The organism is Streptomyces sp. B5E4, from assembly GCF_039871555.1.
GTDB lineage: Bacteria > Actinomycetota > Actinomycetes > Streptomycetales > Streptomycetaceae > Streptomyces.
The window spans coordinates 1-57,671 of the sequence record NZ_JBDPMI010000039.1 but is presented as its reverse complement, the minus strand read 5'-3'; the positions used below and the strand labels follow the sequence as shown (position 1 = coordinate 57,671).

The window sequence follows — 57,671 nt, the reverse complement described above, 5'->3', positions numbered from 1 at the left end:
GGCCACCCGCGGCCGCGCCGCGGAGTACGCGGAGGCGCACGGCGACGGGGCCCGGCGGGATGCGTGACCGCCGGATCGTCCTGTGGCGGCACGGGCAGACGGCCTGGAACCTGGAGCGGCGCTTCCAGGGGCAGACCGACATCGAGCTGACCGAGGCGGGCGTGCTGCAGGCGCGGCGCGCCGCCCGGCTGCTGGCGGCGCTGCGGCCGGACGCGATGATCTGCTCCGACCTGCTGCGCACGCGCGCCACGGCCGCGGAGCTGGCGTCGCTGACGCGCCTTGAGGTGACGTACGACAGCGCGCTGCGGGAGACGTACGCGGGCGTCTGGCAGGGGCTCACGCACGACGAGATCATCGCGCAGCACGGCGAGCAGTACGCGGCGTGGAAGCGCGGCGAGCCGGTGCGGCGCGGCGGCGGGGAGCTGGAGACCGAGGTCGCGGACCGGGCGGCGCCGGTGGTGCTGGCGCACGCCGACAAGCTGTCGGAAGCCGGCACGCTGGTGGTGGTCAGCCACGGCGGCACGATCCGCACGACGATCGGGCGGCTGCTGGGCATCGAGCCGCGGAACTGGGAGGCGCTGGGCGGGCTGTCGAACTGCAGCTGGTCGGTGCTCGGGGAGTCGGTGCGCGGCTGGCGGCTGCTGGAGCACAACGCGGGCAGTCTGCCGGAGCCGGTGCTGGGCGACGACACGTAAGTGCCGGGGCGGCGTCCCGGAAACCGATTTTTGTTTCCGGGCCCCTTCCGGCTAAGCTCTGTCTCGTTCGCCCCGCCGGTCCGGAGGGCGGCTGCAAGGGGCTATAGCTCAGTTGGTAGAGCGCTTGCATGGCATGCAAGAGGTCAGGAGTTCGATTCTCCTTAGCTCCACAAAACCGATCGGCGACGTGTGCCCGCGGAGAGCGCGGACCATGTCGCCTTTGTCGTTTCTGCGCGGACTCCGTCCGCGCCTGGCGGGGGCTTCGCCACCCGCACCCCGCTCACTCCGGCAGCCCCGCGCCAGTTTCACCCCGCCTCCGGACGGCCGGCCGCCTGGCGGGCGCGTTCCTCCGACAGGGGGCGGGCGTGGGCCGGGCAGCCGATCAGCGGGTCCGCCAGCGTCCGCAGGCAGCCGAGCAGGGCGCGGCTCGCGTCGTCCGCGGGGGAGTAGACCACGATCCGGGTCTCCGGCATGCCCGTGATCGACAGCGACGTCGACACGCAGCGCAGCTCGCCGACCGAGGCGTGCTGGACGACCTTGACGCGCGAGCCAGGCGGCGCCACGTCCCCGCTGCGCCACATCTCCGCGAAGTCCTCGCTCGTCTCGGACAGGCTGCGGATCAGCCGCTCCCAGGACGGCTCGCCGACGTGCCGCCCGTAGGCTCCGCGGAACGTGGCCACCAGGATCGGCAGCTCCTCGTCCCGGTTGACCATCGCGCAGCAGCAGGCGCGGGCGGAGAAGAGCTGCCACAGCACGTTCCGGCCGTCCGGCTCGGCGGCGCGGACGGCGGGGAACATCCGCTCGTACAGCTCGTTGGCGGCGAGCACGTCATAGCGGGAGTTGTAGACCGCCGCGGGCAGGTCCATGGCGGCCAGGATCCCCCGCACCTCCGGGCCGACGGACTGGGCGGCGGCGGCCGGCGCGGGCGCGTACGGCACCTCGGCCAGGTGGTACAGGTGCTCGCGCTCCATCGCGTCCAGACGCAGGGTGCGCGCCACCGCGTCGAGCACCTGGGGGCTGGCGTTGATGCGCCGGCCCTGCTCCAGCCACGTGTACCAGGTGACGCCGACGCCGGAGAGCTGCGCGACCTCCTCGCGGCGCAGCCCCGGGGTGCGGCGCCGCGGTCCCGGCGGCATGCCGACGTCGGACGGGGTGATGCGCGCCCGGCGGCTGCGCAGGAAGGCCGCCAGTTCCGGCCTGCGGCGTCCGGTCGCCGTCGTCGTCATGCTCATACCCCCAGGGTCAGGGCATTCCGCCCGCCGTGCCAGGTGCTGTCAGTACCAGCATCAGCAGGCTCTCATTACCAGTACGGCGCCGGGGAGATGCTCTCGGTATGCGTGACACCACCACGACGTCCCCCGCCGGCAGCGCCGCGTCCGGCACCCCTGCTGCCTCCAGTAAAGCGCCCGGCACCGACAACGCTCCCGGCACACGTACCGGCTGGCTTCTCGGCATCGTCCTCGCCGGGCAGTTCATGGCGCTGCTCGACGTCTTCATCGTCAACGTCGCCGCCCCCACCATGCGCACCGATCTGGGCACCTCCGGCGCCGAGCTGCAACTGATCATCGCCGGGTACGTCATCTCGTACTCGGTGCTGCTGATCACCGGCGCCCGGCTGGGCGCCATGCTCGGCCACCGCCGCATGTACCTCGGCGGGCTGGTGCTCTTCACGGCCGCCTCCCTCGCCTGCGGGCTGGCCGCCACCTCCGGCCAGCTCATCGCGTTCCGGCTGGTGCAGGGCGCGGGCGCGGCGGCGATGATCCCGCAGGTGCTCAGCCTCATCCAGCGCAACTTCACCGGCACCGAGCGGGTCCGGGCCCTCGGCGTCTACGCGGCCGTCCTGGCGACCGGCGCGGCCGCCGGGCAGATCGCCGGCGGCCTGCTGGTCAGCGCCGACCTCTTCGGCTGGAGCTGGCGCCCGGTGTTCCTGGTGAACGTGGTGGTGGGCGTGCCGCTGCTGGTGCTCGGCGCCCGGCTGCTGCCGCGCGACGAGCCGCGGCCCGCGGGCGGCGCCCCGTACGGCGGGGTCCTCGACCGAGGCGGCCTGGTGCTGCTGGCCGCCGCGGTGACCCTGTTCACCGTGCCGCTGGTGCTCGGGCAGGAGCTGGACTGGCCCGTCTGGGGCTGGGTCATGCTGGGCGGCAGCGTCGCGGCGGCGGTGGCCTTCGCGGCGTACGAGTCGAGCCTGGCCCGGCGCGGGGGCGTGCCGCTGTTCCCTCCGCGCGTGGTGCGTGCGCCGGGGATGCCCGTGGCCGTGGTGCGCTCCGGGCTTGCGATGGTGCTCAACGGCGCGTTCATGTTCGTCATGGCGCTGCATCTGCAGGCCGGGCTCGGCTTCGGCCCGCTGCGCGCGGGGCTGACCTTCGTGCCGACCGCCGTTGCCTTCGGGGCGGCCGGGCTGACCTGGCAGCGACTGCCGGAACGGCTGCGCCCGGCGCTGGTGCCGGCGGGCTTCGTGACGCTCACGGTGTCGTTCCTGGCGGTGGCGCTGGCGATGCGCGACGGCGGCGAGGGCGGTCCCGGCTTCTACGCCGGGCTGACCGGCGTCGGCCTCGGTCTGGCGCTGGCCTTCAGCCCCAACCTGACCGCCGCGCTCGCGCTCGTACGCACCGAGGACGCGCCGCACGCCAGCGGCCTGATGACGACCACGGCACAGCTCGGCGGACTCATCGGCGTGGCGACGATCGGCACCCTGTATCTGGAGCGCGTGGGCGCGCTGACGGCGCAGAGTTCCGCGGACGCGGTAGCGGAGGCGTTGCTCGCGCTGGCCGCTGTGGGGGTGCTCGGGCTGCTTGCGGGGGTTCGGTACCGGTATCGGCGCTGACCACCTCGGCCGCGCGTGGCAGAATCACAGCATCCTCACAGGGCGGAAGCCGAAGGGAGGGGCTGCGAGATGCCTTCGTGCGCCACCAGGAGGCAGCCGGCGGCCGACACCCGCCGGCCCGGAGCGGTCCGCGTCTCCGCCCTGCACTGTCCAGCCTGCGGTTCCTCGCACGTCGCGCAGGTGCTCGGTGACAACGGCGGAGTGTCCTATGTGTGCACGGCCTGCGGCCATAGCTGGAGCTGAGTGATGGGAGCACACAGCAGGAAGTGCGACTGGTGCGGAAACGGCACCCCCATCGTGCGCGACATGGAGCCGCTCAACCCCGACTACCAGTACTGGTGCGAGGAGTGCGCGCGAGCGCTGATCATAAAGGGCGATCCCATCGAGACCTACCGCGAGCTGGAGGGCGAGCCGATCTACGGCCGGCTGCTGGACGAGCACTGCACGCTCAAGCGCTTCTACTCGTTCGCGACGGCCTGATCCCGCACCCCCGCCGGTGGGGTAGGGTGAAGCCCGCCCAGGGGCTATAGCTCAGTTGGTAGAGCACTTGCATGGCATGCAAGGGGTCAGGAGTTCGAATCTCCTTAGCTCCACTCGGCTCCCCTTCCGGCTGCGATATCCTGAGCGCATGCGTGCCCGACGCCTTCTGCTTAGCGGGCCGCGCTGACGGCAGGAAACACTCAGCGCGGCGTCCCCTCCTGTGCGAGGGGATTTTTCGTTTCCGCATCCGGAACCGCAGGCAGAGACCACCAGGAGCTTTGAGGACCATGAGCAGCGAGACGACCACCGCCGCCGCCACCGAGTCGGTGCCGCCGACGGCACCGCACCGCTACACCGCGGCCCTGGCGGCCGAGATCGAGGGACGCTGGCAGGACTTCTGGGAGCGCGAGGGCACGTACGCGGTGGACACGGCCGCGGCGTCGGACCGGCCCCGGAAGTTCATCATGGACATGTTCCCGTACCCCTCGGGTGCGGGTCTGCACGTGGGCCACCCGCTGGGGTACATCGCCACCGACGTCTCCGCCCGCTACCAGCGCATGACGGGCCACGACGTCCTGCACACGATGGGCTTCGACGCCTTCGGCCTGCCCGCCGAGCAGTACGCCGTGCAGACCGGCACCCACCCGCGCGTCACCACCGAGGCGAACATCGCCTCCATGCGCCGCCAGCTGGGCCGCCTGGGCCTGGGGCACGACAGGGACAGGTCGTTCGCCACGATCGACCCGGACTACTACAAGTGGACCCAGTGGATCTTCCTCAAGATCTTCGAGTCCTGGTACGACGAGGAGGCCGACGCCGCCCGCCCGATCGCCACCCTGGTCGAGCAGTTCGAGACCGGCAAGCGCGAGACGCCCGACCGGCGCCCCTGGGGCGAGCTGACGCCCGAGGAGCGCGCCGAGGTGCTGAGCGGCTACCGCCTGGCGTACGCCTCCGACTCCCCGGTCAACTGGTGCCCCGGTCTGGGCACCGTGCTGGCCAACGAGGAGGTCACCGCCGACGGCCGCTCCGAGCGCGGCAACTTCCCCGTCTTCAAGGCCAATCTGCGGCAGTGGATGATGCGGATCACCGCCTACGCCGACCGGCTGCTGGCCGACCTGGCCGAGCTGGACTGGCCCGAGGCCATCAAGCTGCAGCAGCGCAACTGGATCGGCCGCAGCGAGGGCGCCCGCGTCGACTTCCCCGTTGGGGGAGGTCACGAGGGCACGCAGATCTCCGTCTTCACCACCCGCCCCGACACCCTGTTCGGCGCCACCTACATGGTGCTGGCACCCGAACACCCGCTGGTCGACGGCATCGTCCCGGCCGGCTGGCCGCAGGGCACCCACGAGGTGTGGACCGGCGGGCACGCCACGCCCGCGGAGGCGGTGGAGACGTACCGCGCGCAGTCCGCCGCGAAGTCCGACGTGGAGCGGCAGGCAGAAGCCAAGGAAAAGACGGGCGTGTTCACCGGCGCGTACGCCCTGAACCCCGTCAACGGCGAGCGCGTCCCGGTTTTCATCGCCGACTACGTCCTGATGGGCTACGGCACCGGTGCCATCATGGCCGTGCCCGGACAGGACGAGCGCGACTGGGAGTTCTCCGAGGTCTTCGAGCTGCCCATCATCCGCACCGTGCAGCCGCCCGCGGACTGGGACGGCAAGGCGTACACCGGCGACGGACCCGCGATCAACTCCGCCGGGGACGGCATCGACCTGAACGGCCTGGAGGTCGCCGACGCCAAGCGGAAGATCATCGCCTGGCTGGAGGACAAGGGCGTCGGCGAGGGCACCGTCAGCTTCCGGCTGCGCGACTGGCTGTTCAGCCGCCAGCGCTACTGGGGCGAGCCCTTCCCGATCGTCTACGACGAGAACGACGTCGCCCACGCCCTGCCCGAGTCGATGCTGCCGCTGGAGCTCCCTGAGGTGAAGGGTGCCGAGGGCTACTCGCCGCGCACCTTCGACCCCGACGACGCGGACAGCCGCCCCGAGACCCCCCTGTCGCGCAACGCGGACTGGGTGAACGTCACCCTGGACCTGGGCGACGGCTCGGGGCCGCGGCGCTACCGGCGCGAGACCAACACCATGCCCAACTGGGCCGGCTCCTGCTGGTACGAGCTGCGCTACCTGGACCCGCACAACGCCGAGCAGCCGGTCGACCCGGCCGTCGAGCGGGCCTGGATGGGCCCGGCCGAGGGCAAGCCGCACGGCGGCGTCGACCTGTACGTCGGCGGCGCCGAGCACGCCGTGCTGCACCTGCTGTACGCCCGCTTCTGGTCCAAGGTGCTGTACGACCTGGGGTACGTCTCCTCCGCCGAGCCGTTCCACAAGCTGTTCAACCAGGGCATGATCCAGGCGTATGTCTACCGCGACGCCCGCGGCTTCCCGGTGCCCGCCGCGGAGGTCGAGGAGCGCGACGGCGGCTACTGGTACGGCGGCGAGCGGGTCAGGCGCGAGCTGGGCAAGATGGGCAAGTCCCTGAAGAACGCCGTCACGCCGGACGAGATCTGCGCCGAGTACGGCGCGGACACGCTGCGGCTGTACGAGATGGCGATGGGCCCCCTGGACGTCTCCCGCCCCTGGGACACCCGCGCGGTCGTCGGCCAGTACCGGCTGCTGCAGCGGCTGTGGCGCAACGTCGTCGACGAGTCGACCGGCGCCGTGACCGTCGTGGATGCCGAGCCGGACGAGGAGACGCTGCGGGCGGTGCACAAGGCCGTCGACGGGGTCACCAGGGACATGGCGGGGCTGCGTTTCAACACCGCCATCGCGAAGGTGACGGAGCTGAACAACCACGTCACCAAGCTGCCCGCGGTGCCGCGGAGCGTCGCCGAGGCGCTGGTGAAGCTGGTCGCGCCGCTGGCGCCGCACGTCGCCGAGGAGCTGTGGCACCGGCTGGGGCACGGCACCACGGTGGTCTACGAGCCGTTCCCGGTCGCCGATCCGCGGTACGTGGTCGACGAGACGGTCACGTGCGTGGTGCAGGTCAAGGGCAAGGTCAAGGCCCGGCTGGAGGTGTCGCCGGACATCGCCGAGGCGGAGCTGGAGGCGGCGGCGCTGGCGGACGACGCGGTGGTCCGGGCGCTGGGCGGGGCGCCGGTCCGGAAGGTGATCGTACGGGCGCCGAAGCTGGTGAACATCGTCATCTGAGGGCGCCCGGCGCCTTCGTGCACGGCGAGGAGCACCCGGGGAGCCGCCCCGGGACCGGCCGCGGGATCAGCCGCGGAGCGGTCCCCGGGGCGTTCCCTAAGGGACGATTCCGGGAAGGCCGGGGGCCGATGGGGCCGCCCGGCCTTTCCCGTACCCGTACGCTGGAGGGAAGACCGCCTGCCGTGGCCGCGCGGGCCCGTACGGCCCGAGATGGAGGGATGCAGACCTCATGGACGTCGTCGTCGCTCTGCTGGCGCTGTTCTTCGTGCTCTGTCTCGCGGCGGGCGTGGTCCTGACCGTGAAGGCCACGCGGGCGGTGAAGCGCGGCGTCGAGCGCACGGTGGCCGACACCCGCAGAACGGTCCAGGAGACGACGCTCAGGGCCCGCCGCGCGGTGCAGCCCGGTGCGGCCGGCGACATCGCCGGCCTGCGGCTCTCCCTGCGCAACTCCATCGACTCCACCCGCCGCGAGCTGGAGCACGCGGTGCAGGGCGACCCCGGGCTGCGGGAGTCGATCGGCCTGCTGGACCGGCTCCATGAGTACGCGCGCCAGGTCGACGGCGAGCTGCGGCACCTGGAGCGGGAGCCGGAGAAGTCGCGCGTCGCGGAGCGGCTGCCGGAGCTGCGCAGCCGCGCGGAGCGGATCGCGCAGTCGGCGAACTCGCTGCGCTGGGCGGCGCAGGACCGCGCGCGGCACACGGCCGAGGACGAGGACGGGCTGGACGCGCTGACGTCGCAGATCGACCTGGAGACCGGCGCGCTGCGGCACTGGACGCCGGCGGCGGAGCAGGAGGCCGCCCCGGGCGCCGCGTCCTCCGGGGCGCCGTCCGGGGACAAGGCACGGCCGGCGGACGGCGCGGGCCGGTCGCCGAAGCAGCAGGCGGCGCTGTCGTCCGGCGGGACGTCGGAGGGGCAGGACGCCTTCCAGGCGCTGCTGTCGAAGATCGAGAAGATGCGCAGGCCGGAGTCGGCGTAGCGCCGTCCGGGGCCGGGACACCGGGCGTGACCTCGGCGTATCGTCTAGCCCGTACGCGCCGTGCGGGCCCTCGGATGCGGGGTGTTCGGCGAGCCCAGTAGTGTCTTGGGCATGTCCCCCGATGTCGCGATCGTCGCCGATTCCACGGCCTATCTGCCGCCCGAGGCGATGCGGCGGCACGGCATCATCTCCGTCCCGCTGACCGTCGTGCTCGGCGACCGGGCGCTGGAGGAGGGTACCGAGATCTCGGCCCGCTCGCTGGCCGAGGCGCTGCGCAAGCGGAATCCGGTGACGACGTCGCGGCCCAGCCCGGCGCTCTTCGCGGCGACGTACCGGAAGGCGGCGGAGGCGGGCGCGCGGGGCATCGTGTCGCTGCACCTGTCGGCGGAGTTCTCCGGGACGTACGACGCGGCGGTGCTGGCGGCGAAGGAGGCGCCGGTGCCGGTGCGGGTGGTGGACACCCGGATGGTGGCGATGGCCCTCGGCTTCTGCGCGATCGCCGCCGCGGAGGCGGCGGAGGCGGGCGGCACCGTGGACGACGCGGTGGCGGCGGCGGAACGGCGGGCGGCGGGCACGTCGGCGTTCTTCTACGTCGACACCCTGGACTACCTGCGCCGGGGCGGCCGGATCGGCACCGCCCAGGCGCTGCTGGGCTCGGCGCTGGCGGTCAAGCCGCTGCTGCGGCTGGACGGCGGGCGGATCGAGCTGCTGGAGAAGGTCCGTACGGCGGGGCGGGCGATCCTGCGGCTGGAGGAGCTGGTGCTCGAACGGGCCGCGGAGGGCCCGGTGGACGTCGCGGTGCACCACCTGGCGGCGGCGGAGCGCGCGGCGGAGCTGGCGGACCGGCTGCGGGAGCGGGTGCCGGGGCTGGCGGAGCTGCACCTGAGCGAGGTGGGCGCGGTGATCGGGGCGCACACGGGGCCGGGGCTGCTGGGCGCGGTGGTGTCGCGGCGGGGCGGCGCATAGCCGCGGGTTGTCCACAACCGGCGAGTTATCCACAGGAATTGCCGGTGATCATCGGGGGCGGGGGCGGGGCTCGTACCTTCGGGCCATGAGCGCACGCACGGGTACGGAGACCAGGGGACCGGGCCGCCACGAGCCGCGCAGGCGCCGCCTGCGCGGGAGCGCGGCGGGCGCGGGCAGGGCGGCGGGGGAACCCCGGAGCACACCGCGGGAGCACGTACGGCACAGAGCAACGACGATGCTCAAGCCCTCACCCCCACACGCCCGCCACCCCCCGGGCGGACCACGGCCACACCTCCGCTGGACCAGCGAGGACGCCCCGCGCTTCCCCCGGAGGGGGGCGGGCGGCAAGGCAGGGCGGTCGCTCGCGGAGCGGTCGGCCCCGGGGGAGCCGGGACGGTCCGGCATGGTGCGGCGTGCGGCGGGGGAGTCGCACGGGTCGCACGCCACGGAGCCGACCGCCGCGCCGGGGTGGCGCCGGGGCGGTGGGGCTCGTGCCGGTGACTCCGCGGGGGAGGAAGCCCGCCAAGCGGCGCCCGGTACCCCCTCTTTGCCGTCGGGCGCGCCCGCGGAGAGCGCCGACCGGGCGGTGCCGCCTGAGGCGACGCCGCGCGGTGCGGGTGGCGGGGCGTGCTCGCCGGGACCGCAACGGCGGTTTGCCGGCCAGGCCACGGGCAGCGACGGCGTCGGCGTGGTGTCGGCCCGGGGCTCCGCACCCACTCCCGCGGCTGCCTCCGCCCCCGTGCCCGCCGCCCGTGCACCCGCGCCCACCCCGGCTCCCGCCTCCGTGGCCACCGCGCCTGTCCCGGGCTCCGGGCGCGGCGCTTCTCCACCCGGAGAGGAACGTGACGAACCGGCCCTCGACCGCGGGGAGATGGGGCGGTGGGAGCGGTGGGGGGTCGCGGTGCGGGAGCGGCTGCCGATGTGGATCCGGCTGCGGTGCGGGCTGGAGCCCGCGACGTGCGCGGCCCTCGTACTGGTGCTCGTCGCCGGGGTCGCTCTCGCGGCGTACCACTTCTGGTCCGGCCGGCCCCAGCCCGTACGGGCTCCGGAGGCACGCGGCTCCGCGCCACCGCCCGCCGCCGAGGCGGCGGTGCCGGACGCCGCGGGGGAGCCCGGCGCCGGGGCGGCGGCGGACGTGGTGGTGGACGTCGTCGGCAAGGTGCGCGAGCCGGGTGTCCACCGGCTGCCTGCCGGGTCCCGCGTCGAGGACGCCTTACGCGCCGCGGGCGGCGTCCGTCCCGGCGCCGAGGCGGACGGGCTCAACCGGGCGCGCCCGCTGGTCGACGGCGAGCAGATCGTCGTCGACCACCCGCCGCCCGCGGCGCCGGGCACGCCACCGGCGGCCGGACCCACCCCGCCACCGGGAGGCGGCTCGCCGACGACCGGCCCCTCGGCGGTGGTGAGCCTCAACTCCGCGACGCCGGAACAGCTCGACGCGCTGCCGGGCATCGGCCCCGTGCTGGCGCAGCACATCATCGACTACCGCGACCAGAACGGCGGCTTCACCGACATCGGGCAACTCCGCGACGTGAACGGCATCGGCGACAGCCGCTTCGCGGACCTCCGCCCCCATGTCCAGCCGTGACCCCGCCGCGACCACGGCCATCGCCGCGGCACCTGGGCAACCCGCGTCACCCCGGGGCCGGTTACCGGCTGCGCGAGGGAGCAACGGCGCCACGGCACCTTCCGCTACGGCTGGGACGGCGGCGGAAGGGCCCGTCGATCTGCGGTTGGTGCCACCGGCGCTGGCCGCCTGGGCGGCGGCCGCCCTGGCGCTGGGCCGGGAGGGCGCGGCGGTGCCGGTGGCGTGCGGACTGGCAACGGCCGCCGCACTGGCGCTGCTTGCCGCCGCCCGCCTCCGCGGCAGGCGGGGCCGGCCGAGGCCCGGGCACCGCGCCGCCGCCCGGCCGGCTGCCGCGCCGTCGCGGGTGCTGGTGGCCGGGGCCGCCGCGTTGCTGTGCGGCGCCGCGGGGGCGGGGGTCGCGGCGTTGCACGGCGCCGACCTCCACCGCGGTCCGCTGCCCGCGGTCGCCGAGCAGTACGGGCAGGCCACCGTGGAGGTGGAGGTGACCTCCGATCCGCGACTGACCCGCCCGCACGTCCGCGGCCCGGCCGCCACCCCGGTCGCCGTGCTCATCAGAGCCGAAGCCCGCCACGTCACCACCCGCTCCACGGACACCTCCCCCGCGTCCCCGCACGACCCCGCGCCCTGGGACTCAGCCACCCCGCGCCCCGCCGATCCCGCACCCGATGCAGCCGACCCGTCGCCGACCATCCCCACCGACCTGACCTCCGCCTCACCGACCGTCCCCGCCGCCCCTGCCACCCCCGAAGCCACCGCCCCGCGACTGACCACCCCCGCCGACCCGTCGCCGACACCACCCGTCATCGCCCAGCCGGGGCCGCATGCCGCAGGCACCCCGCGATCCGTTCGCGTGCGGACCCCCGTGCTGGTCCTCGTGCAGCCCCGCGACGCCGCCGCGCGGCGGGCGTGGTCGGGGCTGCTGCCCTCGACCCGGGTGCGGGTCGAGGCGCGGGTCTCGCCCGGCTCCGGGGGCGGCCGGGCCGTGGGGGCCGTGCTGCGCGTCGGCCGGGACGGGCCGCCGGACGTCGTGCGCGGGCCCAGCGAGCTGCAGCGCGCCGCGGGCGCTCTGCGGGGCGGGCTGCGCGAGGCCACCGACGGGCTCGGCGCCGACGCCCGCGCACTGCTGCCCGGGCTCGTCGTCGGCGACACCTCCCGCATCCCCGCCGAACTCCAGGACGCCTTCCACGCCACCGACCTCACCCACCTCCTCGCCGTCTCCGGGGCCAACCTCACGATCGTCCTCGCCCTCCTCATCGGCCCGCCCCATCTCGCCGCCCGCGCCGAGCGCCGCGGGCTCGCCCCGCGGCTCGGCATCCCGCTGCGCGCCACCGCGCTCCTCGGCGGGCTCCTCACCCTCGGCTTCGTCGTCGTCTGCCGCCCCGAGCCGAGCGTCCTGCGGGCGGCGGCCTGCGGCCTCATCACCCTGCTCGCCCTCGGCACGGGACGGCGCCGCTCCCTGCTGCCCGCCCTCGCCGCCGCCGTCCTGCTGCTCGTGCTCTACGACCCGTGGCTGTCACGCGAGTACGGCTTCCTCCTCTCCGTGCTGGCCACCGCCGCCCTGCTCACCCTCGCGCCCCGCTGGAGCGCGGCGCTGCGCGCCCGCCGGGTGCCGCCACGGCTCGCCGAGGCGCTGGCCGCGGCAGGGGCCGCGCAGGCGGTGTGCGCGCCGGTCGTCGCCGTGCTGGCGGCGCGGGTCAGCCTGGTCGCGATTCCGTGCAACCTGCTCGCCGAGTTCGCCGTCGCGCCCGCCACCGTCCTGGGGTTCGCGGCGCTCGCCGTCGCCCTGCCCGCGATGCCGGCCGCCGAGGTGCTGGCGACGCCCGCCGGCTGGGCGGCGGAGTGGATCGCCGGGGTCGCCAGGACCGGGGCCGCGCTGCCGGGCGCCACGTACGGCTGGCCCGGCGGGTGGTACGGCGGGCTGGCCCTGGCCGCCGTGACTCCGCCGCTGCTGCTCGGCCTCGCCCGCCTGGCCCGCCGCCGGTGGCTCTGCGCCGCCTGCGCCCTTCTCGTGCTGCTCGCCGTGCTCCGCCCCGTCCCCCTCACCCGGGTCCTCACCGGCTGGCCGCCTGACGGCTGGCGCCTCGTGGCGTGCGACGTCGGGCAGGGCGACGCGCTCGCGCTGGCCGCGGGCGACGGGGAGGCGGTCGTCGTCGACACCGGTCCCGACCCCGCGCTGGTCGACCGCTGCCTGCGTGACCTCGGCGTCCGCCGTATCCCGCTGATCGTCCTGACCCACTTCCATGACGATCACGTCGCCGGGCTGGCCGGTGTCCTGCGCGGCCGGGCCGTCGGCGCCGTCCAGGTCGGCGGCCTCGACGAACCCCCGGGCCAGGCGGCCGCCGTGCGCCGTACGGCCGCCGCCGCGGGCGTGCCGGTGATCCGCGCGCGGCCGGGGGAGCGGCGCCGGGTGGGCGGGCTGTCGTGGCAGGTGGTGTGGCCGGCGGCCGGCGCACCGCCTCCGGCCGAGCCGAACGACGCCAGCGTCACCCTCCTCGTCGAGACCGCGGGCCTCACCGTTCTCCTGCCCGGGGACCTGGAGCCGCCCGCCCAGCGCGCGTTGCTCACCGCCGTCCCCCAACTGCCCCGCCTCGACGCCCTGAAGGTCCCGCACCACGGCTCCGCCTACCAGGACCACGAGCTGCTGCGGCGCCTCAAGCCCCGCTTCGCCCTCGTCAGCGCGGGCGCCGGCAACCCGTACGGCCATCCCTCGCCCCGTACCGTCGCCGCCCTGCGCGCCCAGGGAGCCGCGGTGCTGCGCACCGACCGGCACGGTCCCCTCGCCCTCACCGCCGAAGGAGAAGCCGGAGACCGCACCCCCGCCCTCACCCTCGGGGGCACCTAGACCAGCCGGCAATCGGCCCAAACGGACCGGTGAACTCCGGCACTTGACCCAAGCCCGCCCCAGCCGTCACAACCCGGCGGGGAACCCCCGGTTTGCATAGAAAGCAACTCCAGTGCTCGAATGAATGCCCGAGCCACTGAAATTCCACGGGGGTGGATGCTTCATGATCGGTCGTCTCCGACGCAGATCCTCGGCCACGGCAACCCGGCGCGGCGCCGGCTTGGTCGGCCTGCGGGTTCCTATGCACGCGGGGGTGCTGAGCTGCCGCGTGCTCGACCCCGTCGACCAGCCGCTGCCGCAGGCGGAGGTCGTCCTCGCCGACTCCGCCGGGCGCAAGATCGTCAGCGGTGAGAGCGATCCGTTCGGCACCTTCGTCGTCGCGATCCCGGCCGGCAGCTACCGGCTCTCGATCAACGCCGAGGGCTTCATCCCGTACCGCGGGGACGTCGAAGTCTCCGAAGGAGCCCACAACTCCCTCGGCGACCTCGCACTGGGGCCCTCCCCGCTGCCGCAGCTCCCGCCGCCCGGCGACTGGGAGATCGACCCGGCGCACACCACCATCGCGTTCGTCGCGCAGCACATCGGCATGGCGCGCGTCCGCGGCCGGTTCAACGCCTTCAGCGGCGCCCTGCGCATCGGTCAGCGCATGGAGGACTCGGCCATGCGCGTCGCCATCGAGGCGGCCAGCATCGACACCAACATCACGATGCGTGACGACCACCTGCGCTCGCCGGACTTCCTCGACGTCCAGCGCTACCCGGCGATCGAGTTCGCCGGCGACCGCTTCCTCCACCGCGGCGGCGCCCGCTGGGCCGTCACCGGCGCGCTGTCCATCCACGGCGTCAGCCGCACCGTGACGCTGGACACCCGCTACCTCGGCACCGGTTACGGCATGGAGGGCGAACTGCGCGCCGCCTGCCGGGCCACCGTCGAACTGCACCGCGAGGACTTCACGCTCAACTGGCAGCACATGCTCGCGCGCGGCATCGCGGTCGTGGGCTCCAGCATCCAGATCGAACTGGACATCCAGGTGGTGGCCGCGGGGTAGCGCTGCCTGACGCGCCCGTCTGCGGGAGTGTCTGTGCGGTGGGGCTTGCGGAACACGGGGAGCATCTACGGTTTCGTGCGGCGGGGTGAGGCATGCCAGATGTCCGCACCGGAACCGGACTGCCGCCGGGTCTCGTGGGGGCCGCGCCAGTCCAGGCACTTCACGGCGGCGTCGTCTGCCGGATTGTCCTCGACCACATCCAGGACACGGAGGTCAGCGTCACCGCCGGAACGGATGGCCGAGAGGGTGCCTGCCAGTAGCCATCGAAGCGGCGGCATGGCGAGTCGTGCCGGTCACGGCTTGCACCGGTGCTCATCGCCGGTTCTGCGCCTCCGCTTGACGCGGTACGCGCAGGCTTGAGAGGCCGGGCGCGACGGTGCGGCCCCCGCTCGGCGAGCGGGGGCCGCACTTCACCGATCGCATGCGTCATGATTGCGCGATCGACACCGAACCGGCAGGCCGGCAGGTCGTGCGTAGCGCCGTGGCGGAGGTGTACGCGGTCGACGAATACCGATCAGCGATCAAGGTCTCGGCGTGCCACCGCCAACCATGCACGACCTGGTCGGGACAGGCGCGGAGCGGTCCCAGTGCCGACGGCACGCGGACACCGGGAGGGGCCGCTCTGCGTCAGGCAGCCTCGCCCTGGTCCTGCTCGGAGCCCTCGACCTCGATGGGCACCGTGTTGTGCTTGCCCACGACCGCCGGCTTGATGTCGCCAGTCTTGATGACCTCGTTCTGCGCGGGCTGGCTGACGTGCTTGGAGTCCTTGGTCAGGTAGTTGGCCTGGTCACCCGGGCCGTACTCCTGCGCCAGCAGCGCGTCGCCCTCGAAGTAGTAGATCGTGATGTGGTCGGGCTTCGCCTTCTGGTGGTGCGGGGTGGCCTGCGGAGCCGTCGGGGCGGCTGCGGGAGCGTCCGAGGCCGGGGTGGCCTGCGGAGCCGTCGCCGGGGTGGCCTCCGGAGCCGTCGCCGGAGCCGCCGCCGGGGTGGGCTCCGGAGTCGTCGAGGCCGCGGAGGCCGCCGGGGCGGCCATCGCGGCGATGCCGATGATCGCGCCCACGGTGGCCGCGGCACGTGCGAGGTTCTTCATGGATTCCTCCATCTTGCGATGTCGAACAGGACGCTCCCGACCGCCGGAAGCCTGGGCAGTCTTGTCGATGTCCCGCGCCGTGAGCCGCGAAGACGCGCTGTGGTCACCCGATGGAGGAAGAATAAGGATAAATAGGCTATTTCTGGGACAAATCGGACTTCTCGCTCTCGTGCCGGACCCGGCTGCCGCACCTGCTCCGCCCCGAAGGAGGCAGCTGCCGCACCCGGGGCGGCATATTCGCCCGGGCCCGGCAGGATCCCAACGGCAGGCCCTACCCCGCCGGGTCGTCCGGCACCGTCGCGGACCCCTCCAGCCAGCCGTCGTACGACTCGGCCAGCTCCTCCAGCTCCGCCGCCACCGCCTCCCGCGCGTCCTCGACGACGACGAGCCACTGCGCGTCCTCCGCGTCGTCCTCGCCGGCCAGGGCGTCGCGGATCAGTTGCGGCTCCCCGGCCAGGCCGAAGCGCTCCACGGCCAGCCCGGCCACCTCCCTGGCGGCGTCGCGGTCGGGCAGCACGAGTACGTAGGTCTGGTCGCTCACGCCGCCATTGTGCCCGCGGGCCGCCGGCGATGTCGTACCGGCGTGGGATGCTGTACGGCGATGGCAGCGACGACCCGGAACCCCAGGACCAGCAAGGGCGCAAGCGCCGGCGGCGACCCGCTCACCCCCGTCACACTCGCCGTGGGCCAGGAGGATCTGCTGGTCGACCGCGCCGTGCGGGAGGTCGTGGCCGCCGCCCGCGCCGCCGACCCCGACACCGACGTGCGCGAGCTGACCCACGACGCCCTCCAGCCCGGCACGCTCGCCGAGCTGACCAGCCCGTCGCTCTTCGCCGAGCGCAAGGTCGTGGTCGTACGGGGCGCGCAGGACCTCGCCGCCGACGCGGTCAAGGACGTCAAGGCGTACGTGGCCGCCCCCGCCGCCGAGATCACGCTCGTGCTGGCGCACGCCGGCGGCGCCAAGGGCAAGGGCCTGCTGGACGCGGCGCGCAAGGCCGGGGCCCGGGAGGTCGACTGCGCGAAGGTGACCCGCCCCGCGGACCGGCTGGCCTTCGTGAAGGCCGAGTTCCGGGCCGCTGGCCGCACCGCGACGCCGTCGGCCTGCCAGGCGCTGGTCGACGCGATCGGCTCCGACCTGCGGGAGATGGCCGGCGCCTGCGCGCAGCTCGCGGCCGACGTGGAGGGCACGATCGACGACGCGGTCGTCGCGCGCTACTACACGGGCCGGGCCGAGACCTCCGGCTTCGAGGTGGCCGACCGGGCCGTCGAGGGCCGTACGGCCGAGGCCCTGGAGGCCCTCCGCTGGGCCCTGAACACGGGCGTGGCCCCCGTCCTGCTCACCAGCGCCCTCGCCCAGGGCGTCCGCTCCATCGGCCGCCTCGCCTCGGCCCCCCGCGGCATGCGCCCGGCCGACCTGGCCCGTGAGCTGGGCATGCCCCCCTGGAAGGTGGACCGCGTCCGCCAGCAGATGCGCGGCTGGACGGCGGACGGCGTGGCGACGGCGCTGCGCGCGGTGGCCCAGGCCGACGCGGACGTCAAGGGCGGCTCGGACGACCCGGCCTACGCCCTGGAGAAGGCCGTCGTGGTCATCACCGCCGCCGCCCGCTCCCACTGACCCCGCCGCCCCCGGGCCCGGGGGCGGCGGGACGGGACGACTGCGGCGCTCCGCGCGGCAACCGCCGTGCCCTCTCCGGGGCCGGGGTCTCGTGCTCATGCGCAAGGCCCCGTCCGGGGCCCTGGGGAGGGGCCGGGGACGGGGCCTTGCGGAGTGCTTTGTGCCGCACCCGCGTGGCGAACGCAGGCCGCGTGCGGCGTGGTGTTGCGGATGCCCGACCGGTGCGGAGTGAGAGGGCCCGCGGCGGTCCGGCGGTGGATCAGGCCTGGAGGGCCTGGACGCGCTTGGCCAGGGCGGCCTTCTTGTTGGCCGCCTGGTTGCGGTGGATGACGCCCTTGCTGACCGCCTTGTCCAGCTTGCGGGCGGCGGCGCGCTGCGCCTCCACGGCCTTCTCGGCGTCCCCGGCCTCGACGGCCTCGCGGGTACGGCGGATGGCGGTGCGCAGCTCCGACTTCACGGCCTTGTTGCGCAGCCGGGCCTTCTCGTTGGTCTTGATCCGCTTGATCTGGGACTTGATGTTCGCCACGTAGCTGCCTCTTGAGAGATGTTCGAAGATCGTCCTGTGGGACCTGAACTGCCGGACCTCACCGGGTCCAGGCACAGTGGGTCAGGCTACCAGCAGCCAGGACGGCCGCCCAAACCGCTCCCGGCCCCGCGCGCATGGGACCATGGGGGCGACGAGTGCAGCCATGCCCCTCCCTCCCGACAGGACCCCTAGGTGCCCGCGACCGAAACCACCGTGCCGCAGCCCAGCCGTACCGAGCCCGCGCTGATCCGCAATTTCTGCATCATCGCGCACATCGACCACGGCAAGTCGACGCTGGCCGACCGGATGCTCCAGATCACCGGAGTCGTCGACAAGCGCCAGATGCGCGAGCAGTACCTCGACCGTATGGACATCGAGCGCGAGCGGGGCATCACGATCAAGTCCCAGGCCGTACGCATGCCGTGGTCGCCCACGGAGGGTGAGAGCAGCGGCGAGGCGCACATCCTCAACATGATCGACACCCCCGGGCACGTCGACTTCACGTACGAGGTCTCCCGCTCCCTCGCCGCCTGCGAGGGCTGTGTGCTGCTGGTGGACGCCGCGCAGGGCATCGAGGCGCAGACCCTCGCGAACCTCTATCTCGCGATGGAGAACGACCTCACGATCATCCCGGTGCTGAACAAGATCGACCTGCCCGCCGCGCAGCCGGAGAAGTTCGCCGCCGAGCTGGCGGGGCTCATCGGCTGCGACCCCTCCGACGTGCTGCGGGTCTCGGCGAAGACCGGGGAGGGCGTCGAGGCGCTGCTCGACGAGGTGGTCCGGCAGGTGCCGCCGCCGGTGGGGGTCAAGGACGCCCCCGCCCGCGCGATGATCTTCGACTCGGTCTACGACTCGTACCGCGGCGTCGTGACGTACGTGAAGGTCGTCGACGGCACGCTCGGCAAGCGCGAGCGGATCAGGATGATGTCGACCGGCGCCCAGCACGAGCTGCTGGAGATCGGTACGAACTCGCCGGAGATGACCCCGGCCGACGGCCTCTCCGTCGGCGAGGTCGGCTATCTGATCACGGGCGTCAAGGACGTCCGCCAGTCCAAGGTCGGCGACACCGTCACCCGGCTCAGCAAGGGCGCCACCGAGCCGCTCGGCGGCTACAAGGACCCCAAGCCCATGGTGTTCTCCGGGCTCTACCCGGTCGACGGCTCCGACTACCCCGAGCTGCGCGACGCGCTCGACAAGCTCCAGCTCAACGACGCCGCGCTGGTCTACGAGCCGGAGACCTCGGCGGCGCTCGGCTTCGGCTTCCGCGTCGGCTTCCTCGGCCTGCTGCACCTGGAGGTGATCAGGGAGCGGCTGGAGCGCGAGTTCAACCTCGACCTGATCGCCACCGCGCCCAACGTGATCTACCGCGTCGTGCTGGAGGACCGCACCGAGCACGTCGTCACCAACCCCAGCGAGTTCCCGGTCGGCAAGATCGAGGAGGTCTACGAGCCGGTCGTACGGGCGACGGTCCTCACGCCCAGCGAGTTCATCGGCTCGGTCATGGAGCTGTGCCAGAACCGCCGCGGCACGCTGCTCGGCATGGACTACCTCTCCGAGGAGCGCGTCGAGATCCGCTACACGCTGCCGCTCGCCGAGGTGGTCTTCGACTTCTTCGACCAGCTCAAGTCCAAGACCCGCGGCTACGCCTCCCTCGACTACGAGCCCACGGGCGAGCAGAGCAGCCAGCTCGTCAAGGTCGACATCCTGCTGCACGGCGACAAGGTCGACGCCTTCTCCGCGATCACGCACAAGGACAAGGCGTACGCCTACGGCGTCCGGCTCGTCGCCAAGCTCAAGGAGCTGATCCCGCGGCAGGCGTTCGAGGTACCCGTGCAGGCGGCCATCGGCTCCCGTGTCATCGCCCGCGAGACCATCCGCGCCATCCGCAAGGACGTCCTCGCCAAGTGCTACGGCGGTGACATCTCGCGTAAGCGGAAGCTGCTGGAGAAGCAGAAGGAAGGCAAGAAGCGGATGAAGATGGTCGGCAACGTCGAGGTGCCGCAGGAGGCGTTCATCGCCGTGCTGTCCTCGGACGAGGACGGCAAGGCGAAGAAGTAGCCGGGGGCCGCCCGGCGGGGCGGAAGCGGAATCGTACGACCGGGCCGGCGCGGGACACCCGCCCGGCCCGGCTTCGAGACCTATCCGACGCCTTGCAGACCCTTACGCCGTTCGATGTCACCCTCTAATCTGCTGGTTACTCGCCAGTTACCAGCGAAGAGCAGGGCCGGAGGATGCAGTGACCGAGACCGAAACCCAGACGAAGCTGGACAGCCGCCCGCCGTCCGTCGCCACGCTCTTCCTTGACCGCGTCGAGTCCACCCCCGACCGGGAGGCGTTCCAGTACCCGGTGCCCGCCGCCACCGCCGGCGAGGGCGACGAGTGGCGGTCGCTGACCTGGGCGCAGTCCGCCGAGCGGGTCTTCGCGATCGCCGCCGGGCTGCTCGACCTCGGCCTGCAGCCCGAGGAGCGGGTCGCGCTCGCCTGCAACACCCGGCTGGAGTGGATCCTCACCGACCTCGGCATCCTCTGCGCCGGCGGCGCCAACACCACGGTCTACCCCAGCACCAACGCCGAGGAGACCGCGTACATCCTCGCCGACTCCGGCAGCCGCGTGCTCGTCGCCGAGGACGCGGCCCAGCTCGCCAAGGCGCGCGAGATGCGGGCGGAGCTGCCGGAGCTGGCGCACGTCGTCGTGGTCGAGGCCGAAGGCACTGGAGAGGCGCTCGCCGCCGAGGGCGACCCGGACGGCTGGGTGCTCTCCCTCGCCGAGCTGGAGCGGCGCGGCGCGGAGTATCTGGAGAAGCACCCCGAGGCTGTACGGGAGCACATCGAAGCCCTGCGCCCCGACCAGCTCGCCACCCTCATCTACACCTCCGGCACCACCGGCCGCCCCAAGGGCGTGCGGCTGGCGCACGACTCGTGGTCGTACATGGGCTACGCGATCGAGGGCATCGAGCTGGTCATGCCGGAGGACGTGCAGTACCTGTGGCTGCCGCTCGCGCACGTCTTCGGCAAGGTGCTCACCGCCGGGCACATCAAGGTCGGGCACGTGATGGCCGTCGACGGCCGGATCGACAAGATCATCGAGAACCTGCCGGTCGTCCGGCCCACCCAGATGTGCGGCGTCCCGCGGATCTTCGAGAAGGTCTACAACGGCGTGGCCGCCAAGGCGAAGGCCGGCGGCGGCGCCAAGTACAAGATCTTCCTGTGGGCCGCCGAGGTCGCCCGCGAGTACGCGCGCGTCACCCAGGACAACCACCGCCGCACCGGCAAGCGCACCGCGTCCGCCGGCCTGACGGCCAAGCACGCCCTCGCCGACAGGCTGGTCTACGGCAAGTTCCGCGCCGCCTTCGGCGGCCGGATGCGCGGCATGGTCTCCGGATCCGCCGCCCTCGCCCCCGAGATCGGCTACTTCTTCGACGGCGCCGGCGTCCCGATCCTGGAGGGCTACGGCCTCACCGAGTCCGCCGCCGCCAGCTTCTGCAACCGCCTGGAGACCTACCGCACCGGCACCGTCGGCAAGCCGCTGCCCGGCTGCGAGGTACGGATCGCCGACGACGGCGAGATCCTGCTGCGCGGCCCCGGCATCATGCAGGGCTACCACGGCCTGCCGGAGAAGACCGCCGAGGTGCTGGAGGACGACGGCTGGTTCCACACCGGCGACATCGGCGAGCTGTCCGACGACGGCTTCCTGCGCATCACCGACCGCAAGAAGGACCTGATCAAGACGTCCGGCGGCAAGTACATCGCGCCGAGCGAGGTCGAGGGCCAGTTCAAGGCCGTCTGCCCGTACGTCGGCTCGATCCTCGTCATCGGCGCCGACCGCAACTTCTGCACCGCGCTGATCTCCCTCGACGAGGTGGCGCTCACCGGCTGGGCGAAGGAGAACGGCCTGGAGGGCCGGCCGTACGCGGAGCTGGTCGCCTCGCCGGAGGCGCGGGAGCTGGTCGAGGGGTACGTCAAGCAGCTCAACGAGCGGCTGCAGCGCTGGCAGATGATCAAGAAGTTCCGGATCCTGCCGCGGGACCTCGACGTCGAGCACGGGGAGCTGACGCCGAGCCTGAAGCTGAAGCGGCCGGTGGTGGAGCAGGAGTACAAGGACCTGATCGAGGACATGTACGCGGGCGCCAGGGAAGCCTGAGGCGCGGCTCCTTTTCGACGTACCCCCGGGGCCGGAAGTCCCGTACGGCCGCGGCCGCTTGCGGCCGGTCCGCGGGGGTGCGTCCGCTGTCGTCCGCGGGGAACGGGACGGGCGTTCAGGGGTGTGCGGGCGGCGTGGGCGCCGCCGGGCGCACCCCTCGAACGGGCGAGGCGCACCATCCCGTTGACGGTGCCCGCGGCCCCGGTCGCGGGGTGGGGCGAGTGCCGTCCCGGCGGGTGCCGAGGTCTCGTACGCACGCGTGTCCACCGCGGTGAGCTGGGTCTTCGCGGCTGTGGCCGGTCCGGCGCCGCGTCGCGCGCGGCCGGTGGGTAGGGCGGGGCGGGGGTGGCCGGAGGGGGTAGACCGGGGGGTGTGACGGGGGTCGGATGGGCCATATCCGGTCACCAGTTGTGTCACTTGGTGCATCTGGGCGAGCTCAGTCTGTCACTCTGGCTACGTGGGGAACGCCCGTATGCCGGGATTGGGCCGGGAGAGGACAGTGGGGACGACCTTCGCAGTGCAGGCCGTACGTCGATCCACCGTGGTGTCGGTCGTGCGAAGAGAGCCCGCGGAGCCGGACGGCGGGGACGGCGGGGACGGCGGGGACAGCGGAGGCGGCACGGAAGGTGCCGGTGACGCGGACGGTACGGACGGCGCGGACGACGTGCCCGCATCCGGCGGGAAGGCCCGCGGCGGCGGCGCGCGCGGCGCGCACCGTACGGCCCCGGGCGACGCGGACGGCGAGGCCGCGGACGACGGCGGGGACGGCTCCGGCGACGACGGGGCGGACGGCCGCGGGGGCGGCTCCGGGGACGACCCAGGGGATGCCTCCGCGGAGGGCGCGGACGCGGACGCGGCCCCCGGCCCGCAGGGCGTCACCGACGTCGCCCTCACCCTCGCCGCCGGCATGCCCGCCGCCGCGGCGGCCCGCCGGTTCGTACGCGAACTGCTCGCCGGCCGCGCCGGGCCCGAGGCCGACGACGCCGAGCTGCTGACCAGCGAGCTGGTCACGAACGCCGTGGTGCACGCCGGCACCGACGTACGGGTCCGCTGCCGGCTGGTCGCCGAGGACGCCACCGCCGCCGGTCTTGCGCGCGACGGCGCGGTCGGCGGCGGCCAGGACGCGGAGCCGACGCTGCTGGTGGAGGTCACGGACGGGCACGCGGCCCGGGTGATGCCGCTGCCGGCGCCCGAGGAGTCGTACGGCTACGGCCTGCAGCTCGTCGCCGCGCTCGCCGACGCCTGGGGCGTCGAGCACCGCCGCAGCGAGAAGACCGTCTGGTTCCGGATGGGCCCGCTGCGCGAGGTCGCGGACGAGCCGGCCGGCGACGGCCCGGCAGCCGCGGCACCCGACCGGGGGACCGGCGCGGCGCACGACGGGGCGGGTGCGCACGGCGTACCCGACGACGCGGCCCACGGCCGGGGCGTACCGCACCACGCGGACGGCTCCGGCGGCGAGGCCGTGCGCGGCGCGCACGACCTCGCCGACGACGACCTCGCCGACCCGCACGGCGCCCGCGCCGCGCTCCGCCTGCCCAGCCAGGCCACCGCGCACACCCCGCGCAGCGCCACCGACCCCGAGCTGCGCGGCGGCGGCCCCTGGGCCGGCGTCGGCGCCTTCTCGTTCCTCGCCGAGACCTCCGACATGCTCGCCGGGCAGTTCGACGAGGACATGGTCGCCTCGCTGGCCACCCAGCTCCTCGTGCCCCGGCTCGCCGACTGGAGTGCCGTCTGGCTCGAAGGCACCGACGGGACCGAGCCCCGTCTCGCACAGGTCTGGCATGCCGCCGAGGAGCGGATCTCCCCGCTCCGCCGCGCCCTGGAGCAGTGCCCGCTGCCGCCGCCCGACGCCCGCCCCGTACCGGTCTCCTGGCCCGGCGGGAGCGGCGGCGTCGCCCGCGGCCCCGGAGACGCCGGCTACGGGCTCGGCGGCCCCGCGCTGGCCTGCCCGCTGGTCGCCGGCGGCCGGCGCGTCGGCACGTTGCTCTTCGGCCGCGCCGGCGTCGCCCGGATCGGCGGCGACGTCGTCGCCGTCGTCACGGACTTCGCCCGCCGCGTGGCGCACGCCGTCTCCGCCGCCCGCCAGTACACGCGCCAGGTGACCATCAGCGAGGTGCTGCAGCGCGGCCTGCTGCCCAGCGGCATCGCGGAGATGCCGGCCATGGACACCGCCGTCGTCTACGAGCCGGCCGAGGGCGCCGCCGCGGGCGGCGACTTCTACGACCTCTTCCCCAGCGGCAGCGACCGCTGGTGCTTCGCCCTCGGCGACGTCTGCGGCCAGGGCCCGGAGGCGGCCGTCGTCACGGGCCTCGCGCGGCCCGTGCTGCGGCTGCTGGCGCGCGAGGGGTACGGCGTCGCCGACGTGCTCGCGGGCCTCAACCGCACGCTCGTGGAGCACGCCTTCGAGGCGGTCGAGGCGGCCACGGCGTTCGGGCTGCCGCCGGAGCAGGCGCGGTTCCTGTCGCTGCTGTACGGGGAACTGGTGCCGTACGAGCACGACCGCGGCGGCGTCCGGTGCACCGTGGCCAGCGCCGGGCACCCGCTGCCGCTGCTGCTGCGCAGTGACGGCGGGGTGCGGGCGGCGGCGGACGCGCAGTTGCTGCTCGGGGTGCTGGACGACGCGGAGTACTACAGCCAGTCGTTCGACCTGGAGCCCGGTGACACGCTGCTGTGCGTGACGGACGGGGTCACGGAGCGGCGGTTCGGGGACCGGCTGTTCGACGACGGCGACGGGCTGGCGGAGGCCCTGTCGTGCTGCACGGGGCTGGGCGCGGCGGCGGTGGCGGAGCGGATCAGGACGGCGGTGCACGACTTCGCGCCGGCGCCGCCGCGGGACGACCTGGCGATGATGGTGCTCCAGGCGCGGGGGACGGAGCCGGGCGGGTACTGAGCGGGCGGGTACTGAGGGGCGTTCCGCCGGCGAGGGACAATGGGTCCATGCCCTCCGTACTGCCCGATGGCGAGCCCGCGCCCGAGGACGGGACCCTGCCCGCCGAGGCGCTCGCCGGGGCCGCCGGCCGCCCCCTCGGCTTCTACGCCCACGTTCCGTACTGCGCGACCCGCTGCGGCTACTGCGACTTCAACACGTACACCTCCTCCGAGCTGCGCGGCACCTCCCGCGACGACTACGCCGCCACCTTCGCCGAGGAGGTCCGCCTCGCCCGCAAGGTGCTGGGCGACGATCCGCGGCAGGTCGAGACGGTGTTCTTCGGGGGCGGTACGCCCACGTTGCTGCCGGCGGCGGACCTGGGCCGGATGCTGGCGGCGATCCGCTCGGAGTTCGGCCTCGCGCCGGACGCGGAGGTGACCACGGAGGCCAATCCGGAGTCGGTGGATCCGGCATACCTGGAGGCGCTGCGGGAGGCCGGGTTCAACCGGATCTCGTTCGGCATGCAGAGCGCGCGGGAGCACGTCCTTACGGTGCTGGACCGTACGCACACGCCCGGAAGGCCGGAGGCGTGTGTGGCGGAGGCGCGGGCGGCGGGGTTCGCGCACGTGAACCTGGACCTGATCTACGGCACGCCGGGGGAGACGGACGACGACTGGCGGGCCTCGCTGGCGGCGGCGCTGGGGGCGGGTCCCGACCACGTGTCGGCGTACGCGCTGATCGTGGAGGAGGGCACGCAACTGGCGCGGCGGATCCGGCGGGGCGAGGTGCCGCCGACGGACGACGACGTGCACGCGGACAGGTATCTGATCGCGGAGGAGGCGCTGTCGGCGGCGGGGATGTCCTGGTACGAGGTGTCGAACTGGGCGGTGCCCGGGGACGCGGCGCGGTGCAGGCACAACGAGCTGTACTGGACGGGCGCGGACTGGTGGGGCGCGGGTCCCGGGGCGCACAGCCACGTGGGCGGGGTGCGGTGGTGGAACGTCAAGCACCCCGGGCCGTACGCGTCCGCGCTGGCGGCGGGGCGGTCGCCGGCGGCGGGGCGTGAGGTGCTGACGGAGGAGGACCGGAGGGTCGAGCGGATCCTGCTGGAGCTGCGGCTGTCGGCGGGCTGCCCGCGTTCGCTGCTGCGGCCGGCGGGGGCGGAGGCGGCGTCACGGGCGGTAGGGGACGGCCTCCTGGAGCGCGGTCCCTACGAGGAGGGCCGGCTGGTGCTGACGCTGCGGGGGCGGCTGCTGGCGGACGGGGTGGTCCGGGACCTGGTGGACTGAGGGTCCGCCCGGCGCCCCACCGCGCACAGAACGCACGATCCCCCGTGATCCCCGCAATCCCCATGATCCCCGCACACCCACCCAAGGGTATGCGCCTCCGCTGACAACGCGGGTTCATCGAGGCCGGAGCCGGGCCGGGCGTGCGGTTGCGGTCGGGTCCGCAGGCGGGTGCGTGCGGAGGGGCGAAAGTCGGCCGGCGAGGGCGGATACGGGCCGAATCAAGAGCTGTTACCGCGAGTTACGACCGGATTCCTCCGCCGATCCCGCACGTGTACGCCCCCGCCCGCCGGACCCATGCGGCGGGCGGGGCGCGCCCCGGGGCGGTCGTGAGTACCGTCGCCCGCCCCGGGTCCGCCTCTCGGCCGCGGTCTGCCCCCGCGGCCGGGAGGCGGGGTTCAGTGGGGATGGCGGCGGATGAGGACGTTGGCGTCGCTCACCGCCGACCAGTCGCCTTTCCCGCGGGCCGCGGCCCGGTCCGCCGCCAGTTCGGCGCACCTGCCGCAGCCGGGGGCCGGGGCGGCGTCCGCGGGCGGGAACACGTCGGACAGGCGGATCGGGTCGGCCGCGGAGGTACGGCGCGGGGGAGTGGTCACGGTCGTCCCTTCAGTGACAGCGGGGCGCTGACGGTGATTCGCCCTGGCTCAGTTCGAGGTCGTTCTCTCCCGCGGTGGTGACGCAGTAACCGCCCGCCCGGTGGACCGCGTGGCGCAGGATCGCACTGTCCCCTCGGTCCCAACTGATGCGGTCCCACGTGGCCACCAGGCACACCGCGGAGTCGGCGGCCTGGCGCATCGCGTAGACGAGCATCTGCCACTGCGCCCGCTGCCAGGCGCACAGCGCCTGGTCACCGCGGTCGACCCACTCCCCGGCCACCACCCAGCCCTGCTCGGCGGCATACCGCCTGCAACGCGCTATGCGCTCGTCCAGGGCCGCGGTCGTCAGTGTGGCGTGCCGGTCGTAGATGAACGCCAGCGTGGGCCGGGGCGGGTGGGTGTCAGGGGTCTCCATCACGCTCGCCTGTCGTCGGTGATCAGGTCGTCACTGACGGTAGGAGCGGCTGGCGCTCGGCAGGGGCAGAGATCCTGCCCCTCGCATGCCTGTTCGCTATGCGGCCAGGAGTCCGACCTTCGTCGCGAGCGAGGCAGCGCGCCTCCTGCGCGCGGGGCTCTTGGCCTCGGACTCCTCAAGGATGATCCGGCGGGCGTACCCGTTGTAGCGGATAGTCTCGGGAGCCGCGGCGTTGGCCTTTTCCAGTGTTGCCAGTGCGACGTCCGGCTGGCCGTTGAGCTGGTAGCCGCGGGCCTCCTCGATGCGGTGCCGAGCCCGGCGCGGGTGGCTGGGGATCACGGCGGTGTCAGCGCGCGCCGCTTGCCGTACGGACTCGCCTCCGGCATGCAGTTCCACCGCCACCGTGACCGCGTGCGCGCCCATGATGGCCGCGCCGAAGCTGGTGACGGGGTGGTAGTAACCGGCGGGCAGCCGCCCGGCCTTGTCGCGCGCGTCGTCCCAGTGCGCCCACGCTGTGCCGGATGCGCCGCGGCGGGCGGCGGTGTAGCCCAGCTCGAAGTCGAGCGCACCGGCGATGGCCAGCACGCGGTCATCGGCCTCGGCCAGCAGCGGGCGGAGGTAGTCGATGGCCGCGCGGTTGACGTCGTCGGCGGCGTCGAAGTCCCGCGGGCCGGCGTCGCGGTGGGCCTGGGCGAGCAGCCAGGCGGCAGTGCCGATGGCGTGCGGGTCCTCGCTCTCCTGGGCGGCGACCATGCCGCGGTCGGCGACGCGCCAGAGGAGCGAGCTGTCGGGCTGGTAGGCGAGGAAGAACTGCGACAGCGCGTACGTCTCGGCGAGCAGGGACTGCGCGCGGCGGCGTTCGGTGGCGGCCTCGGCCTGCCGCGTGGCCAGGCGCGCGTCCAGGATCAGGTCGGGCAGCAGCGCGCCGATGACGTCCCGGTGGTTGGGGGCGGAGTGACGGGCGCTCCACGCCTGGTCGAGGCGGGCCCGCAGGTGCGGGAGGTTCGGGGCCTCACGGTCGCCGGGCAGCGCGAAGCGGTTGAGGGCGTCGCGGACCGCGGGGAGCCTGGCGTGTCCTGGGCCGACGAACATCTCGACGCTCATGGACTGGTCGCCGGTGAGGTCGGCGAGATCGCGTACGCGCAGCACCTCGGCGATCCGCAGGATCATGGGCAGCTTCGGCAACTGGAGCTTTCCGGTCTCCACTTGCTTCACCCACGACGGCGACTTGCCGAGCAGCCCGCCCAGGACCGGCCGGCTCATGCCGCGGCGCTCGCGCAGGATCTGCATCCGCTGGCCGAACGCGAGCGGTTCCGTGAGCAGGTCGGGGGCACCGTCCGATGACGTCACAGCCTTACCTCTTCTCTGCGGCTCGCCACTGCCAGGGTAGGAGGTTCGAGGCGTTCCGTCCGGGGTCTGTCACGTACCGCGTGGGCAACGAGGCCGTGGGACAACGCCGACCGGTAGCGGCCGGGCCGGGCCCCGAACCCCTCAGGAAGCCGGGGCCGTGACGAAGTCGATCAGCTCCTCCACCCGGCCCAGCAGCGCCGGTTCCAGGTCGCGGTACGTCCGGACGGAGTCCAGGATGCGGCGCCAGGCCGCGCCCGTGTCCGGGGGCCAGCCCAGTTCCCGGCAGACGCCCGTCTTCCAGTCCTCGCCCCGCGGGATCCTCGGCCAGGCCGCGATGCCCACCGACGAGGGCTTGACCGCCTCCCAGATGTCCACGTAGGGGTGACCCACCACCAGCGCGTGGGCGCTCGTCACCGACTCCGCGATGCGCCACTCCTTCGTGCCCGGCACCAGGTGGTCCACCAGCACTCCGAGGCGCGCGTCCGGGCCCGGGGCGAAGGACTCGACCACCGCGGGGAGGTCGTCCACGCCCTCCAGGTATTCGACCACCACGCCCTCGACCCGCAGGTCGTGGCCCCAGACGCGCTCCACCAGCTCCGCGTCGTGGCGGCCCTCGACGTAGATGCGGCCCGCGCGGGCCACGCGTGCGGTGTGGTCGCGGACCGCGATCGAGCCGGAGGCGGACAGGAGGGGGCCCGGGGACGACGCGGGTCGGCCGGGGCGTACCAGCGTGACCACCTTGCCGTCGATCATGAAGCCGCGCGGCGTCAGCGGGAACACCCGGTGCTTGCCGAAGCGGTCCTCCAGGGTCACCGTCGGGCCCTCCGCGGTCTTCTCCGTACGGATGACCGCGCCGCAGAAGCCCGTCGCCACCTCCTCCACCACGAGGTCCGGCTCGGCCGGTACCTCGGGGGCGGGCTGCTGCGGCTTCTTCCAGGGGGGCGTGAGGTCGGTGTCGTAGCGGCGCACCTCGCGAGACTACGACAAGCTCCGCGCCAGTTCGTCGCGTTGGGCCCGGACGAAGTCCGCCCCGACCGCCGCCCCGTGCCCCGGCACGTACACCGCCGCGTCCCCGCCCAGCTCCAGCAGCCGGTCCAGCGCCGCCGGCCAGCGGGCCGGGTCCGCGTCCCGGCCCGCCTGCGGGGGGCCCGACTCCTCCACGAGGTCGCCGCAGAAGACGACCGCGGGGCGGCCGGGGACGTACACCGCCATGTCGTGCGACGAGTGCGCCGCGCCCAGCTCGACCAGCAGCACCTCCCGGCCGCCCCCGAGGTCCAGCGGGTACGTGCCGGAGACCGCGTGCCGCGGGGCGACGAGGACGTCGACGGCCTCTGCCGCCGCGTCGCGGTCCAGCCCGTGGCGTACGGCGTCCGCCCGCAGCTCGTCCGCGCCCGGCCCGCGCAGGTGCGCGGCCATCCCCGCCGGGCCGTGGACCTCGGCCCCGGCGAAGGCCGCGGTGCCGAGCACGTGGTCGAAGTGCGGATGCGTGAGTGCGATGTGCGTCACCGGGCGGCCGAAGCGGCGGCGGACCTCCCCGCGCAGCTCCGCGCCCTCCCGCAGCGAGGCGCCCGTGTCCACGAGCAGCACGCCTTCGGCTCCGCCCACCGCACCCGCCGTCGCGTCCCAGCGCGGCAGCCGGCGCCGCAGGACGTCCGGGGCCAGCTCTTCCCAAGCGCCACCCATCCCCCGACGCTATAACGTGACCGGCTGCTTGCCCGAGCTGCCGTACCCGGCCGTACACTGGCCCGGAACCCTGGCACTCCCCGCCGTCGAGTGCCAGCGGCGGAACGACCGGACGGAACCCCGAGTGCGGAGGTGGGCAGCATGCTCAGCGAGCGCCGGCTCGAAGTGCTGCGCGCCATCGTCCAGGACTACGTGGGCACGGAGGAGCCGGTCGGCTCCAAGGCACTCACCGAGCGGCATCACCTGGGTGTCTCCCCGGCGACGGTGCGTAACGACATGGCCGCCCTGGAGGACGAGGGGTACATCGCCCAGCCGCACACCAGCGCCGGCCGTATCCCCACCGACAAGGGCTACCGGCTGTTCGTCGACAAGCTCGCCGACGTCAAGCCGCTGAGCGCACCCGAGCGGCGGGCGATCCAGAACTTCCTGTCCGGCGCCGTCGACCTCGACGACGTCGTGGGGCGTACGGTGCGGCTGCTGGCGCAGTTGACGCGGCAGGTGGCGGTCGTGCAGTACCCGTCGCTGACCCGCTCGACCGTGCGCCACGTCGAGCTGCTCCAACTCGCCCCCGCGCGCGTGATGCTCGTGCTCATCACCGACACCGGCCGGGTCGAGCAGCGCCTGATCGACTGCCCGGCGCCGTTCAGCGAGGACTCCCTCGCCGATCTGCGCGCCCGGCTCAACAGCCGTGTCGTCGGCCGCCGGTTCGCCGACGTGCCGCGGCTGGTGGCCGATCTGGCCGAGCCCTTCCCCGCGGACGACCGCGGCACGGTGCAGACCGTGCTGTCGGTGCTGCTGGAGACGCTGGTGGAGGAGACCGAGGAGCGGCTGATGATCGGCGGCACCGCCAACCTCACCCGCTTCGACCACGACTTCCCGCTCACCATCCGGCCGGTGCTGGAGGCGCTGGAGGAGCAGGTGGTGCTCCTGCGGCTCCTCGGCGAGGCGAAGGAACCGGGCGTGATGGTGCGTATCGGCCATGAAAACGACCACGAGGGGCTCACTTCCACCTCGGTCGTCTCCGTCGGATACGGTTCTGGCGGCGACACCGGTGAAGCCGTCGCCAAGCTCGGCGTGGTCGGACCTACCCGCATGGACTACCCCGGAACGATGGGAGCGGTACGCGCAGTGGCACGGTACGTCGGACAGATCCTGGCGGAGTCATAAGTGGCCACGGACTACTACGCGATCCTCGGCGTCGGACGTGACGCGTCGCAGGAAGAGATCAAGAAGGCGTTCCGCAGGCTCGCCCGCGAGCTGCACCCGGACGTGAACCCGGATCCGAAGACCCAGGAGCGGTTCAAGGAGATCAACGCCGCTTACGAGGTGCTCTCGGACCCGCAGAAGAAGCAGATCTACGATCTCGGCGGCGACCCCCTGTCGCAGAACGGCGCCGCGGCCGGCGGCTTCGGCGCCGGCGGCTTCGGCAACCTCTCCGACATCATGGACGCCTTCTTCGGCCAGGCCGGCCAGCGCGGGCCGCGCTCGCGCACCCGCCGCGGCCAGGACGCCATGATCCGGCTCGAAATCGAGCTGGAGGAGGCGGCGTTCGGCGCCACCAAGGAGATCCAGGTCGACACCGCGGTGGTCTGCGGCACCTGCAACGGCGAGGGCGCGGCGCCCGGCACGTCGGCGCAGACGTGCGACATGTGCCGCGGCCGCGGCGAGGTCTCGCAGGTCACCCGCTCCTTCCTGGGCCAGGTCATGACCTCGCGGCCCTGCCCCCAGTGCCAGGGCTTCGGCACGGTGGTGCCCACGCCGTGCCCGGAGTGTGCGGGCGACGGCCGGGTGCGCTCGCGCCGTACGCTCACGGTCAAGATCCCCGCGGGCGTCGACACCGGCACCCGCATCCAGCACGCCGGCGAGGGCGAAGTCGGCCCCGGCGGCGGCCCGGCGGGCGATCTGTACGTGGAGATCCGCGAGCTGCCGCACCCGATCTTCCAGCGCCGCGGCGACGACCTGCACTGCACGGTGACGATCCCGATGACGGCGGCCTCCCTGGGCACGAGCGTCAATCTGGAGACGCTCGACGGCCTGGAAGAGGTCGACATCCGCCCCGGTACGCAGTCGGGGCAGGCGATTCCGCTGCATCAGCGCGGCGTGACGCATCTGCGCGGCGGCGGCCGGGGCGACCTGGTCGTGCACGTGGAGGTCGAGACGCCGCAGAAGCTGGATCCGGAGCAGGAGCGGCTCCTGCGCCAACTCGCCCAGCTGCGCGGCGAGGAGCGTCCCCAGGGCCAGTTCAAACCCGGCCAGCAGGGGCTGTTCTCGCGGCTGAAGGACGCCTGGAGCGGACGCTAGCTCCCCGGCCGGGAGACCTCGCCGGGCCGCCGCCGTGCGGCCCGTGCGACGAGTGTTGCGGGTGGGACCTCAGCCGTCCCCAGGTGCGTGAAGACGCGCGGATTCCATGATCCGGCGCGGGCCGCCGGCGTCCGACCTGCATGACAGGATTGAGCCCATGCCCACCGAGCTGAACGATCTGTTCACCTTCCCGATCGTGCAGGCGCCCATGGCCGGTGGCGCATCCTGTCCGCAGCTCGCGGCCGGCGTGCTGGAGGGCGGCGGCCTGGCGTTCCTCGCCGCCGGGTACAAGACGCCCGAGGCGATGTACGAGGAGATCCGCCAGCTGCGGGCCGTCACCGACCGGCCCTTCGGCGTCAATCTGTTCATGCCCCAGCCCCCCGCGCCGCCGGACCCCGCCCAGATCGAGGCGTACGCCGAGCAGTTGGCCGGCGAGGTCGAGTGGTACGGCACGGCGCTGGGCGACGCCGAGGCCGGCACGGACGACGCCTTCGACGCCAAGGTGGCGATACTCCTGGACGAGCCGGTGGCGCTGGTGTCGTTCACCTTCGGCTGCCCGAAGGCGGCCGTGCTCGACGCCTTCGCCCGCGCCGGGACGTACACCGTCGTCACCGTCACCAACGTCGTCGAGGCGCGCCGCGCGCAGGCCGCCGGGGCCGACGCCGTGTGCGTGCAGGGCGTCGAGGCCGGCGGCCACCAGGGCGGCTTCCGCAACGACCCCCGCGACGACTACGTGGGCCGCGGCCTGCTCACGCTGCTCGCCGAGGTGCTGGAGGCGGTCGACGTGCCCGTGATCGCCGCCGGCGGGCTGATGCGCGGCGGGCAGATCGCCGCGGTGCTCTCCGCGGGCGCCGCCGCCGCGCAGCTCGGCACGGCGTTCCTGGTCTGCCCCGAGTCGGGTGCCAACGCGCTGCACAAGCGGGCCGTCACCGGCGGGGTGTTCACGCGTACGGAGCTGACCCGCGCCTTCTCCGGCCGCCCCGCGCGCGGGCTGGTCAACCGGTTCGTCCGCGAGCACGGCCCGTACGCCCCCGCCGCCTACCCCCAGGTCCACCACCTGACCTCCACGCTGCGCGCCGCCGCCGCCCGCGTCGGCGACCCGCAGGGCATGGCGCTGTGGGCCGGTCAGGGCTACCGGCTGGCGCGGGAACTGCCCGCGGCGGAGCTGGTGGAGGTGCTGGCGCGGGAGCTGGCCGACGCGCTCAGCGGGACGTCGAAGCCCGCCGGCGACGCCCCGGGCGGTCTGCTGTGACCGCCCCGGTGTTCGTCGCCGAGGCCGCCGTGCTGGACGCCGCCCGCCCGGGTGCGGTGCTGGCGCTGACCGGCCCGGAGGGGCGGCACGCGGTGTCCGTACGGCGGCTGCGGGCCGGCGAGGACGTCGTGCTCACGGACGGCGCGGGGCGCGGCGCGTACGGCACCGTGGCCGGCGCGGAGGGCCGCGACCGGCTGCTGGTGACCTGCACCGAGGTGCGCGAGGAGCCGGCGCCGCGCCCCCGGCTGACCGTCGTGCAGGCCCTGCCGAAGGGCGACCGCGGTGAGCTGGCCGTCGAGACCATGACCGAGACCGGTGTGGACGCGGTGGTGCCGTGGGCGGCGGCCCGCTGCGTGACCCAGTGGCGTGCCGAGCGCGGCCGGAAGTCCCTCGCCAAGTGGCGCGCCACCGCCCGCGAGGCGGGCAAGCAGGCCCGCCGGCTGCGCTTCCCCGAGATCGCCGCGCTGCACTCGACCAAGGAGCTGCTGCCGCTGCTCGCGGGCGCGGCTTTCACGGCCGTGCTGCACGAGGAGGGCGCCGCGCCGCTGGCCGCCGCCGCGCTGCCGGAGGCGGGGGAGATCGTGCTCGTGGTCGGCCCGGAGGGCGGGGTCGCGCCGGAGGAGCTGGCCGCGTTCGCGGAGGCGGGTGCGGGAGCGTACCGGCTGGGGCCGAGCGTGCTGCGCACCTCCACCGCGGGCACCGCGGCGGGCGCGGTGGTGCTGGCCGCGACCGGGCGGTGGTCCTGAGCGAACGGAGCGAGAGGTTCCGTACGCCCGGATCCCGACGTTCCGCGCACGGGAACCCAGGGGTTTTCCCGCAGTGTTCAGAGTTACGTCCCGATTCGTTCCACCCCGGGACAGGGCGGGTACAGGACGAAGGTCACACCGCACCGCAAAGCGGTGGTGAGTACCGCTTCCGCATGATGGGATGATCGACGTGACTCAGCCTGCTTACCTGCGATTCCCGCACCTGCACGGCGATTTGATCACCTTCACGGCGGAGGACGACGTCTGGGCCGCGCCCCTGGACGGCGGCCGCGCCTGGCGGGTGAGTGCCGACAACATGCCGGTGGACCACCCGCGCATAGCCCCCGACGGCACCCGCGTCGCCTGGACCTCCACCCGCGACGGCGCCCCCGAGGTCCTCGTCGCGCCCGTCGACGGCGGCGCGCCCGTCCGGCTGACGTACTGGGGCAGCGGCAAGACCTCCGTACGCGGCTGGACGCCCGGCGGCGACGTGCTGGCGCTGACCACCCACGGGCAGTACTCTCTGCGCCGCACCTGGGCCCGCGCCGTGCCGCCCGACGGCGGCCCCGCGCACACGCTGCCGTTCGGACCCGTCGGCAACGTCGCGTACGGTCCCGAGGGCCGCGTCGCGCTGCTCACCGCCGGCATGGGCCGCGAGGCGGCGTACTGGAAGCGCTACCGCGGCGGCACCGCGGGCCGGCTGTGGCTGCGTACCGCGGCGGACGCGGAGTTCACCCGGCCCGCAGAACTGGACGCCGTCCTCGGCAACGCCGAGTATCCGCTGTGGGCCGGCGGGCGGCTGGCGTTCCTCTCCGACCACGAGGGCACCGGCGCGCTGTACTCCGCCGACACCGACGCCCCCGACGCGTACGCCGCACTGCGCCGCCACACCCCCCTCGACGGCTTCTACGCCCGCCACGCCGCCACCGACGGCGCCCGCGTCGTCTACGCAAGCGGCGGCGAGCTGTGGCTCCTCGACGACCTCGACGACGGCACCGAGCCCCGCCGCCTCGACATCCGCCTCGGCGGCCAGCGCACCGACCTGCGCCCCCGCCCGCTGCGCTCCCGCCTCAACCTCGGCACCGCCCGCCCCGACCACACCGGCCGCGGCAGCGCCGTCGAGATCCGCGGCACCCTGCACTGGGTGACCCACCGCGAGGGCCCCGCCCGCGCGCTGGCCGCGGAGCCCGGCGTACGGGCCCGGATGCCGCGGGTCTTCCGCGCCGAGGGCGCCGAGCACGTCGTGTTCGTCACCGACGCCGAGGGCGAGGACGCCCTGGAGTTCACCCCCGCCGCCGGCCGCGACGCCGGCGCCACCCCCCGCCGCGTCGCCGCCGGGCGCCTCGGCCGCGTCACCGGGCTGGCCGTCGCGCCGGACGGCAGCCGCGTCGCCGTCGCCTCGCACGACGGCCGGGTGCTCCTCGTCGAACGCGCCTCCGGTGACGTACGCGAGGTCGACGCCAGCCAGTACGGCGACGCCGGCGGGCTGGTGTTCTCGCCCGACTCCGCCTGGCTGGCCTGGTCCCATCCCGGCCCCGGCGAGCTGCGGCAGTTGCGGCTGGCGACCACCGACGGGCTGGCCGTCGCCGAGGCCACACCGCTGCGCTTCCGCGACTACTCCCCGGCGTTCACCGCCGACGGCAAACACCTGGCGTTCCTCTCCGAGCGGGCCTTCGACCCGGTCTACGACAGCCACGTCTTCGACCTGTCGTTCCCGTACGCCTGCCGCCCCCACCTGATCACGCTGGCCGCCGAGACGCCCTCGCCGTTCGGCCCGCAGCGCCACGGCCGGGCCCCCGAGCGCGGCACCTCGGACGACGGCGACGACGCCGGCTCCGGCGACACCCCGCCGGTCACCCGCATCGACCTCGACGGCCTCGCCGACCGCATCCTGCCCTTCCCTGTCGAAGCCGCCCGCTACTCGGCGCTGCGCGCCGCGGAAGGCGGCCTGCTCTGGCTCACCCACCCGCTGCGCGGCGTCCTCGGCACCGATGCCGCGGGCCCCGACGACGACGGCCCCACGACCCGGCTGGAGCGCTACGACCTCGGCAAGCAGCGCGTCGAGGAACTCGCCGACGACGCCGAGGGCTTCACCGTCACCGGCGACGGCACCCGGATCCTGCTGCGCACCGACGGCAAGCTGAAGGTCGTCCCCGCCGACCGCAAGGCCAGCCACGTCGACGACGGGGACGGCGACAACGTCACCGTCGACCTCACGCGCGTACGGCAGTTGCTCGACCCGGCCGCGGAGTGGCGGCAGATGTACGCCGAGGCCGGCCGGCTGATGCGCGACCACTTCTGGCGCGCCGACCTCGGCGGCGTCGACTGGGACGGCGTGCTGGAGCGCTACCGCCCGCTGCTGGAGCGCGTCGCCACCCACGACGACCTCGTCGACCTGCTGTGGGAGGTGCAGGGCGAGCTGGGGACGTCCCACGCGTACGTCGTCCCCCCGGGCGGCGGCACGTCCGCGGGCGCCCCGGAGCGGCGGCAGGGGCTCCTCGGCGCCGACGTCACCCGCGGGGACGACGGCAGCTGGCGCGTCGAGCGGATCCTGCCGTCCGAGACCTCCGACCCGCACGCCCGCTCCCCGCTGGCCGCACCCGGCGCCGCGGTCCGCCCCGGCGACGCGATCGTGGCCGTCGACGGCCGGCCCGTGGACCCGCTGGCCGGGCCCGCGCCGCTGCTGGTGGGCTCGGCGGGCAAGCCGGTCGAGCTGAGCGTGCTGCCCGCCGACGGCGGCGACGTGCGCTACGCGGTGATCGTCCCCACCGCCGACGAGGAACCGCTGCGCTACCACGCGTGGGTCGCGGGCCGGCGCGCGTACGTACGCGAAGCCTCCGGCGGCCGCCTCGGCTACCTCCACGTCCCCGACATGCAGGGCCCCGGCTGGGCGCAGCTCCACCGCGATCTGCGCGTCGAAGTCGCCCGCGAGGGCCTCGTGGTCGACGTCCGCGACAACCGCGGCGGGCACACCTCGCAGCTCGTCGTGGAGAAGCTGGCCCGGCGCGTCGTCGGCTGGGACGCGGGCCGCGGGCTCCAGCCCGTCAGCTACCCGATGGACGCGCCGCGCGGGCCGGTGGTCGCGGTGGCCAACGAGTTCTCCGGCTCGGACGGCGACATCGTCAGCGCCGCGATCCGGGCGCTGGGCATCGGGCCGCTCGTCGGGCGGCGCACCTGGGGCGGGGTCGTCGGCATCGACAGCCGCTACCGGCTGGTCGACGGCACGCTGGTGACGCAGCCGAAGTACGCCATCTGGCTGGACGGTCCCGGCTGGGGCGTGGAGAACCACGGCGTGGACCCGGACGTGGACGTGCTGCTCACGCCGGAGGACTGGGCACAGGGGCGCGACCCGCAGCTGGAGACGGCGGTGCGGCTGGCGCTGGAGGAGCTGGAGCGCAGCCCGGCGGCGGTGCCGCCACAGGTGCCGGGCGCGGTGCCGGAGGCGTCGGAGCAGGCGTCGCCGGAGTCCCCGGCGGGGGAGTAGCGGCGGGGGCGTCGGGTACGGGCCGCGGGGTACCATGCGGCCCGTACCGCCCGACTCGTACGAAGGAGGCCGGGAACATGGCCGGGGAGCCGCAGGCCGACTGCCTGTTCTGCAAGATCACCGCGGGGGAGGTGCCCGCGACCGTCGTCCGCGAGACCGCCACGACGATCGCCTTCCGCGACATCAACCCCCAGGCGCCCACGCACGTCCTCGTCATTCCCAAGGCCCACTATCCGGACGCCGGCGCCCTCGCCGCGGCCGATCCGCAGCTCCTCGCCGACGTGCTGCGCGAGACGGCCGAGGTCGCCGCCGAGGACAAGATCGACGCCACCGGCTACCGCGTCGTGTTCAACACCGGGGCGGGCGCGGGCCAGACCGTCTTCCACACGCACGCCCACGTGCTCGGAGGCCGCGGCCTGAACTGGCCGCCCGGGTAGCGCGGGCCGCCCGGACTTGTCCGCCCGCGAACTCGTCGTCCTCGGCACCGCCAGCCAGGTCCCCACCCGCCGGCGCCACCACAACGGCTACGTGCTGCGCTGGGACGGCGACGCCATCCTCTTCGACCCCGGCGAGGGCACCCAGCGCCAGATGCTGCGCGCCGGCGTGGCCGCGTACGGGCTGACCCGCGTCTGCGTCACCCACTTCCACGGCGACCACTGCCTGGGCCTGCCCGGCGTCATCCAGCGCCTCCACCTCGACCGGGTCCCGCACCCCGTGACCGTGCACTTCCCGGCGAGCGGGCGGCACTTCTACGAGCGGCTGCGGTACGCGAGCGCGTACCGGGAGACCGCGAAGATCGAGGAGGGGCCCGTCGAGGGCGACGGCGTGATCGCCACCACGCCCGCGTACAGCCTTGAGGCGCGCCGCCTGCACCACCCCGTCGACACGTACGGCTACCGCCTCGTCGAGCCGGACGGCCGCCGGATGCTCCCCGGCCATCTCGCGCGCGCGGGCATCACCGGGCCGGACATCTCGCGCCTGCAGCGCGAGGGCGTGCTGCGGGGCGTCCGGCTGGAGGAGGTCTCGGAGCCGCGCCGGGGGCAGCGGGTCGCGTTCATCATGGACACAGGGCTGTGCGAGGGGGTGTACGCGCTGGCCGAGGAGGCGGACCTGCTGGTCATCGAGTCGACGTTCCTGGGGGCGGAGACCGACCTGGCCGTGGAGTACGGGCATCTGACGGCGGGCCAGGCGGCGGGGGTGGCGATCGCGACGGGCGTACGGCACCTGGTGCTGACGCACTTCTCGCAGCGCTATCCGGACCCGGCGGACTTCGCGCGCGAGGCGCGCGAGGCGGGGTACGCGGGGCCGCTGACGGTGGCGGCGGACCTGGGCAGGGTCGCGGTGCCGGCGCGGCGCTGAGGGTGGCGGGGCCGGACGCGGAGGGCCGTTGTCAGTGGGCTGAGGCAGACTGAAAACAGTCGGACAAGTGTTCCGTTCTCGGTGCTGGAGGCCCGGTGTGGAAGGAGGCGCCCACGTGACCACCGCTTCGTCTGCCGCATCCGTGGCGGCCGTGGACCCGCTCACGCACGTGCGTGGCCCCGCGGACCCGGCCGTCGACGTCTATCTGACGGGGACGGTCTTCCTGGACATCGTCTTCACCGGCCTGGAGAGCGCCCCCGTCCGCGGCACGGAGTCCTGGGCCCGCGGCATGGGCTCCAGCCCCGGCGGCGTGGCGAACATGGCGACGGCTCTGGCCCGCCTCGGCCTGCGGACGTCGCTGTCGACGGCCTTCGGCGACGACGTGTACGGCGACCACTGCCAGGAGGCCCTCGCGGGCGAGGGCGTCGACGTGTCCCTGTCCCGTACGTGCCGCGGCTGGCACTCGCCGGTCACCGTCTCCATGGCGTACGACGGCGAGCGCACCATGGTCTCCCACGGCCACGAGGAGCCGCCCCCCGACGAGCCCCCGCGCTGCCCGCCGCCGAGCCGCGCCTGCGTCGCCTCCCTCGACCCGGGCCGCCGGCAGCCGTGGATCGAGCAGGCCGCGCTGCACGGCAGCCGCATCTTCGCCGACGTCGGCTGGGACGACACCGGGCGCTGGGACCTGGCGGAGATACCGGAGCTGGCGCACTGCGAGGCGTTCCTGCCGAACGCGGCGGAGGCCATGCGCTACACGGGCACGTCCTCGCCGCGCGCGGCTGCCCACGCGCTCGCGGAGCACGTGCCGGTCGTGGTCGTCACGATGGGCGCCGAGGGTGCGTACGCGGTGGACGGGCGCACGGGCGAGAGCGCCGAGGTGCCGGCGATATCGGTGGCGGCCCTGGACACCACCGGCGCCGGAGACGTCTTCGTCGCCGGCTTCGTCACCACGTCCCTCGCGGGCTACCCGCTGGCCGACCGGCTGGCTCTGGCCGGGCTGACGGCGGCGCTGTCGGTGCAGGAGTTCGGCGGCTCCCAGTCGGCCCCGGGCTGGACGGAGGTGGCGGCGTGGTGGGAGCGGATACGCACGGTCGAGGAGCAGGACCCCCAGGCCCTCGCCCGCTACGCGTTCCTGGACGGCATCACGCCGTGCGCCCCCCGGCACTGGCCGCTGCGCCGGGCGGTCCCGACGATCGGCTTCCGCCCGGAGCGGGACGCCCCGTAGGGCGGTTCCGGTCGTACGGGCCGGGGCCGTGCGCTGCGCCGCTGCGGTCGTACGGATGCCCCCGCACGTCGGCGGGCTCCCGGTTCCCTCAGGCCCGGGTCGTACCGCGCAGTTCGCCGTCCGGGGCGGCCAGCAGGACCGGGGTGCCAGGGCCGCCGAGGTCGCGGACGGCCGCGAGGTCCGCGTCCGCGGGAGCCTCGGCCTCGGTGACGACCGCCGCCGCCTCCAGCGACGTGGCGCCGCTGGCGACGGCCATCGCCACGGCGGTCTGCAGCGCGGTCAGCCGCAGCGAGTCCAGCGCCACGGTCCCGGCGACGTAGGTGCGGCCGGTCTCGTCCCGTACGGCCGCACCCTCGGGCACGGCGTTGCGCGCGCGTGTGCTCCGGGCCAGCGTGACGATCTTGCGGTCCTCGGGATCCAGCGAGCTGCTCTCACTCATACCCCGGAGCATACGAACCCCCCGCCGCCCCCCGCCCACGCGGCCCGCCCCCACCGCCCGCGGGCGGGGGAGAACGAGGGCCGCCGTCAGCCCGCGATGCGGCGCAGGCCCTCCCGGCGGCCCTCCGGGGACGCCAGCCACCGGAGCTTCTCCGCCGTGTCCGTGCCCTCCGCCGCGTTGTGCAGCACGATCGTCAGATCCGGCCGGGCCGGCAGCTGCAGATGCGTGCTCTCCAGGAACAGCGTGCCCGCGAGCGGGTGCTCGACCTCCTTCGCCGTCTGCCCGGCGGCGGCCACGTCCCCGCTGCTCCACAGCTCGCGGAACTCCTCGCTCTGCTCCGCCAGTCCGTCGACGACCAGCCGGAAGCCCTCGTCGTCCAGCCGCTCCGCCATCGCCGCCCGGTACTCCGCGACCACAACCGGCGCCGTCTGCGCCCAGCGCGTCGAACGGGCCCGGTACACGGGGTCGGTGAAGAAGTTGACGAGGCAGTTCTCGGAAATCTCCGGCCGCATACCGAAGATCATGGCCGCCGCGTCGTTGTGCGCGATCGTGTTCCAGTACGCGTCCATGATGTGCCCCGGCAGCGGCATCCAGCTGTCGATGACCCGCATCAGCCCGTCGCACAGATAGTCCGGGTCGTACTCCGTCGTCCGCGCCGGCGGGTTCAGCCCTGCCAGCACGTACAGATGCCGCCGCTCGACGGCGCTCAGCCGCAGCACCCGCGCCACCGCGTCCAGCACCTGTGGGGAGACCGTGATGTCCCGTCCCTGCTCCAGCCACTGATACCAGCTCGCCCCCACGCCCGCGAGCACCGCGACCTCCTCGCGGCGCAGCCCCGGCGTACGGCGCCGGGCGCCGCCGTCCGGCAGCCCCGCCTCGGCCGGGCTCACCCGCGCCCGGCGGGTCATCAGGAACTCGCGCAGCTCACGGTGCCTGCGGGACCTCATGCCGCCCGCGGGCGGCGTGACGGTCGTTGCCATGGATCCCCCTCGTCCGTAGCTGGTGGTACGGCCACCAGGATAAGTTCCCGCTCCCCAGCAAACCGCGGCCCGCCGGACTCTGTTCCCATGCCATCCGAGACCACGACGCCGGCCGCCCACGAAAAGGCTGCCACCTCCGCACCGGCCACCTCCGCACCGGCCACCTCCACGCCGGGCGCCGACGCGCCCGGCGACCACGCGCCCGACGGCACCACGCCCGCTCCGGCCGCCGCCCCCGTCCACTTCAGCGGCCGGGCCCGGCTGGTGCTCCTCGTCCTCTGCGCGTCCCAGTTCATGGTCGCGCTCGACTTCTCCATCCTCAACGTCGCCCTCCCGGAACTCGGCGCCGACCTCGGCCTCGGCCAGGCCAGCCTGCAGTGGGCGGTCACCGCCTTCGCCCTGCCCTCCGGCGGCTTCCTGCTCCTCTTCGGCCGCTTCGGCGACCTCTTCGGCCGTCGCCGGCTCTTCCTCGCCGGCCTCGCCGCCTTCGCCGTCGCGTCCGCCCTCGCCACGTTCGCCTGGAACCCCGCGTCGTTCCTCGCCGGCCGCGCCCTCCAGGGCCTCGGCGCCGCCGCCCTCGTCCCCACCGGCATGGCCCTGCTGACCACCGGCTTCCCCGAAGGCCCGCAGCGCTCCCGGGCGCTGAGCATCATGGGCAGCATCATGGCGCTCGGCTTCACCGCCGGCATGCTCCTCGGCGGCGTACTCACCGAGGCCTTCGGCTGGCGCTCCACGATGGCGCTGCTCGCCGTCGCCGCCGTCGCCGTGCTGGCCGTGGCACCCGGCGTGCTCCCCGAGAGCCGCCCCGACCGCCGCCCTCGGCTCGACATCCCCGGCGCCATCGCCGTCACCGGCGGCCTCCTCGCGCTGATCTACGCCCTGTCCGCGGCCGCCGAACACGGCTTCGGCCGGCCCGACGTCCCCGTCACCCTCGCCGCCGGCGCCGCGCTGCTCGTCGCGTTCGTGGTCATCGAGGCCAGGACCGCCGAGCCGTTGGTGTCGCTGCCGCTGCTGCGCCGCCCGACGGTGGCGTGGGGGGCGCTCGGCGGGCTGGCCACGTTCTCGATGATGAGTTCCGTCGTTTTCCTCTCCACCCTCTACCTCCAGGAGATCCGCGGCATCAGCGCCCTCGACACCGGGCTGATCTTCGGCGTCATGGGCCTGACCGCCGCCGCCGGCGGCACCGTCGCGCCGCGGCTTGTGGCCCGCTGGGGCCCCCACCGCACGCTCCAGGCGGGGCTGCTGGCGCAGGGCGTCACCACCGCGCCGCTGGTGCTCGTCGGCGGCTCGTCGGCCGGCGTGTGGCTGGTCACCGTCTTCGGCGCGGTCGCCGCGTTCTTCCACCTGTGGGCGATCGTCGCGTACGGGCTGACCGTGACCTCCGGGGTGCCGAACGAGCGGCAGGGCCTCGCCACCGGCGTCGTCACCAGCGCCCAGCAACTCGGTATGACCGTGGGCATCCCACTGCTCAGCGCGCTGGCCGCGAGCCGGAGCGGGCTGCTCGACGGCCTGCGGCTGGGCCTGGCGGCCGACGCGGCGGTGCTGGTCGCGGTGGCGCTGCTGACCGCGGCGGGCCTGCGCCGCGGAACGCGCACCGCCGCCTGACGGCGGTGCGGAGGAAGCGGGCCCGGCGCGGGGGCGCCGGGCCCGTACGCCGTACGGACCGGGCAGGCGGCCCGTGCCGTACGGTCCGAAACCCGCCCGCACCGACGACCCCCTACGTCCCCTCCTCCGCCTCCGCCGCAACCACCCGCACCGGCTCCACCAGCACCGTCACGATCTTGTTCCGCCGCCCCGCCGGCGACTCCGCCGTCAGCCGCAGCGCCCGCAGCCCCGGGTCGGAACCGTCGTGCGTGACGTCGACCTCCGCCGTCGCCCCCGCGATCGGCACCCGCCCCAACTGCTTGGCCAGCAGCCCGCCGACGGTCTCCACGTCCTCGTCGTCCAGCTCCAGGTCGTACAGCTCGCCCAGGTCGCCGATGTCCAGCCGGGCCGTGACCCGGAAGCGCCCCTCGCCCAGCTCCGCCGCCGGCGGCAGCTCCCGGTCGTACTCGTCGGTGATCTCGCCGACGATCTCCTCCAGGATGTCCTCGATCGTCACGATCCCCGCCGTCGACCCGTACTCGTCGATGACGACCGCCACGTGGATCCGCTGCTGCTGCATCTCCCGCAGCATGTCCGCGGCCTTCTTCGTGTCCGGCACGAACGCCGCCGGCCGCATCGCCGTCGAGACCAGCTCCGACTCGGCCTCCCGGCTGATGTGCACCTTGCGCGCCAGATCCTTCAGATACACCACGCCGACGACGTCGTCCTCGCTCTCGCCCGTCACCGGGATCCGCGAGAAACCGGAGCGCAGCGCGAGCGTCAGCGCCTGCCGGAGCGTCTTGTACCGCTCGATGGTCACCACGTCCGTCCGCGGCACCATCACCTCGCGCACCAGGGTGTCGCCGAGTTCGAAGACCGAGTGGACCATGCGCCGCTCGTCGTCCTCGATCAGCGACTCCTTCTCCGCCAGGTCGACCATCGCGCGCAGCTCCGCCTCCGAGGCGAACGGGCCCTGGCGGAAGCCCTTGCCGGGCGTCAGCGCGTTGCCCAGCAGGATCAGCAGCCGCGGCACCGGGCCCATGATGCGGGCCAGCGGCAGCAGCACGTACGCGGACGCCGTCGCGGTCGCCACCGGGTGCTGGCGCCCGATGGTGCGCGGCGAGACGCCGATCGCGACGTACGAGACGAGGACCATCGCGGCGATCGCGACGGTCAACGCCTCCCAGGTGCGGTCGAAATGACGCAGGGAGGCGTACGTGACGAGCGCACCCGCGGCCATCTCGCAGCCGACCCGCACCAGCAGCGCCACGTTCAGATAGCGCACCGGGTCGGACGTCACCGCCAGCAGCTTCGCCGACCCGCGCCGCCCGGCCCGTACCGCGTCCTCGGCGGCGATCCGCGTCGTCCGCGCCAGCGCCGTCTCCGCGCACGACGCCAGCCAGCCGACCCCCACGAGCAGGACCGCCGCGGCGATCAGCCGGGCGGTCATCGCTCGGTGGGCGCCGGCGAAGGCCCGGTTACGCCGCGTTCGGCGCGCCAGCCGTCGACGATCGCCTTCTGCAGACCGAACATCTCGGCCTTCTCGGCGGGCTCCTCGTGTTCGTAGCCGAGGAGATGCAGTACCCCGTGCACCGTGAGCAACTGCAGCTCCTCGTCCATGGAATGCCCGGTCGGCGCCGCCGCACCCTGCCGGCGGGCGACGTCGGGACAGAGCACGATGTCACCGAGGAGCCCCTGCACGGGCTCCTCGTCGTCCTTGGCGGGCGGCCGCAGCTCGTCCATCGGGAACGACATCACGTCCGTCGGCCCCGGCTCGTCCATCCACTGCACGTGCAACTGCTCCATCGCGGCGGGGTCGACGAGGATCACCGACAGCTCGGACAGCGGATGGATGCGCATCCGCGCCAGCGCGTACCGGGCGGCCCCGAGCACGGCCTCCTCGTCGGCCTCGACCCCGGATTCGTTGTTGACCTCGACGGACACGGGTCTAGGCCCTGCCGTTCCTGTCGTCGCCGGTCCGGACGTCGTACTTGTCGTACGCCTCGACGATCCGGCTCACCAGCTTGTGCCGCACGACGTCCTTGCTGGTCAGCGTTGTGAAGTGCACGTCCTGCACGCCGTCCAGGATCCCCTGCACCTGCCGCAGCCCGCTCTTCGTCCCGCCCGGCAGGTCGACCTGCGTGACGTCACCGGTGACGACGATCTTGGAGTTGAACCCGAGCCGGGTCAGGAACATCTTCATCTGCTCGGGATTCGTGTTCTGCGCCTCGTCGAGGATGATGAACGCGTCGTTCAGGCTGCGTCCCCTCATGTATGCCAGGGGGGCGACCTCGATCGTGCCCGCGGCCATCAGGCGGGGGATCGAGTCCGGGTCCAGCATGTCGTGCAGCGCGTCGTACAGCGGGCGCAGATACGGGTCGATCTTCTCGTACAGCGTGCCCGGCAGGAAGCCGAGGCGTTCGCCCGCCTCGACCGCGGGGCGGGTCAGGATGATGCGGTTGACCTGCTTGGACTGCAGGGCCTGGACCGCCTTGGCCATGGCGAGGTACGTCTTGCCGGTGCCGGCGGGGCCGATGCCGAAGACGATGGTGTGCTTGTCGATCGCGTCCACGTAGCGCTTCTGGTTCAGCGTCTTCGGGCGGATCGTCTTGCCGCGGTTGGACAGGATGTTCTGTGTCAGGACCTCGGAGGGGGCGTGGTGCCCGCCGGCCTCGTCGTCGCGGTCGGATTTGAGCATGGCGATCGTCCGCTCCACCGCGTCCTCCGTCATGGGGGCTCCGGTGCGCAGGACGAGCAGCATCTCGTCGAAGAGGCGCTGCACGAGGGTGACTTCCTCGGAGGCGCCGACGGCGCTGACCTCGTTGCCCCGCACGTGGATGTCGGTGCCGGGGAACGCCTTCTCGATGACCCGCAGGAGGGAGTCTCCGGAGCCCAGCACGGTCACCATGGGGTGCTTCGCCGGGATGGTGATGTGGGCGCGGGCCCGTCCCTCGTCGGGGGTGCGGCTTACGGGTGTCTGTGTCATGGGCCGGCCCTGGGGCCTGAATCTCATCCCACTTCTTCGCTCGCGTAACTGTGAGGAGGACCCGCCGGACGGACCACGCCCGGGGTCCCGACGCCTGCTCCACACGCAGGCCCTGACGCCATCGTAACGGGGGGAGGTGCGGCTGTGGCCAGTGAGTTTCGACGTGGGTACGCCAGACGTGTGCCGGAGGCGCGGGTGCCTGCTCACGGGCTACCCCGGTACCGCGGTAGCCCGTGAGCGGCGAGGCGCCGTTACGCCGTCAGCGGAGCCCCCGGCGGCTCGGGCGGGACGTCGGGGGCCGGACGGGCGGCGTCGGCCTGCGGTTCTGCGGGGGTGGGGTGGGGGGTGGGAGCGGATTCGGGCACGGGGCCGGCTGCCCGGTCGTGGCCGGCAGGGGCGGGCCCGGCGGGGCGGCGGTCGTGGGGTCCGGGGACGGTGGGCGGGTCGGCGGATCGGTCGGCGGGCTGGTCGGCGGGCTTGTCGGCGGGCGGGGACGGGAGGGTCTGGGCGCGCACGTACGCTTCGAGCGCGCGCGAGAGGTCGATCGGCATGGCGAACTCCGGCTTGCCGCTGGCGTGCTGACGTGGGGGTACGGGCAGCGGGGCAGGCGTCCCTGTGCGAAACGGGCGCGCCCCGCGGGCCCTGTCAGCAGCGCAGTACGGCGTACCGCCCCCGGGCGGCGGTGAGTACCGCCGCCTCCGGGGCACGGGAGCGCCACGGGGAGCCCGCGGCCGGGGCGTCCCGCGGCGTCCGGGGCGTGGGCCAGGCGACGGCCGCCATGCGGCCGGCCCGGTCGGAGCGCCCGGCCTTCGCCGGCCGCGGGCCGCGCCGGGCGAGACCGGGCGCCGGGCCGGTGTCCTCGCCGGGGGCCGCCTCGCCCGCGGCTCCGGCCGCCCCGGGGGCGGCGGAGGACGTGGGGAGGACGTCCGCGGCGCTCGCGCGCTCGACGGCTCCGCCGGGCACCAGCAGCACCCCGAGGAGCAGCGCGAGCCAGGCGCGCAGGGCGAGCCCGCGGACGAGTGCGGCACGGACGATCACGACTTCAGGTAACCACGGTGCTACGTTCCGTACAGTCCATCCTGAGGGTGATGTTCCGCGCGCCGCCGCGCCGCCCGACCGGCGCCCGCGCCGCCCGCACCGACCCCGCATGCGCGGCGCACGCCCGCGCCCCACGCGTACGCGACTACACGCCCGCGCCCCACGCGTACGCGACTACACGCCCGCGCCCGGGCCCCGCAGGTGCCTTATCGCCGCGCCGGCCGCGCCGCCCGCGCCGGCCTCTGTGTGTTCCCCCGCGCTCTCCCGGGCCCTGCGGTCCTGCCCTCCCGGTCCCGCTTCGCCGCCCCCGCTCCCGCCGCCCGCGGCGACCGGTGCCTCCCGGAACGCCGCCGCGAACTCCGCGACCTCCCGCCGCCCGTCGTCCGCCCGCCACAGCAGCGCCAGCTCGCACGGCGCCAGCCCCCGCACCGGTACCGACACCACGTCCGGCCGCAGGTACAGCCGTGCGTTGCCCTCCGCGAGCAGCACCACGCCCAGGCCCGCGCCCACCGCCTCGAACACCTCCTCCGGCGACGACGCCTCCAGCGCCACCACCGGCTCCCGCCCGGCCCGCTCCGCCGTCCCCAGCCAGAAGTCGCGCAGCACGCCCGCCGACCGCGGCAGCGCCACGAACGGCTCGTCCAGCAGCTCCGCGAAGTCCACCGACGCCCGGCCCGCGAACCGGTGCCCCCGCGGCAGCGCCACCCAGCGCTCCTCCCGGGCGAGGACCTTCGCCGTCAGCTCCGTGCCCACCCCCGGCACCGGCAGCCAGCAGAACGCCGCGTCGGCGCCCCCGCCGGCCAGCCCCGCCGTGGGGTCTTCCCAGTTGACCAGCCGCAGCGAGATCCGCCAGCCCCGGTCGCGGAACCGGCCCAGTACCTCCCGCTGCAGGTCACGCCCCACCGCCGTCTGCATGCCCACCGCCAGCGACTCCGCGGGCCCGGCCGTGCGCGCGGCCCGTACCGCCTCCGCCCAGCCCGCCGTCAGCTCCCGCGCCGCCGGCAGCAGCGCCGCGCCCTGCGGGGTGAGCGCGACCGTGCGCGCCCGGCGCTCGAAGAGGGGGAAGCCGAGCTGCCGCTCCAGCGCCCTGATCTGCTTGGACAGCGCCGGCTGGGAGACGTACAGCCGCTCGGCGGCGCGGGTGAAGCTCAGCTCCTCCGCGACCGCCGCGAAGTAGCGCAGATCGCGTACGTGGACGTCCATAGCCACCGGTTATAGCCATAGGTCTTGGACGCCGCCACGCAATTCCACGGAGGCTGCGGGCATGACCACAGCTTCGGGCACCGTCCCCTCCCGCTCCCTGGGCGCCCTTGAATCCCCGGCCATCGGCTACGGCGCGATGGTGCTCTCGCCCGGCGTGTACGGCGAGACCGACGACGACCGCGGCGTCGCGGCGGTGCACGCCGCGCTCGACGCGGGCGCCACGCATGTCGACACCTCCGACGCCTACGGCCCCGACGGCCACAACGAGCGCCTCGTCGGCCGGGCGCTGCGCGGCCGGCGCGACGAGGTGGTGGTGGCCACGAAGTTCGGGCTGCGCCTCCCCGAGGGCGCCGAGGGGCGTACGCATCCCGTCAGCTACGCCTTCGGCCACCTCACGGTCAACGCCGAGCCGCGGTACGTACGCGGCTACGCCGAGAGCTCCCTGCGCAATCTGGACACCGACCGCATCGACCTGTACTACGTGCACTACCCCGACCCCGCCGTGCCGGTCGAGGACACCACGGGCGCCATGGCCGAGCTGGTCGCCGAGGGCAAGGTCCGCCACCTGGGCCTGTCCAACGTCACCGCGGAGCAGTTGCGCCGCGCGCACGCCGTGCACCCGGTCGCGGCGGTGCAGACGCAGTGGTCGATGTGGACGCCCGTCGACCCGGACCTGCACGCCGCAGCGCGCGAGCTGGGCGTCGGCCTCGTCGCGTGGGGGCCGCTGGGTACGGGCTTCCTCACCGGTTCGGTGACGGACGTCGCGGAGAGCGACTTCCGCCGCAACATCGGCGCCTTCGACGCCGCCAACCTCAGGACCAACCACGACCGCTTCGCGCCGCTGCGCGCGGTCGCCGCCGACGTGGGCCTCACGCCGGGGCAGCTCGCGCTGGCGTGGCTGCTGCACCGGGACGACCACGTCGTGCCCATCCCGGGCAGCCGGACGCCGGCGCACATCGTGGAGAACGTCGCCGCGGCCCGCGTCGAGCTGCACCCCGACACCCTGGCGCGGATCGACGAGGTCCTCGACGGGCTGGCCCCGCAGGGCGGGGCGCGGCTGCTGGGCGCGTAGCTCCCGCGGGCACCGGGCGCCGGCAATGCCGAGTCCCGGAGCGCCGGGGACCGCGGGTGCCGGAGCGGCGGTCGGCGTCCGGCGGCGGTCGGGGAGAATGCTCCCCATGACCACCCCTGACACCGGGCACCGCTCCGGCTTCGCCTGCTTCGTCGGCCGGCCCAACGCCGGCAAGTCGACCCTGACCAACGCGCTGGTCGGCCAGAAGGTGGCCATCACCTCCAGCCGGCCGCAGACGACCCGGCACACCGTGCGCGGCATCGTCCACCGCCCCGACGCGCAGCTCGTGCTCGTCGACACCCCCGGCTACCACAAGCCGCGAACGCTGCTGGGCCAGCGGCTCAACGACGCGGTGCGCGCCACCTGGGGCGAGGTCGACGTGATCGGCTTCTGCGCGCCGGCGAACGAGAAGATCGGCCCGGGCGACCGGTACATCGCCGGCGAGCTGGCCGCCCTGCGGCGTACCCCGAAGGTCGCCGTCGTCACCAAGACCGACCTGGCCGACTCCGACACGATCGCCGCGCAGCTCGTGGCCGTGGACCGGATGGCGAAGGAGCTGGGCTTCGAGTGGGCGGAGGTGGTGCCGGTCTCGGCGGTCGTGGGCAAGCAGGTCGACCTGCTCGCCGACCTGCTGGTGCCGCTGCTGCCGGAGGGCCCGGAGCTGTACCCGGACGGGGAGCTGACCGACGAGCCGGAGCAGGTGATGGTCGCCGAGCTGATCCGGGAGGCGGCTCTGGAGGGCGTACGGGACGAGCTGCCGCACTCGATCGCGGTGGTGGTCGACGAGATGGAGCCGCGTGAGGACCGCCCGGCGGACCGGCCGCTGCTGGACATCCACGCCAACCTGTTCATCGAGCGCGACAGCCAGAAGGGCATCGTCATCGGGCCGAAGGGCAAGCGGCTGAAGGAGATCGGCACCCAGGCCCGCGGGCACATCGAGGCGCTGCTGGGCACGCCGGTCTATCTCGACATCCACGTGAAGGTCGCCAAGGACTGGCAGCGGGACCCGAAGAAGCTGCGCCGGCTGGGCTTTTGAGCGCGGGGGCGCGTGGAGGCACGCGGGTCCCGCGCGCCTCCCGTACGAGCCCGGGGGCGCCCGTGCCGTACGCACCGGAGAACGCCCGTGCCGTACGCCCCCGGGGGCGCCGGTGCCGTACGCACCGGGCCGCGCCCGCCCGTGACGGGAACCCGCGCCCCCTCAGGACGGCGTGCGCGCCGACGTCAGCAGCCGCTCGACGTCCGAGGACGGCAGCATCAGCGCGTCGCCGACGACGACCAGCGTCTCCCACTCCGGGGGCGTGTACGCCCCGTCCGCCAGCGCGATGCGCGCGCCGCTCAGCAGGATCGACTCCCGCCCGACGGGCACCAGGTGCGGCGCCAGCGGCGCCAGCGTCTCGCGCAGCTCCGCCTCGAAGTTCCGCTGCTCCGGCGGGAGGTCGGCGCACAGGTCTGGCATCCGCCCCGAGTCGGCCTCGATGGCGGCCAGCAGCGTGAGCAACTGCTCCTCGGTGCAGTCGTCGTAGCCCGCGGTGCGCACGGCGGTGACGGCGGTGCAGCGGACGGCGGAGGAGGAGGTGCCGCCGGCGTGCAGGACGGCGAGCGCGACGGCGTGGGTGGCGTCGCGCAGCAGCAGGGCGAAGCGCGTCGAGGTGGGCTCCGCCAGGGCCGTGAGGCCGAAGTGGCCGCCGCAGCCGGTGCATTCGACGACGGGTCCCGCGGCGCCGCGCGGCAGCACGGGCACGCCGAGGACGGTGAACCGCCGTCTGCCGGTACGCCGGCGGTAGTTGCGGTCGCCGCCGCACCCGGGGCAGAAGAACTCACCGTCCGACTCGGTGTGCCAGGACGTCCGCACACCGGCGAACCGGCGGAGGATATGCGTCACGTCGACCTCCATCACGCTTCGGCAACGCTGCCGCGCTGACGTGATGCTAACCACACCGGCCGACATCGTCAGCCCTCGTGCACGTCAAGGCGGTGCGAACGAGCCGCGCCCCGCGCCCCGTCCACGGTCGGACGGCGCACGGGGCGCGGGGTGCTCCGGTGGTGCTGAGGCCGTCAGCGGGCGGCGCGGTTGACCGCGGAGACGACGGCCTTCAGCGAGGCGCGGGTGGTGTTGGCGTCGATGCCGATGCCCCACAGCACCTTGCCGTCGACGGCGACCTCGATGTACGAGGCGGCCTGCGCGCTGGCGCCCTCGCTCATCGTGTGCTCCTGGTAGTCCAGGAGCCGCGCGTCGATGCCGACGCCCTGCAGGGCGTGGAAGAACGCGGAGATCGGGCCGTTGCCGGTGCCGACGAGGGTCGTCCCGGCGCCGTCGACGTCGGCCTGGACGGTGAGGGTGTCGACGCCGTCGCGGTCGGTCGTGGTCTGCCCGCCGCGGAGCTGGATGCGGCCCCAGGCGTTGCCGGGGTTGGGCAGGTACTCGTCGCGGAAGACGTCCCAGATCTGCGCGGGGGTGACCTCGCCGCCCTCGGCGTCGGTCTTGGTCTGGATGATGCGGGAGAACTCCACCTGCATGCGCCGCGGCAGGTCGAGGCTGTGGTCGTGCTGGAGCACGTACGCCACGCCGCCCTTGCCGGACTGGGAGTTGACGCGGATGACGGCCTCGTAGGAGCGGCCCACGTCCTTGGGGTCGATGGGCAGGTACGGCACCGCCCACTCCAGCTCCCCGACGGGCTTGCCGGCCTGCTCGGCCTTGGCCTCCATCGCCTCGAAGCCCTTCTTGATGGCGTCCTGGTGGGAGCCGGAGAAGGCGGTGTAGACGAGGTCGCCGACGTAGGGGTGGCGGGGGTGGACGCCCATCTGGTTGCAGTACTCGTAGGTGCGCCTGATCGCGTCGATCTCGGAGAAGTCGATCATCGGGTCGACACCCTGCGAGAACAGGTTCATGCCCAGGGTGACCAGGTCGACGTTGCCCGTCCGCTCGCCCTGCCCGAACAGGCAGCCCTCGATGCGGTCGGCGCCCGCCATGAGCGCCAGCTCGGCGGCGGCGACGGCGGTGCCGCGGTCGTTGTGCGGGTGGACGGACAGGCATACGTGTTCGCGGCGGGACAGGTTCCGCGACATCCACTCGAAGCGGTCGGCGTGCGTGGAGGGCGTGGAGCGCTCGACGGTGGCCGGCAGGTTGAGGATGATCTCGCGGCCGTCCTCGGGCTGCCAGACGTCCATGACGCCCTCGCAGACCTCCAGCGCGAAGTCCAGCTCGGTGTCGGTGAAGATCTCCGGGCTGTACTGGTAGCCGAAGGTCGTGCGGTCGTCGAGCAGCTTCTCGGCGTACTCCACGACCAGCCGGGTGCCGTCGACGGCGATCTGCTTCACCGCGTCGCGCGAGCCGCGGAAGACGACCTCGCGCCACACGGGCGCGGTGGCGTTGTACAGGTGGACGGTGGCGCGGCGGGCGCCCCTGAGGGACGCGACGGTGCGCTCGATCAGCTCTTCGCGGGCCTGGGTCAGGACGGAGATCGTCACGTCCTCGGGGATGGCGCCGTCCTCGATGACGGAGCGGACGAAGTCGAAGTCGGTCTGCCCGGAGGAGGGGAAGCCGACCTCGATCTCCTTGTAGCCCATGCGTACCAGGAGGTCGAACATGGCGCGTTTGCGCGCCGGCGACATGGGGTCGATCAGGGCCTGGTTGCCGTCGCGCAGGTCGGTGGAGAGCCACCGGGGGGCACGGGTGATGCGGTTGCCGGGCCAGGTGCGGTCGGGGATGTCGACGGCATCGTACGGGCGGTAGCGGTGCACGGGCATGCCGGAGGGCTGCTGGCGCACGGTGGCGGCGGTGACGGGCGTACCGCGGCCGACGGCATTACCGGGGTGGGACATGGTGGCGTGGGCTCCTTCGCGCGAGCTGGTCGTCGACCGACGGGTGGCAGCACCGGACTCCGCGGGGAGGGGGTCGGTCTACGACTGCAGACCCTCGCCGCGGCGGCTAAGAAGAAGCAGCCCGTATCGCACGATGCCGACCAATGTAGCCCAGCCGCGGTGGCGCCGGCCGATCAGTATCACGATGCGAGACCCCCGGCGGCCTCCGCGACGGCCCCCGCCACCCGAAATCGCGAAGAATTCGCTGCGGGGAGTGACAACTCGATTACTTAGTGCCACATTGCGGGGTATGGACGCATCCTCACACACCCCCGTGTTCTGCACGATCGTGCCCCCCCACATGCTGGACAAGCTGGCCCGCACCGACAACCCCGCGCTGTCGGCCCGCGCCCGCCGCACCCTGGAGCGCGACGCGCTGCAGCGCACCCGCCGCCGTATCACCACCGTGCGCGGCGCCGCCGCCCCGCCGGCCGCGCGCCCGGCGCAGGACGATGCGAAGCCCAGGCGCACCGTCTTCGATGCGAGGACGACCCAGGACCTGCCCGGCAGGAAAGTCCGCGGCGAGGGTGACAAGGCCGTGGGGGACGCCACCGTCAACCGCGCCTACGACGGCCTCGGCGCCACCTTCGAGCTGTTCCTCAGCGGCTTCGCCCGCGACTCCATCGACGGCGCCGGGCTGCCGCTGAACGCCACCGTCCACTACGGCGAGGACTACGGCAACGCCTTCTGGGACGGCGAGCAGATGGTCTTCGGCGACGGCGACGGCGAGGTGTTCCTCGACTTCACCCTCGCCGTCGACGTCATCGGCCACGAGCTGACGCACGGTGTCACCCAGTACACCGCGAACCTGGAGTACTTCGGCCAGTCCGGGGCGCTCAACGAGTCGGTCTCCGACGTCTTCGGCTCCCTCATCAAGCAGTACGTCCTCGGCCAGAGCGCCGGCGACGCCGACTGGCTCATCGGCGCCGAACTGCTGGCCCCGGGCGTCTCCGGCGAGGCGCTGCGCTCGATGAAGGCCCCCGGCACCGCCTACGACGACGACGTCCTCGGCAAGGACCCGCAGCCGGCGACGATGGCGGACTACGTGCACACCTCCACCGACAACGGCGGCGTCCACATCAACTCCGGCATCCCCAACCACGCCTTCTACCTGCTGGCCACCGACCTCGGCGGCAACGCCTGGGAGCGTGCCGGACTCATCTGGTACGACGTGCTGACCGGCGGCGGCCTCACCACCACCGCCGACTTCGCCGCGTTCGCCGCCGCCACCGTCGCCGCCGCCGAGGCCTGCTACGGCGACGGCGCGGAGCGCTCCGCGGTGCTCTCGGCGTGGTCGCAGGTCGGCGTGGACACCGACGAGGAGGCCACGGTGCCGCGGCAGACCCCCGCCCCGCAGGGTGCGGCGCCGCAGGCGGGGTAGGCGTGGGGGCATGCGCATCACCGTCACCCGCACCGGGGGCTTCGCGGGCCTGACCCGCCAGGCGACCCTGGACACGGCCGGCCGCGCGGACGCGGCCGGCCTGGAGGCCCTGGCCGGCCGGGCGCTCGCGGAGGGCAGCGCGGTCCCGCCCGCGGGCGTACCGGACGGCTTCGCGTACCGCCTCACGGCGGACGGCCGCACCGCGCACTTCGCCGACCCGCGGCTGACCGACGCGCAACGCGCCCTCGTACGAACGGTGATGAAAGAGGGCGCGTAGTACTCCCCGGGGAGCAACGGGGGCCGCGGGCCACCCCGCGCAGTAGGCGGGTTTTCGCACCCGGGAGCGAAGAACGGCGTCGGATCCCCGGGGAAGCTGGGGCCAGTCCAGTTGCTTCCCGGAGGGAGAGCCCGCCATGGGCGCCGTATCCGCACCACCCGAAGCGCCACCAGGCCCCGCGACGAGATCAGGGCGCCGCTGGCTGCCCTGGGCCGTGGTCGGCCTGTGGATCGCGATCCTCGCCCTGGCCATGCCGTTCGGCAGCAAGCTCGGCGACGTCAGCCGCGACCGGGCCGTCGACTATCTGCCGGGCAGCGCCGACTCCACCCAGGTGTCGCAGATCACCGAGGACCTGCCCGGCGGCGACACCCTCAACGGCGTCCTCGTCTACCAGCGCGACGGCGGCCTCACCGCCGCCGACCGCGAACTCGCCGCCGAGCACGCCGGCGTCCTCGCCGACGGGTACGAGCTGGCGAAGGACGGCACGCCGCAGGCCGTGCCCGCCGAGGACGGCAACACGCTGATGATGCCGTTCTCCGTCGTCGGACTGCCCGACGAGGACGCCCAGTTGGCGGCCGTCGAGGAGATCCGCGAGCAGCTCGTCGCGGATCCCCCCGAGGGCCTGTCCGTCGAACTCGGCGGACCCGCCGGCATCCAGGCCGACTCCGAGGCGGTCTACGAACAGGTCGACGGCACCCTGATGTACGCCACGGCGGGCATCGTGACGATCCTGCTCATCCTCACCTACCGCAGCCCGTTCCTGTGGCTGCTGCCGCTGGTCTGCGTGGGAGTGGCGTCGATGAGCGCCATGGCGGTCGTCTACGGCCTCATCCAGGCGTTCGACCTGACGGTCAACTCGATGAGTTCCGCGATGATGACGGTGCTCATCTTCGGCGCGGGCACCGACTACGCGCTGCTGCTCGTCGCCCGGTACCGCGAGGAACTGCGCCGCACCACCGACCCGCAGGAGGCGATGCTGACGGCGGTGCGCAACTGCGGCCCGGCGATCCTGGCCTCCTCCGGTACGGTCGCGGCGGCCCTGATCTGCCTGCTGGCCGCGGACCTCAACTCCAGCGCGGGCCTCGGCCCGGTCGGCGCGGTCGGCGTGGTGTGCGCGCTGGCGGTCATGACGACGCTGCTGCCGGCGCTGATGGTGCTCTTCGGCCGCCGCATCTTCTGGCCGCTGGTCCCCGCCTACGGCAGCGAGCCCAAGCGGCGCGGCTTCTTCGACCGGATGGGCTCCTCGGTGGGCCGCCGCCCGGTGATGATCCTCGTCGGCGGCGTGGTGCTGCTGGGCGCTCTGGCGCTCGGCGCGTTCAACCTGCCGGGCAACCTCAAGCAGGAGGACGCCTTCACCGACAAGCCCGAGTCGATCACCGCGATGGAGAAGCTGAAGGAGGCGTACCCCGAGCAGAGCGCCCAGGCGATCGTCGTCGTCGCCGACGACGCGCAGGCGAACGCGGCGCTGTCGGCGGCGCAGGGCGTCGAGGGCGTCGTCTCCGCGGAGGTCGCCCGCTCCGGCAACGGGTTCAGCGAGATCACCGTCTACGCCGCCGACCCGCCGCAGTCCGCGGGGGAGGACCGCACGATCGCGGACCTGCGCTCCGAACTGGGCGCCATCGACGGCGCCGACGCCCTGGTGGGCGGACCCAGCGCGGAGGCGCTGGACCTGGCGGAGGCCAACTCCGGCGACCGCAAGCTCGTCATCCCGCTCACCCTGGCCGCCGTCCTGGTCATCCTCATCGCCCTGCTGCGCAGCCTGGTGGCGCCGCTGGTGCTGACCGTCGCCGTGGTGGCGTCGTGGGGCGCGGCGATGGGCCTGGGCGGTCTGGTCTTCGAACCGGTCATGGGCTACCCGGGCACCGGCGGCGAACTGGCGCTGCTGACCTTCGTCTTCGGCGTGGCACTGGGTGTCGACTACGGCATCTTCCTGCTGCACCGGATGCGTGAGGAGGCCATGGGCGGCGCCGACACCCGCACCGCGGCGCTGACCGCGCTGCGCCGCACCGGCGGCGTGATCGCCTCGGCGGGCGTGGTGCTGGCGGCGACGTTCGCGGCGCTGGGGACGATGCCGATGGTGATGATGTTCGAGATCGGTTTCGTCGTGGCGGTCGGCGTCCTGCTGGACACCTTCCTGGTACGCACCTACCTGGTGACGTCCGCGAGCTGGCTGCTGGGCAAGAAGATCTGGTGGCCGGGGCCGCTGTCGAAACGCGAAGAGGCCCCGCCGCCGGCTCCCGACGCGCAGCAGGAGCCGGAACCGGCGGGCGCGGCGTCGCGCTAGCCCCGCCCCGGCACGGCCGTACGCACCGTACGGCCCCCGCCCCGGCCGGGCGGCGGTCCTTCGGGGC

The 57,671-nt window shown here is 74.0% G+C and carries 48 protein-coding genes and 2 tRNA genes (1 of these 50 running past the window's edge); 31 read left to right on the top strand and 19 right to left on the bottom strand.

Annotated elements, in window-relative coordinates:
* From rsfS to ABGA99_RS33025, 3 genes are all read left to right on the top strand, one after another.
* Positions 1 to 67 carry the final stretch of a ribosome silencing factor gene (gene rsfS, locus ABGA99_RS33035; protein ID WP_347577980.1) on the top strand. It extends 365 nt beyond the left edge of the window, so the window shows 67 of its 432 coding nt (coding positions 366–432); its start codon lies beyond the left edge, outside the window; it ends in the stop codon at positions 65 to 67.
* Positions 60 to 695, top strand: coding sequence for a histidine phosphatase family protein (locus ABGA99_RS33030; protein WP_347577979.1), 636 nt, complete (start codon positions 60 to 62; stop codon positions 693 to 695). Before rsfS ends, ABGA99_RS33030 begins: the two co-directional genes overlap by 8 nt.
* 97 nt (positions 696 to 792) lie before the next feature.
* A tRNA-Ala gene (locus ABGA99_RS33025) sits at positions 793 to 865 on the top strand.
* 135 nt (positions 866 to 1,000) lie between these two features.
* On the opposite strand, the gene ABGA99_RS33020 is transcribed toward ABGA99_RS33025, so the two are convergent.
* Entirely contained in the window at positions 1,001 to 1,927 is a 927-nt protein-coding gene (locus ABGA99_RS33020) for a helix-turn-helix transcriptional regulator (protein ID WP_347584083.1), read from the bottom strand.
* A gap of 101 nt (positions 1,928 to 2,028) precedes the next feature.
* On the opposite strand from ABGA99_RS33020, the gene ABGA99_RS33015 reads away from it, so the two are divergent.
* From ABGA99_RS33015 to ABGA99_RS32975, 9 genes are all read left to right on the top strand, one after another.
* Complete coding sequence (locus ABGA99_RS33015; protein ID WP_347577977.1) at positions 2,029 to 3,519, top strand: MFS transporter; 1,491 nt, start codon at positions 2,029 to 2,031, stop codon at positions 3,517 to 3,519.
* A 246-nt stretch (positions 3,520 to 3,765) separates the two neighbouring features.
* A complete protein-coding gene (locus tag ABGA99_RS33010; protein ID WP_026276023.1) occupies positions 3,766 to 3,999 on the top strand; it encodes a hypothetical protein in 234 nt (77 codons plus the stop codon).
* A 40-nt stretch (positions 4,000 to 4,039) separates the two neighbouring features.
* Positions 4,040 to 4,112 (top strand) — tRNA-Ala (locus tag ABGA99_RS33005).
* A gap of 174 nt (positions 4,113 to 4,286) precedes the next feature.
* Positions 4,287 to 7,145 (top strand): leucine--tRNA ligase, encoded by a 2,859-nt coding sequence (gene leuS, locus ABGA99_RS33000; RefSeq protein ID WP_347577976.1) that lies wholly within the window; start codon positions 4,287 to 4,289, stop codon positions 7,143 to 7,145.
* Positions 7,146 to 7,374: 229 nt separating this feature from the next.
* Positions 7,375 to 8,121 (top strand): hypothetical protein, encoded by a 747-nt coding sequence (locus tag ABGA99_RS32995; protein WP_347577975.1) that lies wholly within the window; start codon positions 7,375 to 7,377, stop codon positions 8,119 to 8,121.
* Between the two features lie 111 nt (positions 8,122 to 8,232).
* Positions 8,233 to 9,087, top strand: a complete 855-nt coding sequence (locus ABGA99_RS32990) for a DegV family protein (protein ID WP_347577974.1) — start codon at positions 8,233 to 8,235, stop codon at positions 9,085 to 9,087.
* Between the two features lie 871 nt (positions 9,088 to 9,958).
* Positions 9,959 to 10,672: a ComEA family DNA-binding protein gene (locus ABGA99_RS32985; protein ID WP_347584082.1), complete on the top strand. Its 714-nt coding sequence runs from the start codon at positions 9,959 to 9,961 to the stop codon at positions 10,670 to 10,672.
* 160 nt (positions 10,673 to 10,832) lie between these two features.
* A complete protein-coding gene (locus tag ABGA99_RS32980) occupies positions 10,833 to 13,514 on the top strand; it encodes a ComEC/Rec2 family competence protein (RefSeq protein WP_347584086.1) in 2,682 nt (893 codons plus the stop codon).
* Between the two features lie 163 nt (positions 13,515 to 13,677).
* On the top strand, positions 13,678 to 14,562 hold the full coding sequence (locus ABGA99_RS32975) for a YceI family protein (protein ID WP_347577972.1): 885 nt from the start codon (positions 13,678 to 13,680) through the stop codon (positions 14,560 to 14,562).
* Between the two features lie 627 nt (positions 14,563 to 15,189).
* Here ABGA99_RS32975 and ABGA99_RS32970 read toward each other — a convergent pair.
* Together ABGA99_RS32970 and ABGA99_RS32965 are read right to left on the bottom strand one after the other, a co-directional pair.
* Positions 15,190 to 15,651, bottom strand: coding sequence for a hypothetical protein (locus ABGA99_RS32970; RefSeq protein ID WP_347577971.1), 462 nt, complete (start codon positions 15,649 to 15,651; stop codon positions 15,190 to 15,192).
* Between the two features lie 271 nt (positions 15,652 to 15,922).
* Positions 15,923 to 16,192 carry a hypothetical protein gene (locus ABGA99_RS32965; protein ID WP_347577970.1) on the bottom strand — a complete coding sequence of 90 codons (270 nt, stop codon included), beginning with the start codon at positions 16,190 to 16,192 and terminating at the stop codon, positions 15,923 to 15,925.
* A 60-nt stretch (positions 16,193 to 16,252) separates the two neighbouring features.
* Between ABGA99_RS32965 and holA the strand changes: the two genes are divergently transcribed.
* A complete protein-coding gene (gene holA / locus ABGA99_RS32960) occupies positions 16,253 to 17,266 on the top strand; it encodes a DNA polymerase III subunit delta (protein WP_347577969.1) in 1,014 nt (337 codons plus the stop codon).
* Between the two features lie 259 nt (positions 17,267 to 17,525).
* On the opposite strand, the gene rpsT is transcribed toward holA, so the two are convergent.
* Positions 17,526 to 17,792: a 30S ribosomal protein S20 gene (gene rpsT / locus ABGA99_RS32955; protein ID WP_326795864.1), complete on the bottom strand. Its 267-nt coding sequence runs from the start codon at positions 17,790 to 17,792 to the stop codon at positions 17,526 to 17,528.
* Between the two features lie 192 nt (positions 17,793 to 17,984).
* On the opposite strand from rpsT, the gene lepA reads away from it, so the two are divergent.
* The 4 genes from lepA to hemW all read left to right on the top strand — a co-directional run bounded on the left by lepA (position 17,985) and on the right by hemW (position 26,091).
* Positions 17,985 to 19,850 carry a translation elongation factor 4 gene (lepA, locus tag ABGA99_RS32950; protein WP_347577968.1) on the top strand — a complete coding sequence of 622 codons (1,866 nt, stop codon included), beginning with the start codon at positions 17,985 to 17,987 and terminating at the stop codon, positions 19,848 to 19,850.
* 178 nt (positions 19,851 to 20,028) lie between these two features.
* On the top strand, positions 20,029 to 21,933 hold the full coding sequence (locus tag ABGA99_RS32945; protein ID WP_347577967.1) for a long-chain fatty acid--CoA ligase: 1,905 nt from the start codon (positions 20,029 to 20,031) through the stop codon (positions 21,931 to 21,933).
* 541 nt (positions 21,934 to 22,474) lie between these two features.
* On the top strand, positions 22,475 to 24,823 hold the full coding sequence (locus tag ABGA99_RS32940) for an ATP-binding SpoIIE family protein phosphatase (RefSeq protein WP_347584085.1): 2,349 nt from the start codon (positions 22,475 to 22,477) through the stop codon (positions 24,821 to 24,823).
* Positions 24,824 to 24,870: 47 nt separating this feature from the next.
* The gene (gene hemW / locus ABGA99_RS32935) at positions 24,871 to 26,091 is read left to right on the top strand and encodes a radical SAM family heme chaperone HemW (protein WP_347577966.1); all 1,221 of its coding nucleotides are present in this window, start codon (positions 24,871 to 24,873) and stop codon (positions 26,089 to 26,091) included.
* A gap of 395 nt (positions 26,092 to 26,486) precedes the next feature.
* Here hemW and ABGA99_RS32930 read toward each other — a convergent pair whose 3' ends face one another.
* The 5 genes from ABGA99_RS32930 to ABGA99_RS32910 all read right to left on the bottom strand — a co-directional run bounded on the left by ABGA99_RS32930 (position 26,487) and on the right by ABGA99_RS32910 (position 30,132).
* Complete coding sequence (locus tag ABGA99_RS32930) at positions 26,487 to 26,684, bottom strand: hypothetical protein (protein WP_347584081.1); 198 nt, start codon at positions 26,682 to 26,684, stop codon at positions 26,487 to 26,489.
* Between the two features lie 10 nt (positions 26,685 to 26,694).
* The gene (locus ABGA99_RS32925; protein WP_347584080.1) at positions 26,695 to 27,099 is read right to left on the bottom strand and encodes a recombinase family protein; all 405 of its coding nucleotides are present in this window, start codon (positions 27,097 to 27,099) and stop codon (positions 26,695 to 26,697) included.
* Positions 27,100 to 27,195: 96 nt separating this feature from the next.
* The gene (locus tag ABGA99_RS32920; protein ID WP_347577963.1) at positions 27,196 to 28,449 is read right to left on the bottom strand and encodes a helix-turn-helix transcriptional regulator; all 1,254 of its coding nucleotides are present in this window, start codon (positions 28,447 to 28,449) and stop codon (positions 27,196 to 27,198) included.
* A 141-nt stretch (positions 28,450 to 28,590) separates the two neighbouring features.
* Positions 28,591 to 29,418, bottom strand: a complete 828-nt coding sequence (locus tag ABGA99_RS32915) for a DUF3097 domain-containing protein (RefSeq protein WP_347584079.1) — start codon at positions 29,416 to 29,418, stop codon at positions 28,591 to 28,593.
* Between the two features lie 9 nt (positions 29,419 to 29,427).
* A complete protein-coding gene (locus tag ABGA99_RS32910) occupies positions 29,428 to 30,132 on the bottom strand; it encodes an MBL fold metallo-hydrolase (RefSeq protein ID WP_347577961.1) in 705 nt (234 codons plus the stop codon).
* A 141-nt stretch (positions 30,133 to 30,273) separates the two neighbouring features.
* Here ABGA99_RS32910 and hrcA point away from each other — a divergent pair, with 141 nt between their 5' ends.
* From hrcA to ABGA99_RS32870, 8 genes are all read left to right on the top strand, one after another.
* A complete protein-coding gene (gene hrcA, locus ABGA99_RS32905) occupies positions 30,274 to 31,299 on the top strand; it encodes a heat-inducible transcriptional repressor HrcA (RefSeq protein ID WP_347577960.1) in 1,026 nt (341 codons plus the stop codon).
* On the top strand, positions 31,300 to 32,433 hold the full coding sequence (dnaJ, locus tag ABGA99_RS32900; RefSeq protein WP_347577959.1) for a molecular chaperone DnaJ: 1,134 nt from the start codon (positions 31,300 to 31,302) through the stop codon (positions 32,431 to 32,433).
* Between the two features lie 157 nt (positions 32,434 to 32,590).
* Entirely contained in the window at positions 32,591 to 33,685 is a 1,095-nt protein-coding gene (locus ABGA99_RS32895) for a nitronate monooxygenase (protein ID WP_347584078.1), read from the top strand.
* Entirely contained in the window at positions 33,682 to 34,431 is a 750-nt protein-coding gene (locus tag ABGA99_RS32890; RefSeq protein WP_347584077.1) for a 16S rRNA (uracil(1498)-N(3))-methyltransferase, read from the top strand. Before ABGA99_RS32895 ends, ABGA99_RS32890 begins: the two co-directional genes overlap by 4 nt.
* Positions 34,432 to 34,621: 190 nt before the next feature.
* The gene (locus ABGA99_RS32885; RefSeq protein WP_347584076.1) at positions 34,622 to 37,915 is read left to right on the top strand and encodes a PDZ domain-containing protein; all 3,294 of its coding nucleotides are present in this window, start codon (positions 34,622 to 34,624) and stop codon (positions 37,913 to 37,915) included.
* A 77-nt stretch (positions 37,916 to 37,992) separates the two neighbouring features.
* Complete coding sequence (locus tag ABGA99_RS32880) at positions 37,993 to 38,352, top strand: histidine triad nucleotide-binding protein (protein WP_347577955.1); 360 nt, start codon at positions 37,993 to 37,995, stop codon at positions 38,350 to 38,352.
* 16 nt (positions 38,353 to 38,368) lie between these two features.
* Positions 38,369 to 39,274 carry a ribonuclease Z gene (locus ABGA99_RS32875; protein WP_347577954.1) on the top strand — a complete coding sequence of 302 codons (906 nt, stop codon included), beginning with the start codon at positions 38,369 to 38,371 and terminating at the stop codon, positions 39,272 to 39,274.
* 115 nt (positions 39,275 to 39,389) lie between these two features.
* Positions 39,390 to 40,499: a PfkB family carbohydrate kinase gene (locus ABGA99_RS32870; protein WP_347584075.1), complete on the top strand. Its 1,110-nt coding sequence runs from the start codon at positions 39,390 to 39,392 to the stop codon at positions 40,497 to 40,499.
* An 88-nt stretch (positions 40,500 to 40,587) separates the two neighbouring features.
* On the opposite strand, the gene ABGA99_RS32865 is transcribed toward ABGA99_RS32870, so the two are convergent.
* On the bottom strand, positions 40,588 to 40,950 hold the full coding sequence (locus tag ABGA99_RS32865; protein WP_347577953.1) for a cytidine deaminase: 363 nt from the start codon (positions 40,948 to 40,950) through the stop codon (positions 40,588 to 40,590).
* Positions 40,951 to 41,024: 74 nt separating this feature from the next.
* Complete coding sequence (locus ABGA99_RS32860; protein WP_347577952.1) at positions 41,025 to 41,918, bottom strand: helix-turn-helix transcriptional regulator; 894 nt, start codon at positions 41,916 to 41,918, stop codon at positions 41,025 to 41,027.
* 87 nt (positions 41,919 to 42,005) lie between these two features.
* Between ABGA99_RS32860 and ABGA99_RS32855 the strand changes: the two genes are divergently transcribed.
* Positions 42,006 to 43,523, top strand: a complete 1,518-nt coding sequence (locus tag ABGA99_RS32855) for an MFS transporter (RefSeq protein WP_347584074.1) — start codon at positions 42,006 to 42,008, stop codon at positions 43,521 to 43,523.
* A 112-nt stretch (positions 43,524 to 43,635) separates the two neighbouring features.
* Here ABGA99_RS32855 and ABGA99_RS32850 read toward each other — a convergent pair whose 3' ends face one another.
* From ABGA99_RS32850 to ABGA99_RS32825, 6 genes are all read right to left on the bottom strand, one after another.
* Positions 43,636 to 44,952, bottom strand: a complete 1,317-nt coding sequence (locus ABGA99_RS32850; RefSeq protein WP_347577950.1) for a hemolysin family protein — start codon at positions 44,950 to 44,952, stop codon at positions 43,636 to 43,638.
* Positions 44,949 to 45,446, bottom strand: a complete 498-nt coding sequence (gene ybeY / locus ABGA99_RS32845) for an rRNA maturation RNase YbeY (protein ID WP_347577949.1) — start codon at positions 45,444 to 45,446, stop codon at positions 44,949 to 44,951. The genes ABGA99_RS32850 and ybeY overlap by 4 nt, the downstream gene beginning before the upstream one ends.
* A gap of 4 nt (positions 45,447 to 45,450) precedes the next feature.
* A complete protein-coding gene (locus tag ABGA99_RS32840) occupies positions 45,451 to 46,488 on the bottom strand; it encodes a PhoH family protein (protein ID WP_347584073.1) in 1,038 nt (345 codons plus the stop codon).
* Positions 46,489 to 46,739: 251 nt separating this feature from the next.
* Positions 46,740 to 47,039 (bottom strand): hypothetical protein, encoded by a 300-nt coding sequence (locus tag ABGA99_RS32835; RefSeq protein WP_347577947.1) that lies wholly within the window; start codon positions 47,037 to 47,039, stop codon positions 46,740 to 46,742.
* A 94-nt stretch (positions 47,040 to 47,133) separates the two neighbouring features.
* The gene (locus tag ABGA99_RS32830; protein ID WP_347584072.1) at positions 47,134 to 47,526 is read right to left on the bottom strand and encodes a hypothetical protein; all 393 of its coding nucleotides are present in this window, start codon (positions 47,524 to 47,526) and stop codon (positions 47,134 to 47,136) included.
* A 174-nt stretch (positions 47,527 to 47,700) separates the two neighbouring features.
* On the bottom strand, positions 47,701 to 48,729 hold the full coding sequence (locus ABGA99_RS32825) for a LysR substrate-binding domain-containing protein (protein WP_347584071.1): 1,029 nt from the start codon (positions 48,727 to 48,729) through the stop codon (positions 47,701 to 47,703).
* A 61-nt stretch (positions 48,730 to 48,790) separates the two neighbouring features.
* Here ABGA99_RS32825 and ABGA99_RS32820 point away from each other — a divergent pair, with 61 nt between their 5' ends.
* Together ABGA99_RS32820 and era are read left to right on the top strand one after the other, a co-directional pair.
* Positions 48,791 to 49,801 carry an aldo/keto reductase gene (locus ABGA99_RS32820; RefSeq protein ID WP_347584070.1) on the top strand — a complete coding sequence of 337 codons (1,011 nt, stop codon included), beginning with the start codon at positions 48,791 to 48,793 and terminating at the stop codon, positions 49,799 to 49,801.
* Positions 49,802 to 49,907: 106 nt separating this feature from the next.
* A complete protein-coding gene (era, locus tag ABGA99_RS32815; RefSeq protein ID WP_347577943.1) occupies positions 49,908 to 50,837 on the top strand; it encodes a GTPase Era in 930 nt (309 codons plus the stop codon).
* A gap of 162 nt (positions 50,838 to 50,999) precedes the next feature.
* Here the strand turns inward: era and ABGA99_RS32810 are convergent, their stop codons facing one another.
* A complete protein-coding gene (locus tag ABGA99_RS32810) occupies positions 51,000 to 51,695 on the bottom strand; it encodes a TerB family tellurite resistance protein (protein WP_347577942.1) in 696 nt (231 codons plus the stop codon).
* Positions 51,696 to 51,856: 161 nt separating this feature from the next.
* The gene (leuA, locus tag ABGA99_RS32805) at positions 51,857 to 53,623 is read right to left on the bottom strand and encodes a 2-isopropylmalate synthase (RefSeq protein ID WP_347577941.1); all 1,767 of its coding nucleotides are present in this window, start codon (positions 53,621 to 53,623) and stop codon (positions 51,857 to 51,859) included.
* 289 nt (positions 53,624 to 53,912) lie between these two features.
* Here leuA and ABGA99_RS32800 point away from each other — a divergent pair, with 289 nt between their 5' ends.
* The 3 genes from ABGA99_RS32800 (at position 53,913) to ABGA99_RS32790 (ending at position 57,604) form a co-directional block, all read left to right on the top strand.
* Positions 53,913 to 55,043, top strand: coding sequence for a M4 family metallopeptidase (locus tag ABGA99_RS32800; protein ID WP_347584069.1), 1,131 nt, complete (start codon positions 53,913 to 53,915; stop codon positions 55,041 to 55,043).
* Positions 55,044 to 55,053: 10 nt separating this feature from the next.
* Complete coding sequence (locus tag ABGA99_RS32795; RefSeq protein WP_347577939.1) at positions 55,054 to 55,320, top strand: protealysin inhibitor emfourin; 267 nt, start codon at positions 55,054 to 55,056, stop codon at positions 55,318 to 55,320.
* Positions 55,321 to 55,534: 214 nt separating this feature from the next.
* Positions 55,535 to 57,604, top strand: coding sequence for an MMPL family transporter (locus ABGA99_RS32790; RefSeq protein WP_347577998.1), 2,070 nt, complete (start codon positions 55,535 to 55,537; stop codon positions 57,602 to 57,604).
* The last annotated feature ends 67 nt before the right edge of the window (positions 57,605 to 57,671 follow it).

Excerpts from the sequence above, each read along its gene's own strand:
- ABGA99_RS33030 (WP_347577979.1), top strand. The coding sequence starts at position 60 with ATGCGTGACCGCCGGATCGTCCTGTGGCGGCACGGGCAGACGGCCTGG.
- ABGA99_RS33020 (WP_347584083.1), bottom strand. The coding sequence starts at position 1,927 with ATGAGCATGACGACGACGGCGACCGGACGCCGCAGGCCGGAACTGGCG.
- ABGA99_RS33015 (WP_347577977.1), top strand. The coding sequence starts at position 2,029 with ATGCGTGACACCACCACGACGTCCCCCGCCGGCAGCGCCGCGTCCGGC.
- ABGA99_RS33010 (WP_026276023.1), top strand. The coding sequence starts at position 3,766 with ATGGGAGCACACAGCAGGAAGTGCGACTGGTGCGGAAACGGCACCCCC.
- leuS (WP_347577976.1), top strand. The coding sequence starts at position 4,287 with ATGAGCAGCGAGACGACCACCGCCGCCGCCACCGAGTCGGTGCCGCCG.
- ABGA99_RS32995 (WP_347577975.1), top strand. The coding sequence starts at position 7,375 with ATGGACGTCGTCGTCGCTCTGCTGGCGCTGTTCTTCGTGCTCTGTCTC.
- ABGA99_RS32990 (WP_347577974.1), top strand. The coding sequence starts at position 8,233 with ATGTCCCCCGATGTCGCGATCGTCGCCGATTCCACGGCCTATCTGCCG.
- ABGA99_RS32985 (WP_347584082.1), top strand. The coding sequence starts at position 9,959 with ATGGGGCGGTGGGAGCGGTGGGGGGTCGCGGTGCGGGAGCGGCTGCCG.
- ABGA99_RS32975 (WP_347577972.1), top strand. The coding sequence starts at position 13,678 with ATGATCGGTCGTCTCCGACGCAGATCCTCGGCCACGGCAACCCGGCGC.
- ABGA99_RS32970 (WP_347577971.1), bottom strand. The coding sequence starts at position 15,651 with ATGAAGAACCTCGCACGTGCCGCGGCCACCGTGGGCGCGATCATCGGC.
- holA (WP_347577969.1), top strand. The coding sequence starts at position 16,253 with ATGGCAGCGACGACCCGGAACCCCAGGACCAGCAAGGGCGCAAGCGCC.
- hemW (WP_347577966.1), top strand. The coding sequence starts at position 24,871 with ATGCCCTCCGTACTGCCCGATGGCGAGCCCGCGCCCGAGGACGGGACC.
- ABGA99_RS32925 (WP_347584080.1), bottom strand. The coding sequence starts at position 27,099 with ATGGAGACCCCTGACACCCACCCGCCCCGGCCCACGCTGGCGTTCATC.
- ABGA99_RS32910 (WP_347577961.1), bottom strand. The coding sequence starts at position 30,132 with ATGGGTGGCGCTTGGGAAGAGCTGGCCCCGGACGTCCTGCGGCGCCGG.
- hrcA (WP_347577960.1), top strand. The coding sequence starts at position 30,274 with ATGCTCAGCGAGCGCCGGCTCGAAGTGCTGCGCGCCATCGTCCAGGAC.
- ABGA99_RS32895 (WP_347584078.1), top strand. The coding sequence starts at position 32,591 with ATGCCCACCGAGCTGAACGATCTGTTCACCTTCCCGATCGTGCAGGCG.
- ABGA99_RS32880 (WP_347577955.1), top strand. The coding sequence starts at position 37,993 with ATGGCCGGGGAGCCGCAGGCCGACTGCCTGTTCTGCAAGATCACCGCG.
- ABGA99_RS32865 (WP_347577953.1), bottom strand. The coding sequence starts at position 40,950 with ATGCTCCGGGGTATGAGTGAGAGCAGCTCGCTGGATCCCGAGGACCGC.
- ABGA99_RS32860 (WP_347577952.1), bottom strand. The coding sequence starts at position 41,918 with ATGGCAACGACCGTCACGCCGCCCGCGGGCGGCATGAGGTCCCGCAGG.
- ABGA99_RS32855 (WP_347584074.1), top strand. The coding sequence starts at position 42,006 with ATGCCATCCGAGACCACGACGCCGGCCGCCCACGAAAAGGCTGCCACC.
- ABGA99_RS32850 (WP_347577950.1), bottom strand. The coding sequence starts at position 44,952 with ATGACCGCCCGGCTGATCGCCGCGGCGGTCCTGCTCGTGGGGGTCGGC.
- ABGA99_RS32840 (WP_347584073.1), bottom strand. The coding sequence starts at position 46,488 with ATGACACAGACACCCGTAAGCCGCACCCCCGACGAGGGACGGGCCCGC.
- ABGA99_RS32835 (WP_347577947.1), bottom strand. The coding sequence starts at position 47,039 with ATGCCGATCGACCTCTCGCGCGCGCTCGAAGCGTACGTGCGCGCCCAG.
- ABGA99_RS32825 (WP_347584071.1), bottom strand. The coding sequence starts at position 48,729 with ATGGACGTCCACGTACGCGATCTGCGCTACTTCGCGGCGGTCGCGGAG.
- ABGA99_RS32820 (WP_347584070.1), top strand. The coding sequence starts at position 48,791 with ATGACCACAGCTTCGGGCACCGTCCCCTCCCGCTCCCTGGGCGCCCTT.
- era (WP_347577943.1), top strand. The coding sequence starts at position 49,908 with ATGACCACCCCTGACACCGGGCACCGCTCCGGCTTCGCCTGCTTCGTC.
- ABGA99_RS32810 (WP_347577942.1), bottom strand. The coding sequence starts at position 51,695 with ATGGAGGTCGACGTGACGCATATCCTCCGCCGGTTCGCCGGTGTGCGG.
- leuA (WP_347577941.1), bottom strand. The coding sequence starts at position 53,623 with ATGTCCCACCCCGGTAATGCCGTCGGCCGCGGTACGCCCGTCACCGCC.
- ABGA99_RS32800 (WP_347584069.1), top strand. The coding sequence starts at position 53,913 with ATGGACGCATCCTCACACACCCCCGTGTTCTGCACGATCGTGCCCCCC.
- ABGA99_RS32795 (WP_347577939.1), top strand. The coding sequence starts at position 55,054 with ATGCGCATCACCGTCACCCGCACCGGGGGCTTCGCGGGCCTGACCCGC.